Origin of the sequence: Paenibacillus sp. SYP-B3998 (genome assembly GCF_010820665.1) — a bacterium.
Classification (GTDB): Bacteria; Bacillota; Bacilli; order Paenibacillales; family NBRC-103111; genus Paenibacillus_E.
In genome coordinates this window covers 1-57,671 of the sequence record NZ_JAAIKC010000018.1, presented here as the reverse complement: position 1 = coordinate 57,671, position 57,671 = coordinate 1, and the positions used below count along the sequence as shown (strand labels likewise).

Below are 57,671 nucleotides of genomic sequence, written 5' to 3'. Positions count from 1 at the left end.
GCACAGGCCTTCAGCGCCTTCCCGGCGAAGGGGATTTTGCACCAAGCGCATACGATCACCAAGATCGAGACGAGAGAAGGCCATTTGCTCATTCAAGCAAGCACTAAGGGGACACAAGTGATGAGACCGGAGACAGCCTTCGCAATGACGTCCATGCTGCAGCAGGCAGTAATAAGCGGAACGGGCAAAAATGCGGCAATGAACCGGCCAGTAGCGGGGAAATCCGGTACGACGCAATTGCCTAGTACGGATGAGTTCAAAGGACTAGGCTCCAGCAGTGCGAAGGATGCTTGGTTCGTAGGATACACGCCTGAACTTACGGTAGCGGTGTGGGTAGGTTACGATCGTACGGATCGTAACCATTATTTAACGACATCCGGAGGGGCAGTGCCCGCGGTCCTTTTTCGAGAAATGATGACTCGTGCGCTAGCCAAGACGCCTATAGTTGCCTTTGACATGCCCAATCTTGAGGTAGCCTCAACAACAAATTCTGAGAATCCCTTGACTGTCTCAACAGACAGGGAGGATGAGAAAAAAAACTCAGAGCATGATCATGGTCATAGCAAAGGTAAGAAGAAGTAAAACAGATTAAATAGAACAAGCCGTCCGCATCCGGAAATGGATGTAGACGGCTTGTTTTAATCCTCGTGCTTGCTGCCATGTTGGTTGTCGTTCTTTTTATGATCTTCCTTTTTCTCTGCCTTTTCTACCTTTTTATCACGGTTTTTACGTTCTTCCCCTTGGTCGTCATCTTTATTTTGCTTCGAAATGTCCTTGTTTTTTTCCCAACTGGCTTTCATTTGGACATTCAGCTTACTTGCATCCAGTCCATAATGCTCGGCAAGTTCTGTTAACAGCTGTTGTTCGGCGTTCGAGGATGTAAGGTCAACGGTTGAAAGAAGTTCCTTTATCCAAGCTGCGGCAGCGTTCCCTTTTAAGTGTACGTTACCAGATCCTTCAGGCTTGATGTTAAGGTCATAATCCTGTCCGCTGCTGCTTTGGGTTTGCTGAATATGCAGTTTGAAATGCTTTCCATCTACCTTCAGATCAATGCCATCCAAACCGGGATACACCTGTTTCACTTGTGCAGACGGTGCTTGAGATGAAGGTAGTGGAGCTGAAGGTGATAGGGACGCGACGGGCATGTTGGTCGGATTTCCTGTAGATAATTCGCTTGCACCGGAAGCCGCTGGTGTGGGCGTAGGTATTGGTGATGCTGGGATAGGTTGCTTTGGCTCAGGGGCTGTTATGTCCTTTGTTGAGGCTTTAACATAAGCGGCCTGCTGCTTGCTGTTAAGAATCAATTCAAGGCTATCGCCAGACTTTAAGTCGGATAGCTGTGCCTTTTGCTCGTTACGATAAACCCATACTGACTTGGCTAGAGGGATGGTTTGATCACCGTCGTTTGTAGTTACAGTAACCTGTGTACCGTCTGAAGTGACCGATTGGAAGGTACCCTTAACTGACGCGGAGGTCGATGTAGGGGATGAGGTTGCGGCGAAGGCGGTCCAACCGCAAAATAACAGAACGACCATAGCGATGGAAAGGATCGTGAATAGTAATTTTCTTTTGTGCATGAAGATACACCTCCATCAACAGTTTTCGGTAGAATAGGTAGTTTTAAGACGGTATTAGGGGGAATTGAAAGTAGGTGCGACTCGTTTTTCTGGCGGTTTTTTATTGAGGGATGCTAGGACGGAGGTGCAGATCCTTGTCGGATGCCCATCTTGATGATGTTCTTGCTTGTTGAGGATTTTTTCTTAAGCATGTTAATGTTCAACGGCATGAATAGTAGCGTGCAAACAGCCCATGGAGTTCTTGAACTCCATGGGCTGTTACTTGTTATCGGTTAAACCGCTAACTGTACCTTGTTAACGAAGCTTGCATTTTCAAGTTAAGGTTTCTTTAAGGTCGCTACCTGTCACTCATTCCGTCCCACTTTGTAAACGCTGCATGAATTCTTCAACAGCGCTATAGCCCTGCTGGCGCAAATACCAGTTGTTGGCCGCAGCTTCGACCAGTCCGGCCACATCTCTGCCAGGTTGGAGCTGAATTTCAATATGTGGAATCTGAATATCCATGTATTCTGTGAATTTGGGCTCCAGCTCCAAGTCGTTGTTTAGGTCATCTTCTCGCCATTTGGTCAGTTCGATATCCAGAACGATTCGCGTCTCATCTTGAAAGGCCTTCCGTCCATATAAGCGCGATACATTAACAAGTCCGATGCTGCGCAGGGCAAGGAATTCCTTCGTTTTGCCATTATGGGTCCCAAGAAGGGTCTCGGGACTAATTTTCTTAAGCACAACAATGTCGTCTGCTACTAGTCGATGTCCTCGATGGATTAAGGTGTGGGCCGTCTCACTTTTGCCTACGCCTGATTTTCCTCGTAAGAGGATGCCGATGCCTGAAACATTAACGCACACGCCATGGACGGCTATTTCCTGAGCAAGCGATTTACTTAAATACATATCAACAAGTTCTTGGAATTTAGTGGTTGAGGCTGGTGTGCGCAAGAGCGGAATTTTCTCTTCTTCGCAGTACTTGGTTAAATATTTCAAGCCCTCTTGATTTCTCGTTACGACGAAGCAAGGTGGGTGGTATTTGACAATATTACCGATATGGAGATTTCTTTCATGCTCGCTTAACTTATGCAGGTAGGTGATTTCTTTCCTGCCTAAAAGCTGAACATGTTCTTGCGGGAAATACTCGAAATAGCCGACAAATTCCAAGCCGGGGCGATGGGCCCTTGTTTTAGAAATGGTACGATGCATTTCTGAATGTCCGGTAAGCACTTCCAGCGAGAAGCGTTCAACTAAATCCTTGACTGTGATAGGCTTCACCAATCGTTCCTCCTAGTTCTAAATCGTATTCATAGTTTCGCTACAAGAGGGCTTGACTCCTGCGTTGGAAACGTTTTTATTAAAACTAAGATATAATATCTCGTGAATAAGAAATTACTTCGCACAAGAACAGTAGCCTCTCTGCTGTGGAAGAAAGGTTTAGTTGTATGAGCAAAAGACAATCATAGGATAAAGACAAGTGACTACACTACATAATAGACAAGGGGATTAAGAATGGAAGCTTCTTATAAAAATTGCCAAAGCTGCGGCATGCCGCTCACTCGTGACGAACAAGGGGGCGGTACGGAGAAGAATGGCGCAAAGAGTAAAGTCTACTGCAGCCATTGTTATGAGAAAGGTGAGTTTATCTTACCGGAACTAACCGTCGATCAAATGAAAGATAGAGTCAAGCAGAAGCTTGTAGCGTTTGGTTTTCCGAGGTTCCTGACAGGCTTTTTTACGAGGAATATACCTAAGTTAAGAAGATGGCGTAAGGATAATTAAGAGTTTAAAGTGAAGGTGGTAGGAAAAAGAGAAGTGGAAGGCAGCACAAAGTAGAATAGAAGAGGGAATGGGTATGGAGTGGAAAAGCGATTCAATAAAAGACGATTTCAAGAAACGGTGGGAACTCCATTCCCAATTACCCCCAAATTTCAAATCTATATCTCACTAGGACTTGAAATGTCCCACCTGAAACACCTGATACGGTTTATCAATCGGTTATGTTTCTCATATAATATTCAATAATGTCTTTTCGGCGAATAATTCCTATGAATAGATTTTCGTCATCTACAACCGGGACAAAATTCTGATCTGCTGCCAGCGCGAGCATATCTTCCATGTGTGCGTTGATGGAAACGGACTCATTATGAATATGCTTCTCGATTTCGCTTACCGGTACCTGCTGCATGTTATCAAAATCAATCCCTGGTGTATTTTTTAACTTCCATAACAGGTCACCTTCCGACAATGTACCTGCATATTTTCCTGCACTATCTACAATGGGAAGTGCTGTGTAATAGTGATGTTCCAAATGTTCTAAAGCTTCTCGCATGGAAGCTGATGATGTGATAAAGGTAACCTCGTCTTTAGGTAGTAGAAAAGAGGCTATTCTCATAGTTGTAATCTCCTTTTCTCAGAAATTTCAATTAGCGCTAAGTTTATTAAAACATAAATTGCGTATAAAGGCATTGAATGTTGCAAGAAATAGCGTGTCGTGAAGAAGTTTGAAATATGATATTCAGGTTCTATTACAGTATAGCGGTTTTCGGGCATTCTTGCGTGAGGATATAATTGGAATGACAAATAACGCCCTGCGCCAGTTCCGCGCAGAGCGTTTTGAAGGGGTCTTGCTTGGTTTGTTTATGTAGATGCAGCTATCTGGAGACGCCGCATTTCTTAGCAAGCGTGGGCCATGAAGTGACAAACATGTTTTCCCACCGGTGTTCAGGTAACACTTTAATCCATCTCGCGATTTGATCTAAACCCATTTCGCACAATATGTTGATAACTTCTTCTTTTTCACAACCTGTTTTTGTTGCTAACATCGTAAACCACCTCAGTCGAATGTATTCAAACAATTATGTATATGCAGTTATTTGAGAAAAGGTGACACTTTTCATTTAATCTTGATTTTCATCATATTGATTTCCAGTAAATTGATCTGGAACCAATCAAGAAGGAATGCTATTTAGGTATAGAGAACTGTTTGGAGGATATGCTTGGATGGACTAAAGTAATGGGTTGCCGTGTGCAGATGCAGGGGGTCAACATGAAAAAACGGAATCTACATGCTTTTCGAATCGTACATATGAGTTTGTTTTATGTAGTATGCGTAGGTCTGGCATTGCTAAGTGAGTATTACGATTTGCAGTTGATATATGGACTTACCTTTTCGTTCACCAGTATATTTTTGTTCCTTCTTTTACTTACATATGGATTATGGCCAGGCATTATAGGAGCTTTAGTTGTTTATACAGTGAGTGTATTTCAATTCCATGAACCAATGATCGACTTAATCAATGTGCTGGAGATTGCATTCTTGGGCGTTATTTTGAATGCTCGACGGAATATGCTCCTCCTGTGGGACGGGGTCTACTGGATTGTGCTAGGGATTCCGCTCATGGTGATCACGTACTATTTTTACTACCAAAGTCTTTCTATGGAATCGACGTTAATTATTACTACGGTGGCTACGAACGGATTATTTAATGCGCTTATAGCTGAAATGGTAGATAGATATGTACCTCAGGGTTTTAGAGGCATAGTCGGCAAGTCTGATGATCAGGGCATTCCATTTGGTCAAGTGCTCTTTCACTTCTCCATAACGGCTGTGGCTATGCCTTATTTAATTTTTGTTCTCATGAATAGTTGGAATCTGGACAAAGCTATAACGAACAGTACGCATCAGCAAGCGATGAACACGATGAATAGTATGAAGGAAGAGTTAAATAAATGGGGAAACCGAGACATCCGAGGCATTCGGCTCGTCAGTAAACTTCAAATCGGGTATTTAAATGAATTAGTGAGCAAGCATACAACGGGAAATTTGTTTCAAATTGTCATTACAGACAGCCAAAATCGTATTCTTGCTGGAAACGATCCACATTCTTTAGAGAAGACTCACTATGATTGGCGAGCGGATAGTATCACAATCAAGCTTGGAGAAACCTTCTATGAGAAGATCCCGCAAAAGCACTCCATTATTATGCCAACTGAAGAATGGAGAGAGGCGCAATATATTTATAACGACATGCTTACTCGTATCCCCTTACAAATTTATATCATTATGCCTATCCAGAACTATCGTATACAGATCTATGAACAGTTCTTAGCGCAGCTTAGCTATCTGCTTTTATTTATCATAGGCTCTAGCTTAACCTCAGTATTTATCAATCGGGCGATTGCTCGTAATTTATCGCAGCTGGCCTTAACGACAACAGGACTGGTCGATAAGATTTACTATCGCAAAGAGATGGAATGGCCAAATAGTCGGATCGTGGAAATCAAATCACTTGTCGATAATTTTCGTCATACTTCGCATAAATTGCTATTGATGTATCATGATTCCTTGGAGATGAACAAGAAGTTGCAAGAACAAACCAGCATGCTGCTAAGCTCAGAGGAAAAGCTCCAGCATCTCGCTTATTATGATGTGTTAACGGGCTTACCGAATCGACTACTTTTATCGAAGCATCTTGAGGAACTGCTCATCATGGAGAATCAAATGAGGCTGCCGATCGCTGTTATTTTCGCTGATTTGAATCAATTTAAGCAAATTAACGATACTCTGGGTCATGCCATTGGCGATAATTTGTTGCAGACAATTGCTAACAAGTACAGCAAGCTGACATCAAACGACTGTCAAGTATTCCGTTTTGGTGGCGATGAGTTCGTGTTCGTACTAGAGGGTGCGGAGGAATCGGAGCTTTTAGAGGTTACGAACGGGATATTTAGCTCTTTCGCCGAGCCGATCGAACTGCAAGAGATGAAAATGTATGTCTCTGTGAGCCTGGGGGTTAGCTTATATCCACGAGATGGTCAAGACCTCAATACGATTTTCAAAAATGCAGACATGGCCATGTACGTCGCGAAGGAACAGGGAGGGAATGCGGTTTATTTCTTCAATCCTGAATTAAATAAGTTAGTTACGGAGAAAATGCTGCTGGATAACGGGATTAGGGAAGCGCTGAAGCACGAACAATTCCAACTGCATTACCAACCCAAAATAGACACCGCTCAGCAGACGATTTGTGGTTTAGAAGCGCTTATCCGTTGGCAGCATCCAGAGTTAGGATTCATACCTCCAACGAAATTTATCCCGCTCGCAGAAGATTCAGGCATGATTCTAGAAATTGATAAATGGGTGCTGCAAGAGGCATGTAAACATAATAAATTATGGCAGGATCGAGGGCTCCCAAAGGTACCAGTCGCTGTCAATATTTCAGGGAAGCATTTCTATCAAGGCAATCTGTTTGAGGTAATCCGCCGTGTCCTTACTGAAACTGGCTTACAGGCACAATACTTAATCGTTGAAATTACGGAAGGTGTTCTAATTAAGAATGTCGACCAAGTATTGGAAACGATTATGAAAATTAAAGATATTGGCGTGCAAATTTCCATTGATGATTTTGGTACGGGGTATTCGTCTCTCAATCAATTACAGCGTATGCCGATTTACCAAGTAAAATTGGATCGTTCGTTTATTAGCAATGTAGCCACGGATACCAAGAAATCGGCGATTGTAAAGGCGGTTATTGAGCTTGCACACAGCATGAATCTGAAGGTAGTTGCAGAGGGAATCGAGACAAGCGAGGAAATGAATTATTTCGTACAGCTGGGCTGCGATGAACTTCAGGGCTATTACTATAGTAAGCCAGTTCCTTTCGAAACGTTTGCGAAGCTTTTGGAGAAACGTGACCGTTTTGTTTTAGAGAAAGGGGAGATCTGATTGAAAAGAGTGATTACCTTCACATTCATATTGGTAATGACGGTTGTCGTAGGGCTATCCGGATGCTCTTCTCCTTTTTCTCAACGCTCGGTCGTCGATAACCAGACTGCAACAGAACCACAAGGAGATGCTCAAAACGATAGTGATCAAGTTGAACTGACGATGTGGTCCTACTACGACGGCTGGGAGCCGCTCATTCGTAAATTTACGAACAAGTATCATGGTGTCAAGGTCAAAGTTGAGACGTTTACGTACTCAACCTACAAAGACAAGTATCTTCAATCGTTGATTGATGGACATCCACCTGATATTTTCGTCATTGACAGTAATCAATTCGGTGAGTTTAACGCGATAGAGGGACTTGAAAATTTACTGGCGAAGCCTTATGAGGCGGGGGGATATCAAGATGATTTCAGCCCTTATCTGTGGGAAAGTAACAAGTCATTCGACCAAAAGCAATTGATCGGTTTCCCTTATGCGTCATCGCCATCAGTGACTTACTATCGGGCAGATCTCTTACAACAATACGGGTTTCCAAGCGATCCTGAAGAGCTGGGACACTTTATGGAAAAGCCTGAAAATTGGATCGAGATGGCGAAGGTGTTGAAGGAACATGATATATGGATCAGTCTATGGCCTACGGATGTTTTGGAACTGTATGAGCATTCGAAAGGACTCTACGATTCGGATTTTAATTATCAACGAAACGATTATCGTTTCGGGGAATTATTTAATACCAGTAAGAAGATTAGTGAGCTAGGACTGGATGCGAACGTAGATATATGGCAAGAGGGAGGCAAAAAGCTTGTCCGTGACAATAAGCTTGCTATGTTGTACATGGGGACGTGGGGCCTTCAAAAATTGCAAACATGGTTTCCCGAGCAGGCGGGCAAATGGAGAGAGACGAAGCTGCCGTTCCAATTATATGGTTGGCAAAATAGCTCTAATTTTTCACTTTCATCCTTGAGTAAGCATAAAAATCTAGCTTGGAAGTTCATCGAATTTGCTGTGACGCAAAGCAGCATGGATGGTATCGATGCGACACTGCCAGCGTATTTGCCGGCAAGAAACAAGGTGAAACAGATTCCAATTCCTAATGAGTTTCTTGGCGGTCAAACCACCAACGCTCTTCATGTTGAGCTTGCTAGTAAAATGATCGAGCACGTTGTTACTCCGATCGATCAAGAAGCCAACGCGATGTGGGAAGGTATTATGAATAAAGGGATTGAGAACGATGATTCGATTTCCCAAGTGCAAGAGGCTGCAATGAAAGAATTAAACGGACGCTTCGGCAGAGATATAGAAATTTTGCTGAAGGGTAGATGATGAAGAGGGGACTCCTGCTGTTGCGAATAAATATGCGACAGTAGGGGTCTTTTGTCATTTTATTTGGGAGTGTTTCATGTCTTTGGTTGTGTATTCGATAGGCAGTTAGTACAATGGTGGTGAAAAAGCCTATGTTTATGAGAATGTTTTATCGGATGGAAAAAACGCTTATACTTACGGATTACGCTTTTCTAACGAGGAGCTTTAAGGAGGAAGTTTATGTACAAGCTGATACTAGTGGATGACGAAGAAGATGTACGGGAAGGCGTCGTCCGCGAAGTGGATTGGGATGCGATTGACTTCGAGGTGATAGAGAAAGCGGAGAACGGCAGAGAAGCGCTGGAAATGGTTGAGCGGCTGCAGCCTGACGTGGTCGTGACGGACATTCAGATGCCCTTCATGAATGGTTTGCAATTCGCTGAGTTAGTTCGTGAACGCTTTCCAACAATCAAGATTATTATCCTCACCGGACACGATGAGTTCGAATATGCGCAGAAGGCGGTCAAGCTGCATATCGATGAATATGTGCTGAAACCTTTTTCTGCTCAGGAGTTAATCAATGCTTTATTGAAGGTGAAGGAGCAAATTCAGGAGGAAGTGGCGCACCGGGATAACGTGCAACTGCTGAAGGAGCATTACCGTAAAAGTATGCCTGTACTGAAGGAGAACTTCTTGGCAGCCCTAATGAATCGGAAGCTCCCGCGGGAAGAGGTGATTGAGAAAGCGGCGAATTATGGTATTCAATTGGAGGGCAGCAGCTTCGTGGTAGCGGTTATAAGTATTGACGGAGTGCTGCTTCATGAAGATAATCTGGATAATAGAACCGAGCTAGCCCAATCGGTTTCCTTGAAGTATTCGGAGGACCAGGCGCTAAAGTACTTTGCTTTGCTCAATATAACCGAAGAGATAGCGGATAAACGTGGCCTTGGACTTGTGTTTATGCATAACGATCAAGTTGTCGTCTTAGCTGCTCGTGAAAGCAGTGATCGGGAAGCAGCGCTTCAAGAAACGATGAAGGTGCTGGAAGAAGTGCGCCAGAACGTAGAGAAATACTTGAAGCTTTCCGTTACGGTAGGCATTGGAACGGCCATGAAGGACGTGACCAAAGTAAGCTATTCCTATGAAGATGCCGTGCTAGCGCTCGACTATAGGCTTATTCTCGGCAATAATCGTATGATTTGCATCGATGATGTGGAGAAACGGAATGTCGAAAAGATTCGTTTTGACGATGTCAAAGAGCATGAACTGACACGTTGTATTAAGGTCGGAACGAATCAAGAAATTAAGGAAACGATTGATGAGCTTTTTCAAGGGGTAGAAGGCGGTGTCTCCGTTAAGGATTACCAGATCTATTTATTGGAGATTCTAACCTGTATTCTGAAAGCAGCGAAGGATTCAAACCTTAATATTGACGAGGTCTTCGGGGAAAACTTCATTCCTTTTACAGAAATTAATAAATTCACCTCATTGGAAGAAGCCAAGCATTGGCTGGTAGAACTGTGTGCCAGTATGATGCATCATATCGCCACGGATCGTCAGTATGCGTATAAGAACTTAGTGGACATGGCTAAGGAATATACGAAAAGTCACTTTCACGAAGGCGATATATCGATTAATAAAGTGTGCGGCCATCTTCACATTAGCGCTGGTTATTTCAGCAGTATTTTCAAAAAAGAGGCGAAGATAACCTTCGTTAATTATTTAAACCACATTCGCATGGAAGCGGCCAAAGAGATGCTGCGGACAACGGATATGAAGGCTTTGGAGATCGCCGAGAAGGTTGGTTATTCCGATGCGAATTATTTCAGCTTCAGCTTCCGCAAAAACGTAGGCGTTTCCCCTAAAGAGTACAGAAATAGTTCCAAAGGGGTGTGAAATTTGATTGGTAAAATGAAAGCCATACTGAAGGCACTGTATACCGTACTGCTTGACACGATGAGGGTCAAGAGCATCCAGTTTACGATTACAATGTCTTTTATTTTTATTACGGTGACCGTCATGTTGGTCGTCTCGCTGGTGCTCTACAATAAATTTTCAAGAACAGCGGAAGAGAATGCATTTTTGAATACGCAACAGATTATCGAACAAGTGCAATTTAACTTGGAAAATTATATTAAGGGCATGTCCGACACTTTCGAGGTGGCGGATGCCAAAATCGCCAAGAGCCGAGGGATTCCTTCGGATAAGCTGCTGGAACAGCTCGATACGATTGCAAGCACGCGAGAGGACATTGTCTCGATAGACCTATTCACAGCAGAGGGGGAACTCGTCACTGGCATTCATACGACTGAGATGCGTAAAAACACGCGGTTGACTGAACAATCGTGGTTCAAATCTGCATTGGATAACCCGAATCACCTCACCTTTTCGCTGCCCCATATTCAGAATTTGTTTAGAGATCCCTATAAATGGGTTGTTTCTATGAGCAAGGGGGTTACGATTGAGCGAAATGGCAAATGGGTGGATGCGGTGCTGCTTGTGGATGTGAACTTCAAGGCGCTAGACGATGTGTTTCGAACGGTTTCGCTCGGTAAAAAAGGTTACGTTTACATTATCGACGATTCTGCCGGGAATATCGTTTATCATCCGCAGCAGCAGCTTATTTATATTGGTTTGAAATATGAAAATGTGGAGCAGGCATTGAAATTTTCATACGGGAAGTACATGGATGTGAGTGATGGAGAGTCGCGGCTGAACGTCGTTCGAACGGTCAACAATATTGGTTGGAAAATTGTCGGCGTTTCGTATCTCGATGAAATGATCACGACCCGCAAGGAAATAAGCGCCTTTATGATTTGGCTTCTTGTCATTGTTCTCGTGTTCATTTTGTTGATTTCTGCCTTTATGTCAGCGCGTATTTCACAGCCAATCAAACGGCTCAAAAAGTCGATGGAAATGGTGGAAAAGGGCGATTTTGATACGTATATTCATGTTCGTGGGGCGGATGAAGTTGAGCAGCTATCGCGTAGATTTAATCTCATGGTGTCCCGTGTTCGCGAACTGATGGATCAAAGCATTCACGAGCAAGAAGTGCAGCGCAAGAATGAGCTTGAAGTGTTGCAATCCCAAATTAATCCTCATTTCTTGTACAATACGCTCAATTCGGTCGTTCGCATGGTGGGCAGCGGCAAAAATGAAGAGGTCATTACGACGATCACTTCATTGTCCAAATTTTTTCGAATCTCTCTGAGCCGAGGGAAAAATATTATCACCGTCCAAGAAGAGATTGAGCATATTCGCAACTATTTGATCATTCAGAAAATGCGCTATAAAGACAAGTTTGATTATGAAATTAGCGTTGAAGAAGAAGCTCTTCCATATAAGACGTTGAAGCTCATCCTGCAGCCAATTGTTGAAAATGCGCTCTACCATGGTATTGAATATTTGGCAGATACGGGTTCTATTCACATCTCGGTTCGTATTGTCGGCGAGAAAATTTTGTTTGAGATCCGCGATAATGGCGTCGGAATCCCAGAAGATAAGCTCAAGAGCATTTTGTCTGGACAAGTGAAGAGCGAAAAAGGCTCTGGGGTCGGGCTGCGCAACGTGCATGAACGAATTAAGTTATATTTCGGCTCCAGCTATGGGGTGACGGTTGAAAGTGAGCTTGAAGAAGGAACAACCGTGAACCTATGGATTCCGTTAGTACTCGAAGATGAATAAAGAGGAGAAACCATGGAAAAAACATTCAAAATTTGGCCTCTACTTGTTGCTATTACGGTCGGTGTCACCTCCATGTCCTCTTGCACGAGACAAGTCGAGGTGACACCGAATGTGCAAAAGAAGCACTTGGAAGTCGTCTTGAGAAGCCAATACGGGGACTACTGGAAAACGGTGAAAATGGGAGCGGAAGTCGCAGCCAAAGAGTTCGATGTTACTTTGGATTTCCGCGCGCCGGGGGATGAAGCTGATGTCAAAGGGCAGATCGCGCTTATGGAGCAATCCATCCATATTAAACCGGATGCCATTGTACTTGCGGCTAACGATTACAAGGATTTATCAGAGGTCGTGGATGAAGCGGCGATGCTTAATATTCCTGTCATTACGATTGATTCCGAAGTGGAAACACGTAAGGCCAAAAGCTTCATTGGCGCCAATAGCTATGAAGCGGGGACAATTGCAGGGCAGCAATTGATCAAGTTGGCAGGAACAAGCGGGAGCATTGCAATCGTGAGCTTTAAGCAGGGAGAAAGAAACACGGAGCAGAGAGAGCAGGGATTACTTGATGAGATTTCTAAGTATCCAGAGGTTAAGGTGCTTGATAAAGTGTATAGCCTAACGGATCGCAATCTTGCAGGTAAACTGACACGGAGCATCTTAGAGAGGTATCCGCTGCTGGATGGGATCGTAGCGCTGAATGAAATTACATCGATTGGTGTAGCTAGTGCTATCCAGGAAATGGGCCTCCAGGGTCAGGTGAAAATTATAACATTCGATAGCACCTCGGAGGAACTTGAATTGCTGCAAGAAGGTGTTATTCAAGCGACGATTATTCAAAATCCTTTTAGCATCGGCTATTTGGGTGTTAAGAATGCTGTTGCTGCCATCAGAGGAGACGAGGTGCCAACCCGTGTGGATACGGGGATTAAAGCTATTGATCTTAATAATATGTTCTGGTCGGACAATCAGAAGCTATTGTTCCCTTTTATAAAGTGATGAGAATATCGATATAACATGTGAGGATTTTGCATTTGTTTTGGTGTTTTGATCGATTATAGTAGGGGAAGTAAATACAAACATAACCTTTTAGGGAGGGTCTTACATTGAAAAAACTTCTTACCATTGCCGTAGCAGGTGCACTCGTTGCATCCATCGTAGGCTGTTCTAGCGCGAAAACAACTCCAGCTCCTGCAGCAAGCAGCGGAGCAACAACGACAACAACTCCAAAAGCAGACACAAGCAAGAAGCCAACCATCGGTGTTGCCATCTACAAATTCGATGACACATTCATGTCTGGTGTTCGTGCCGCGATTACGGACGCTGCTAAAGATAAAGCAATTGTAGATATCGTAGATAGCCAAAACTCCCAACCAACACAAAATGATAAAGTCGATCTTTTCATCACGAAAAAAGTAAACGCTCTTGCGATCAACGCGGTTGACCGTACAGCGGCAGGTATTATCATCGATAAAGCAAAAACAGCAAACATTCCAGTTGTTTTCTTGAACCGTGAGCCGTTGGCTGACGACATGAAAAAATGGGATAAAGTATATTACGTAGGCGCGAAAGCGGAGCAATCTGGTACGATGGAAGGCCAATTGCTGGTTGACTATTTCAAAGCTCATCCAGAAGCGGATAAAAACAAAGACGGTAAAATCCAATACGTCATGCTCAAAGGCGAGCCAGGACACCAAGATGCTGAGCTTCGCACGAAGTTCTCGATCCAAGCGATTACAGACGCAGGTCTGGGTGTAGAAAAAGTAGCAGAAGATACTGCGATGTGGGACCGTGTTAAAGGTCAAGAAAAAATGGCTGCATTCCTCGCATCCAACGAAAGCAAAATCGAAGCTGTTCTTGCGAACAACGACGATATGGCACTCGGCGCCATCGAAGCTTTGAAAGCTAAAGGCTACTTCAAGGACAACAAATTCTTACCGGTTGTAGGCGTAGATGCAACAGCGCCAGCTCTGCAAGCGCTTAGCGATGGCACATTGCTCGGAACCGTACTGAACGATGCGAAAAATCAAGGTGCGGCAACTACGAAGGTAGCAGCGGCATTGGCAAATGGTCAAACACCTAGCAAAGAAACTACAGGTTATGATGTAACTGACGGTAAATATGTGTGGATTTCCTACAAAAAGATTACAAAAGAAAACATGAACGAAGCGAAGTAATCTGAATAAAAGCAGGCAAGGGAAAGCAATGTATGCTTACGTTGCCCCCTTGCCTTCCTTATTTAGAAACCCTAGCAAAGTAATAGAGACATAAGCTTCGAAGAATGGCTTCACATTGTGTGGATTATTGTGAGCTGGTAGGGGGAGTTACCATGACTGTACATGATTATTTACTGGAAATGAATCAAATATCCAAAGAGTTCCCAGGCGTGAAAGCGCTGGATAACGTTACCCTCAAGGTTCGACCAGGAAGCGTTCATGCGCTTATGGGAGAGAATGGTGCAGGTAAATCAACCTTGATGAAATGCTTGTTCGGCATTTATAAGCCAGATGGCGGAGAGATTAAGCTGAATGGCGTAACGGCTTCCATTCAAAGCTCCAAGGATGCCTTAGCGAGTGGGATATCGATGATCCATCAAGAGCTTCATCCAGTTCCATATCGTAATGTAATGGAGAACATTTGGCTCGGCAGATTTCCGTTAAAAGGGATCGGACCTTTGAAATTAGTAGATCACAAAAAGATGCGTAGAGATACAGAGAGCTTGTTTAAACAGCTCCAGATGGACATCAAACCAGATACACTCGTAGGAACGCTATCCGTTTCGAAAGTGCAATCCATTGAAATAGCGAAGGCTGTTTCATTCAATTCGAAAGTCATTGTTATGGATGAGCCGACATCGTCGCTAACGGGCAACGAAGTCGAGCAGCTCTTTCGAATCATTCGCGAATTGAAAAGTCGCGGTGTTTCGATCATCTATATTTCACATAAAATGGAAGAAATATTGGAGATTTCGGATGAAGTAACAATCATGCGGGACGGTACCAAAATCGGCACGTGGGCATCATCAGAGCTGACAACCGACATGATCATCTCGAAGATGGTTGGACGTGATCTCAAAGAACGGTTTCCAGAGCGCAGCAATGTTCCGAGCGGCGTGCTTATGAAAGTAGACGGATTGACTTCCGTCATTCCCAAATCGTTCAAAAATGTTTCCTTCGAGCTGCGCAAAGGTGAAATTTTAGGCGTCGGCGGTTTAGTTGGCGCTCAGCGTACAGAGCTTGTTGAAGCTTTGTTCGGGATGAGGGGAATCGCCGCCGGTCAGATTTCGATACATGGTAAGCCTGTGAAATTAAAGTCGCCGATCGATGCGATTAAGCAGAAAATCGCCTTACTAACGGAGGAGCGTCGCGTCACTGGGATCTTCCCGGTGTTGTCTGTGCTTGAGAATACCGTCATCGCGAATCTGGGGCGCTATATGAATCCGTTTGGCTTGATTAATGAAGCCAAGCGTCGAGAAGAAGTGAAACGAAGCATCGAGATGCTTCGGGTGAAAACGCCGAACATGTACGCGTTGATTAAAAATCTGTCAGGCGGTAACCAGCAAAAGGTGCTTTTGGCCAGATGGCTGCTGACGGAACCCGATGTGCTGCTGCTTGATGAGCCGACGCGGGGAATCGATGTAGGAGCGAAATTTGAGATTTATTCCATCATCGCGGATCTGGCGAAGCAAGGTAAAAGTATTATCATGATCTCATCTGAAATGCCCGAGTTGCTTGGGATGTCAGACCGAATCATGGTCATGTGCGAAGGACGCCTTACAGGGATCGTAGACGGGAATAGAGCAACAGAAGAAGAGATCATGCGCCTTGCTGCACAGCATATGGCATAATGGAGGGGGCCGATTAACCATGAGTACGAAGGCAGAAACTTTAAAAACAAGAAATTTGAGCAGCTTTATAACCAAATATGCAATTTACATTGTCCTCGTCGTGCTGGTCATTGGCATCGCGATTTACGATCCGCGATTTTTATCAATTAATATTTTGCGTGATATTTTACTACAATCCTCTACACGCGTTATCATTGCGCTAGGTGCTGCGTTCATCCTAATCACGGGAGGAACGGATCTTTCCACCGGACGTATTGTCGGTCTGACGGCGGTTGTTTCAGCTTCCATGCTGCAGACGCAGGAATATGGAAGAAGATTTTTTCCAGGTTTGCCTGATTTGCCTTTGATTGTTCCGATTTTAATCGCCATTGCAGCAGGTCTCCTGATTGGTTTAATTAACGGAATTATCGTAGCCAAATTGCGTGTTCCGCCGTTCATTGCCACGTTGGGAACGATGGTAGCCGTTTACGGCGCTAACTCTCTTTATTTCGATATGAAGCCGAATCAGTCCCAGCCTATCGGTGGTCTTAGACCGGATTTCAGTAAGCTAGGTACAGGATTTATTGGTAAAGACGCAACGTACTCCATTCCATATATTGTTATTATAGCGATTGTAGTAGCTCTTATCGTCTGGGTAGTATTTAACAAAACGAAGCTCGGGAAGTATATGTATGCCATCGGTGGCAACATTCATGCGGCAACGGTTTCGGGGATTAACGTTAACCGTTACCTGATCTACATTTATGCGATTGCAGGTGCTTTATACGGTTTGGCGGGGGTATTGGAAGCAGCAAGAACAGGTGGCGCAACGAACAACTACGGTAACATGTACGAACTTGATGCGATTGCAGCTTGCGTAGTAGGCGGCGTGTCTACTTCCGGCGGTATCGGTACAGTACCAGGCGTGCTTGCAGGGGTATTGATTTTCAGTGTTATCAACTATGGTTTGACGTTCATCGGAATCAGTCCATATTGGCAGTTAATTATCAAAGGAATCATTATCGTGGCGGCCGTAGCATTTGATATGCGCAAATATATGAATGCCAAATAAAAAACTTGCATACAAACACCAAGATCATTTATACAAATTGGTCATATCAAAAGAGATAGTAGGCTGTCGAACCTAACGACAGCCTATTATCGTGCGCATAGATAAAAGCGATTACTAGAAAGAGTAAGGGGGTCGCATGAATTGACAATCAGCAAAACGAATAGATGGAAAGATCGACTATTTTCAGTTTCGTTAAGGGGCAAAATTGTCGGTACCTTTGTGATTGTATCACTACTCGTTGGTGTGACCAGCGGTATGTCCTGCATCTACTTAAATAAAGTGGACGGTTCTTATTCCGAGCTGCTTAACGATAATGTGTCTACGCTTAAACAGGTTTCAGAAATTAAAGAGAAAACACAAATGCAAAATAGCTTGTTGTTTGGCTACGTCATGGAGCCTTCGAAAGAAAAGGAAAAGCGTCTAACAGATATGAATATGAGCTTATCTGCGACTATTAAACAAATGAGCGAACACCCGGAAAATGAAAGTGAACAGAATGCTATTCAAGCGATGATGGATGCTAACCAGACGTTCGCGCGTTTAGTCAAAAAGGTGACTGACTACGGCGACAAAGGTGACGTATCCCTGGCGAAAGCGGAAGCCTCACAGTGGGCGATTCCGACCACGGAGACATTAACGCAGGCTGCGGGAAAGATCGAAGAGCTGGAAAAGATTGTGCAGGAGGAGGCATTAGCGCGTAATCATGATGCGGTCGCTTCGACGATACGTACATTAATTGGGGTGAGCGTCACTGCATTTGTCTTCGCACTGGCTATTGGTCTCATGCTATCGCGCCTGGTTGTAGCTCCCATGCGTTCTATGGTAAAAGCAGCTGAGCGAATCGCCGCATGTGATTTGACCGTTAGCGACATTCATGTGCCAAATAGAGACGAATTAAGGGATTTGGCAATAGCATTCAACCAGATGAAAGCAAACCTCCACCGTCTAATTAGTCAGGTAGGAGGCAGTGCGAAGCAAGTGGCTGCCGCCTCGGAAGCGCTCAGCAGTCATTCCGGGCAAGTAAGTGTATCCTCGGAACGAATTACGAATATCGTACAGGAAATCTCTGACGGTACCGATGTGCAGGTACGCAGCGTACATAAGGGTGTAGACATTATGGAAGAGATGTCCGCAGCCGTTGATCAAATTGCTAATGTGACGCAGCTTGCTAACTTCCAGTCATCCCAAGCACAGAAGGAAGCCGAGGCAGGGAATGAAGCGGTTGATTCCGCAATCGCTCAGATGAACGCCATTCATCATAAAATGATGGAGCTTGTAGTCTCTGTACAAAGATTAGGGCAGCGTTCCGAGCAAATTGTCAACGCCAACGGGATGATCGCGAATATCGCAAGACAGACGAACATGCTTGCACTTAACGCTTCGATTGAAGCAGCTCGTGCAGGATCGTCAGGCAGAGGATTTGCAGTCGTTGCCGATGAAATTCGCAAGCTGTCGATGCAAACTTCTGTGGCTGCTGGAGAAGTTGCAGGGCTGGTTGATGGCATTCAGATGGAAACGCAGGATGTCATTAGCTCTACAGAGTCGGGGAGCAAAGAGGTGATAACTGGGCTGCAGGTTGTCAGCGAAGCAAAGAATACTTTCAAGCGTATCCAGAACGCAATGGACGAGGTAGCAGGTCAGATCGTGGAAGTAACCGAACGTTCTGCGGCTATCGCCGAGAAAACGCGCTCAGCTGTCGAGGTCATACGCGCCATTGACGAAGTGGCTGGACAAACGGCTTCAGGGGCAAAAGTGGTATCGTCTAACGTTGAAAATCAGTACGCAAGCATAGATGAAATTGTTTCTTCTGCGACCGTGCTAAACCGTATGGCTGCAGACTTACAAGGGTTAATTGGCAGGTTCCGAGTGTAAACAACGTTCGTATGTACAGTGTAGTAAAAGCAGTGGGAGGAGCCTTCATGCTATCATGGCTTTAATCTCCTATTAACGAACGATGAGATCATGATTATAAGCAGAAGGACTCCCAAAGAATAGGCAGCTACATCCTGCCAATTCAATGTACTTCCGGCATACTCTCCATGATAAGTCGCCTTTACAAACATCCCATTACTTTCTTTTATTGCAATGGCATCATGTATATCTACATCAATAATTTTATAAAATGCAGTGCCTCGCGGATAACTGTTCGAAAAATTCCCTGAGTAAGTACCTTCCTTATCGGAATAAAGCGTCACTTTCCCTATCCTTGAACCAATTTGTTTTTTATCAACTTGGCTATTCGAGATGATATATGCTTTCCCATCATTGACGACAAAATTGTGTGCCCAATCGGCATAAGCGGTTCTCGCACATAAGGAGCCTACTAGCCAAATAGCTAGAAAAATATGTATGAAGCTTTTCAAAGGTATCCCTCCTTTCCTTATCATTTAGACTTGTCATGTGTAATTTTGTTGTGATTTACTTGAAATCAATATGAAAAGCCGACGCTAAGCTGCTTTTGGGCAGCGTAGCGTCGGCTTTTTTGGTCTTTCTGAAATTAGTCGCGGATTTCCACAATCAATTCAATTTCCACAGGTGTGTGGAAAGGAAGATCGCTAGTACCGATAGCGGAACGAGCATGTTTGCCGTTTTCGCCGAAAACATCTACCAACAAGTTGGATGCGCCATTGATGACGTAAGGTTGATCTCCGAAACCTGGTGCGCTGTTAACGAAGCCAAGCATCTTAACGATTTTCACAACGCGATCCAAATCTCCAAGGTAGCCTTTCATCACGGCTAGGCAGTTGATGATGGTTTGGCGAGCTGCAGCTTGAGCTTGTTCGATAGTAACGTCGCTTCCTACTTTACCTTCGTACATGAGATCGCCGTTAATGCGGCAATCTTGGCCGGATAGATAAATAAGATTGCCTGTTTGATTGCAAGGAATATAAGTGAAGCGCGGTTCTGGTGAAGGTGGAAGCGTGATACCGAGTTCTTGTAGACGTTTTTCGATTTGAGACATAAATGATGACCTCCAAGTCAAATTATAAATTTAGCTAGATTAGTGATTGTGATGGCAGCAGTGTTGGGCGCGGATGAAGCTTCCTTCGCGCGCTTGTGTATGCTGGCCACCCGATAAAGATAACTTACCGTTCACAACGACATGAGAAATGCCGTCAGGATACTGCCTTGGATCTTCGAAAGTCGCATGATCCTGGATAGTATCCGGGTTGAATACAGCCACATCGGCGATGTAACCAGGAACAATGAGACCGCGCATGCCTAATTTGAAACGTTGGACGGGGAAAGAGGTTACTTTTCGCACCGCTTGCTCCAAAGTTAGAATCTTCTGATCACGCACATATTTGGCAAATACCCGGGGGAATGTCCCGTATAAGCGCGGATGCGGCTTCCCTGTATCGCAAGTAAGACTATCTGAAGCGATGAGGGATTTATCGTAACCGACAACTTGGTTGACATCTTCGTCAGACATATGGAAATAGACAATCGAGATACGGCCGTCCTCTTCCAAAAGCAAATCCATCATGCACTCAGCAGGATGCTGCCCGCGCTGCTCGCTAATTTCCGCAAGGTGCTTGCCTTCGAGATGACGGTTTTTGGCTGTATGCATCGCAGAAAGGAACACACTTTGCCAGCCCGTGGAACAAATTAAATTGTCCCAATTTTTTTGTTCATGGCTCAACTCTTCCCGAATTTGAGCGCGTAATTTAGGGATTCGCAGCACTTCGAGCGCTTTTTCAATCCCGCCTTCAAGCACCCAAGGAGGAAGGATTGTCGTGAGGCTCGTTGAACCCGCATTGTACGGGTACACATCGCAAGTAACATCCATGCCGCGTGCTCTTGCATCTTCAATCAGATCCAAGGCATCGACAATTTGTCCCCAATTTCGCTTGCCTGCCGCTTTAAGATGGCTGATGTGTAGCGATACGCCAGCCTTCTCCGCTATCCAAATAACTTCTTGAACCGAAGGCAGCAAGTTATTGCCTTCCCCGCGAATATGCGTGGAGAAGAGACCGTTGTACTTCGGAAGCACAGAGCAAAGCTCAGCAATTTCTTCTTTGCTTGTGTAGCTTCCCGGTGCATAAAGCAAGCCGATGGAGAGACCGATGGCTCCAGCTTTCAGGCCTTCCTCAAGCATTTGCTTCATCAGCGTAACTTCTTGGGGAGTAGCAGGGCGATTGGCAAAGCCCATAACGGCAATCCGAAGGGCGCCATGCGCTACATAGGTAGCCAAATGCTCAGAAGGGCGTGAGCTTGCAACGGCATCCATATATTGCGCAACTGTTTCCCACGGCCATGCCCATTTGGTTTGACCGAGCACGGGTTGGACATAGCTTTGAAGCAGCTCCGCTTGCGCAGGGACGAAAGGAGCAGGCGCCAACCCACAGTTCCCGACTACTTCAGCGGTAACCCCTTGACGCATTTTGATTTCGCTATGCGGGTAATCGAAAATCATCAGATCCGAATGACAGTGACCATCAATAAATCCGGGAGAAATAACCTGTCGCTGTACATCCACAACCTGCCGCGCGTCGTCATGAATCTGACCTACAGCGACAATTTTGTTACCCTGAATCCCGACATCCCCGGCAAACCAAGGATTGCCTGTTCCATCGACAATACGTCCATTTTTGAGAATAAGATCTAACATAATCGCGATTCCTCCCTTTCCTTACTCCAACATTCCACGTGCAAGTACGGGCAAGCGTTCTAGCGCGTTGCCGCGATATAAGACAACGGAATTATGGAGGTTGACAGTACTGCAAATATGATTGGGGATAATGCGCAGCTGATCACCGACTTGCAAGCCAGCGGCTTGCGCGATCGGTCCAAGCTCGACCATACCGTGCTCTTCCGTAAGACGGACGAGCAGTGCGTCCGCGTGGCCGATGACGTGCCCGAAGCCGCGAAGCTGCAGCGGATCAGTGCCTGGCTGCACGTCGGTCGCGAACGTTTTGCTGCCGCCGTCGACGATGGCCAGGTCGGCCGAAGGTCGGCTGACGATGGTAACGAGTACGCTGCCAGCACAGTCTTCGATGCCGCAGACGCCGAAGCGCGCTTGCATCCGGTCGTGGAACACGTAGGTGCCTGGCCGTACCTCCGTTATGCCAGCTACCTCAGCTGCGTAAGCGGCCGTTGGCGTAGAGCCAACGCTGACATCCGCGATGGCAATGTCTTGCGCTCTTAAGCGCTCGGCAAGCTGCACCATCAATGTGCCTTCTTCATGGCCGGCTGCAGCCAAGTCCAGAGTGGGCTTGCCTGCAAGCAGCGAGCCGCGGAACGTGTAGATGCCAGTCAGCCGCAGGTGCGGCATCTGAGCAATTTCGGCTGCGAGTACAGCTGCCTGCTCGTAGAGCACGCCCGTTCTGCGCAAGCCGGTGTCGATCTCCAACCGAACTTGCAGCGAATGGCCGAGGCGGCTAGCCGTTTGTTCCATGCGCTGCGCGCCAGCTAAGCTATCGACGCCGACGATTAGCTCAATGCGCTCGCTCAAGCGTATGGCTCTTTCGATCTTACGCTCCGTCACGAGCGGGTAAGCGATGAAGATATTGTTCACGCCGCCCGCGGCCATAACTTCCGCCTCGGCTACTTTGGCAACCGTGATTCCGACGGCGCCAGCCGCCATTTGCTGCAGCGCAATGCGCGGGAGCTTGTGGGTTTTGGCATGGGGCCGAAGCTGCACATGATTCTTTTTAGCGATGTTAGCCATGATCTGGATGTTCTGATCCACCAGCTCTCCGTTAATAAGGAGACAAGGTGTTTCTAAGGTTTCCAACGATGTTTCAACTTGCAAGTCCATCATTCTTCACTCTCCTTTGCAGCACTTTTACCTTCTTCTAAGTGACTATAGAGGGTATACTTGGAAATATTTAGATAGGCGCATATTTTCTCGCCGCCTTTTTTGATAAGGAAGGCGCCTTTGCTGTCTAGCAGTTGAATCATTTTCATCTTGTCTTCCTTTGTCATAACAGCGACAGGCTTACCGACCTGCTCTTGCGCCTCTTGAATAAGAGCGTCTAGCAAATCGCTTACACTGGTGACGAACGATTCTTTGATTTCGGTTTGTTCCCCTGGATTGATGAGCGTTTGCAGCGTTTTGCCTGCTACCATCAGCTCCGTGATATCAAAGTTGATACAAAGCGAGCCAATGATATTGCCTTCTTTATTTTTCATATACATGGAACTGGATCGCAGAATGCGTCCGTCCTTCGTTTGCGTCATATAGTTCGATTTGTTGCCGTTCACTTGGCTGCCTCGCAGCAGTTCAAGTCCTAGATTCGTACCTGGATCTCCCACATTACGGCCAGTGATATGCCCATTCGCAATGGCGACAATGGAACTATCGTAGGAGCCGGTTAAATCATGCAGAACAACCTCGCAGCTATCTCCGAATTGGGCAGCAAGCCCAGTAACGAGATCTGTCAAAAAATCAAATTCATCATGAATCGATTCCATGAATCCCTTCTCCCCTTGCATGGTTATTCTGAGCAAAATGGTACCACAAACAATTTGTTTGTCAAACAAAAAGTTTGTTAAGCTAAAAAAAAGTATGATATTTACACAGGGCTCATGGTAATATGTAAAAAAGCTAATTGTAAGAATAAAGGGGGAATCACCCATGAAGCGCTGGATTGCCAAATCCCTGAAACGCAAGCTGTCATTGTTGATCCTTTTTGCCGTTATACTGCCGCTACTCTCAACAGGTGTTGTTTCTTATCGCATCGCAACGTCGGTAACGGAAGATAAAGCGAAGCAGTCGGGGATGAACACGTTGAGGCAGATTATGGACAAGCTCGATTTTGTCACGCAGGACGTGGAGAACATGTCTATTTTCATAATTGGGCAAAAGGATATTCAAACCTATCTGACCAACTCAGAAGGGGATGTCAACAGTTACTCGCAGATCGTCGGTACGCTATGGAATCTCTCCTATTCCAAAAAATACATCTCCAACATTACGATTACACCCAAAAATAGCAGCCCTGTCTTATCTACAACAACGATAACGAACTCAGGGTTATATCCGCTTTTGCAGCAAAATGAATCCGTTTACAAATCTGCCGCGAAATGGTGGTCGCCGCTTTATGCAAACCAGACCTCGGATGGTCCTAAACGCATCATTTCTTTAGTGAGGCCCATACGCGATACGAATACCTTCAAGACAATAGGCACGTTGGCAATTAGTCTAGACCAAGCGGAGATTGAGCGATACGTAGTGGAAGCCGGCTGGGAACATAGCGGGTTCGTTCTACTGCTGGATCAGTATAACAATATTATCGCTGGAGGCGATCCTGTATGGTTAGGACGTTCTGCAGCGGAGATGTTTCCAAGCTTGGGAAATCTCCAGAACCCCAGCGGCATTCTTAGCTTAGCTTTCGATAATCAGCGTCATACCCTTTTATATAATGCGATTCCTAAACTTGACTGGAAGTTGGTCGGTTTCATTCCTACCCACATTTATCAGGCGCAAAATGGTTACGTGCTTACAGTCACAGCCGTTGCCATAGGGATTGCCCTGCTAATTACGATTGTGATGGTGCTTTATTTCTTTCAGTGGGTAACGAAACCTTTGATCAAATTGACGAAATATCTGAAAGATTTGAATCCTGACGATACGATTCCGACCTACGAGGTAAAGAGTACCGACGAGGTCGGGCTGCTTGTTCACAGCTATAACAAGCTAAGTGAGCGCATCGGCAGACTCAAAGATCAGGTACAGCTGAATGAAGCGATGAAAAAAGAGGCGGATATATTAGCGCTGCAGGCACAGATTAATCCGCACTTCCTCTACAATACCCTTTCCTCTATCCACTGGATTGCGCTGATGAACAAGGATCGCCAGATTGCCGAAATGGTAGGAGCGCTCAGCGATTTCTTACGCTTTAGCTTAAACAAAGGCGAGGAATTCTGTGTTGTGCAGCAGGAGGTGTCGCATGCACAGAACTATGCTTATATCCAAGCGATTCGGTTTCCGGAGCAATTCGAGATTGAGTTCTTTATGGATCCAGGGATGCTTCAAATCCCGATGCTGAAGCTGCTGCTGCAACCCCTCATAGAAAATAGCTTGATCCATGGCATTCAGAAGAAGAAATCAAAGGGGAACATCTATGTGCATGGCGAACTGCAGGAAGATAGGATGAAATTCGTTGTTGAAGATACCGGAATCGGGATGGAAGAGAGCAAGCTTTACGATATCCAGCAGCAGCTTGCTTTAGCTAATCGCCAGATGGGCTTACTGGACGAAGCAGCCAAGGAACGTAAGAAAACGATAACCAGCTATGGTCTCATCAATGTGCACCGAAGATTGCTGCTGCATTACGGCATCCATGCGGGGCTTGAAGTTGATAGTACCAGTGGTGCCGGCACGCGAATCACATTTTCAATACCTCTGTCGAAGGGAGAGACGTCATTATGAAAATCTTAATTGTGGATGATGAAGTCATCATACGTACAGGCTTATGTACGGTGATCAATTGGAAGGAGCTAGGGCTTGAGCTGCTCCCACCCGCCTCTTCGGCTGAAGAGGCTTTGGAGCGTATCCCTGTGGAGAAGCCGCACATTGTGCTTACGGATATTCGAATGTCCGGTATGGACGGTATTGAGCTTGCCCGTGTGGTCAAGGGAATGCTGCCGGATACGGAAATCGTCATCCTTACCGGATATGATGACTTTGGTTATGCGCAGCAGGCCCTTCGCGAAGGTGTAACCGACTATTTGCTCAAGACAAGTCGTCCCGAAGAGATTATTAAAGCTGCTTTGAAAGCCAAGCAAAATATCATGGATAAATGGGAATCGATGAAGCAAGATAATCTTCAACAAGCTGCCCTGCGCAATCAATTGTTGGATCGTGCGTTACAAAGGGGCGTGCAGGATGATCCAGAAGGACGGGCACAGCTGTGCTACTGGTTTCATAAACGAAGGGTTAATGTGCAGGAGCAGTCGGAATCGCCTGCTCCCATGCAAGTGCTGCTCGTCTCGGTATCAGGTTGGGGACAGGCGCCGTTCACGGGGCTTTTACAGGGAGCGGCGGAGAATATTCTCTTTGAACTGCTCCCCTGCGTAACCCTTATGAATAAAGATCATTTATTGCTCGTCGTCCGCGTGGAAGCAGGCGAGGCCGAACATAGTGGCTTGAAGCGGGCGATCAAGCGTGTTACGGATACGCTCAAATGCGTTGCTTTTACGGCGGTGGGCAGCGTAGCCCTCGATTACGAGAGCTTGCGGGAGTCTTACCGCACAGCCAAGGAGATTTTTGCTTATCGGGGATTGCTAGGTACTCAGGGTTTATATACAGAAGAGGATATACGTGAGCGCAGCGGGGGGCGCACGGTTTGTACGGAGAAGGAAGAGGCTGAGCTTACAGCCATTCTGATGAGCGACAACGCGACTGAGCTGCGTCATTGGGTCAATCAGAAGGTGCGCGCGTTGCTGGAGGATACCACGGCTACGCCCGTTTCCGTCCAAGGCTACTTACATTCGATGATCATTACGGGGCGCCGCTGGTTAGAACGTGCCCGCGCCTCTCAAGCGAAAACGATTCCGGTCGAAGCGCTGCCTTCGTTTGAAGGCGACAGTCGTCCCGAAGAAGAAGTATTTAAGTCCTTATCCGCGGTCATGACCAGCTTTCATCAAGGTTTGGGACAAAATCGGTACGCTTATATTCATAAGTCAATCGCTTACATTCGGGACAACTTGGATCAAGCGATATCGCTCCAACAGGTTGCGAGGTTCGTGCACGTGAATCCCAATCATTTCAGTGAAGTATTCAAACGCGAAACAGGCTGCACGTATATAGAATTTGTTACGCAAGAGCGAATAAAACGCGCAATTGATATCCTTCAAAGCTCGCAGACCAAGGTCAGCGACGTAGCCAGAAGAGTAGGGTATGAAGATATTAAATACTTTACGCAGCAGTTCAAAAAGTACACTGGAAGAACACCATCTGAATTTCGGCAGGGGAGCAAAGACTGATAAATGTCCCCCTCTCCGCCGAAGTCTCTCCCGTACCGCCTCCTAATAATGTCCCCTATACTAAAGTTGTAACTAGAGATGAGGAGGGTTCGATCACATGAAAAAATCATTTATTGTAACGCTGGCTGCAGCGTTGTCATTATCCTTGCTAGCTGGCTGTGGTACGAGCGGAACAACAGACGGTGCTACAGGCAGCGCAGCGCCTAAAGCAGCAGACGCAGGTAAATCAGGCGAAAAAGTGAAACTTTCTATCTGGCATAACTACACAGGTGAGGATCTTCGTGCGAAAACTATGCGTGCTTACATGGAGCAATTCAAAAAAGATCACCCGAACGTAGAGTTAGATGTTCAAGGGATTCCACCCGATGGTTACCGTCCTCGTTTGAAAACGGTTGCTGCAGCAAATGAAATGCCAGATCTGTTCGTTATGTGGCCAGGCGTTATGACCAAAGAGTTCGTTGGCGGCGACTTGCTTCAACCAATTAATGAACTTCTTGACAGCAAAGCAGAGTGGAAAAACGGCTTCTTGCCAGGCTCTTTCGATGATTTCACAGTTAACGGTAAAACATACAGCGCGCCTATGGCCCTTTCACCTACATCGATTCTTTATTACAATAAAGAAATTTTCAATAAATACAACGTACAGCCGCCTAAAACTTGGGATGACCTTATGAGTTTAGTGGGTACGTTCAAAAAGAATAACGTCACGCCAATCGCACTTGGTAACAAAGCGGCTTGGGTTGCGCAATCAAGCATTCTCAGCTCCCTTGCTGATCGTGTGACAGGTACAGAGTGGTTCTTGAAAGCCGCTGATCAAAACGGCGCAAAATTCACGGATCCGGAATTCGTTCAAGCGCTGACGTACTTGCAGCAGCTTGGCAAAGCGGGCGCTTTCCAAGAGGGCTTCAACAGCATTGATAATACACAAATGGAACAAATGTTTGCGCAAGGTAAATCCGCTATGATGATCGATGGTGGCTGGGCGTTAACAAACTTGGCATCCAACGCTTCCAAAGAAGCATTGGCGAACATGGCTGTAACGGTTCTGCCTACCGTGCCTAACGGTAAAGGCGACCCGAATTCCCTCTCAGGCGTAGTAGGAACGGGTCTTGGTATGAGCAAAAAGGTTACTGGCGCTCAAAAAGAAGCAGCTTATGAACTGATCTATGCATTGTCTGGTCCACAAGCACAGAAAGCAATCTTGGATAGCAACAACTTGGTCAGCTACAAAGCAGATCTAGATACAACCAAAGTATCCTCCATCTTCGCCGAGGTATACAAAATGATGGCCAACGTTAAGAGAACACCGGTATACGATGGCAAGCTTAGTTCCGCTACTGCCGATGTAGTCAACAACGGCTTGCAAGAGCTCCTAATGGGCGGTAAGCCAGAAGATATTGCCAAGAAAATTCAAGATTCGCAAGCCAAATCTTTAGGGAAATAATACATGAACCAGGACTCCAGCCTTATCCCGGCTGGAGCCCTTTTTTAAAAGAGAGATAGATGTCTAAACGTTTAATTAGGGGTTGCCCAATAGAATCTACTTTTGGTCAATTTCTAATTAATTGATAAGACTTGATAGGAGGGAAGTTATGTCAGCAGCTGCACGTATCAGAGGATTTATCACGATAGGGCTCATACCGGCACTTGTGATTTATCTGGTTTTCGTTATTGTACCTATCTTTTGGTCGGCTTATTACGGTTTCTTCGATTGGAAAGGGATAGGAGCGGCCAAATTTATTGGATTTGACAACTATGTAGAAGTATTCAAAGATCCGATCTTCTGGAAAGCTTTCAAAAATAACATGCTCGTTGTTGTAGCTTCTGTCTTCGGCCAAGTGCCGATGGCATTGATTTTAGCGCTTTTACTTATGAAAAGCACCTTGTTTCAACGGGTAATTAGAGCTTCTGTATTTATGCCAATGGTATTGTCTTCCGTTGTTGTCGGGATTATTTGGGGTTACATTTATCACCCGCAGATTGGTATCTTAAACTTTTTGTTAGATGGAATGGGACTTGAAAGTTGGAAAAAAGCTTGGCTCTCCGATCCGAAATTTTCGATGTTCGCCCTGATGGTGCCGATCATCTGGAATTATATTGGTCCTTACATGATTATGTTTATTGCCGCTTTACAAAATATTTCACCTGAAATTGAGGATGCTGCGCAGCTTGATGGCGTCGGCCCCGTGCGTAAGCTTTTCAAAATTACACTGCCGATGATTTGGGATACCGTGAAGGTCGCAATCGTGCTTTGTATTTCGGGCAGCTTGAAAGCCTTCGATTTAATCTATGTCATGACAGGTGGCGGTCCGGCGCATTCCACGGAGCTGCTCGCTTCTTACATGTATAACAGCACATTCAACGTATACCGCTTTGGATTCGGCAGCGCCATTTCCACAGCCATTATTATCTTAAGTCTCATCTTGATTGTCGGCAGCCAATATTTGATGAAGCGAGACTATCGTTAGGAGAGAGGGGACATCTATGCAGCAGACTGTATTGAGGCAGACGGAATTACCCGTTGGAACCAAGAGAGCAAAAGGATGGAAGCAAGGGATAACGAATTCCCTGTTGACCCTCTATGCGTTGGTCACGTTATATCCGTTGATTTGGTTGTTTATTAGTGCTTTTAAGTCAAATGAAGAATTTTATTCCCGTCCATTTTTACTCCCAACCATCTGGAAATGGGATAACTTAGTTAGGGCGTGGAAGGTATCCGGAATGGGGCTTTCCCTCTGGAACTCAACAGTTGTAACCGTAGCGGCCTTAGTGTTGACATTGGTTATCGGTGCGCTTGCGGCGTTTGTTTTATCTCGTTTTGAGTTTCGTTTGAAATCGTTTTTTATGGGATTATTTTTGCTCGGGATGCTTATCCCTGTTCATAGTACCCTAGTGCCGCTCTTTATTTTAATGAAAAAAATCGGCATTTTGAATACGTACGGCGCACTTATTTTTCCTTACACAGCCTTCGAATTGCCACTAGCCATTTTCGTTATAGCTGCTTACCTGGTTACGATTCCCAAAGAGATTGAGGAAGCCGCGTTGATTGATGGAACTGGATACTGGGGCATTTTCTTCAAAATGATGCTTCCGCTTAGTATGCCTGCGCTTTCGACGGTTGCTATATTAGGATTTTTGCGGTTTTGGAATGATTTCGCTTTTGCTCTTGTCTTTATTAGTAAGCCTGCACTTAAGACGGTTCCGCTTAGTTTATCCGCATTTGCAACGGGATATATGACGGATTATGAACTTACGATGGCTGCGCTTGCGATTGCAGTGCTGCCAACAATTGTTGTCTTCTTATTGTTCCAAGAACAAATTATGAAGGGCATGACGGCTGGCGCTGTAAAAGGATAGGGAGGATTACTCAGATGACGAAATTGAAGGTAGCTGTTATTGGCGCTGGTTCCATCTCCGATGCACATTTAACTTCTTATGCGGAGCACCCTGAAGTCGAGCTTTATGCGGTCGTGGATATGAACGCTGAGCGTGCAAGTGCTGCGGCGGCGAAGCATGGCGCGAAGACCTTTTTTACGGATTATCGCGATATGTTGGCCGATCCGGAAGTTGATGCTGTGAGTATTTGTACGTGGAACAACACGCACGGAGCGCTCAGCATTGCCGCATTGGAAGCGGGCAAGCATGTGCTGTGCGAGAAGCCGCTCTGCACGAGCGTTGAAGAAGCGCTGCGCGTTGAAGAAGCCGTTCGCCGCAGCGGAAAGCTGCTGCAGGTTGGCTTCGTTCGCCGCTACGGCACGAACGCACAGGTGCTGCGACGCTTCATTGATGCAGGCGAGCTTGGCGAGATTTATTACGCCAAGGCTTCGTACTTGCGCCGACTTGGTAATCCTGGCGGCTGGTTCGCCGACAAGGAACGCGCCGGCGGAGGCCCGCTTTTCGACATCGGCATCCACGTCATTGATCTATGCTGGTACTTGATGGGACGGCCGAAAGTGAAGTCCGTCAGCGGGAACACCTATACGAAGCTGGGCAATCGCTCGCATATCCAGAACTTGTCCTTTTACAAAGCTGCTGATTATGATGCTTCTAAGAACACGGTGGAGGATATGGCCAATGCGCTCATCCGCTTCGAGAATGGCGCTTCGCTGATGGTGGATGTCAGCTTCACCCTGCATGCCAAGAAGAATGAATTCGCCTTGAAAATATTCGGTGATCAAGGCGGGGCCGAGATTGAGCCTGAGTTCTGCATCGTGAGTGAGAAGCATGACACCATCTTAAACATTACACCTCAAATCGATCATCCCTCTTTTGAATTTATGGACGGCTTTCGTAATGAAATCGACTACTTTGTCAATGTATGCTTAGGCCGCAAAGAACTCATTTCTCCTGTCGAGGACGGTGTGGAGCTGACGAAAATCTTGTGCGCCATTTATGAATCCAGCGAAAAAGGTATCGAAATTCACTTCAATTAATTCCGATACAGATGGGGGGAAGAGCAGATGGCTTTAACGAATCCAATCGGTATTATCGTCGATAGCTTCGGTGTAGGCGTGAGAGAAGGTTTGAAGAAAGCAAAGGAAGCGGGAGCCGACGGCGTGCAGATTTATGCCGTCAGCGGGGAAATGGACCCCGATCATTTGACCAGTGCGGATCGACTGGAACTTAAAGCCTATATCGCTTCGCTTGGTCTTGAAATCTCTGCGCTGTGCGGCGATTTAGGGGGCCATGGCTTTCAGGATAGGGCGGCGAACCCTGCTAAAATCGAGAAATCCAAACGCATTCTTGACCTCGCTCTTGATCTCGGTACGAACATTGTAACGACGCATATTGGCATCGTGCCGGAGGACACGCAGAGCGAGGTTTACTTAAGCATGCAGCAGGCTTGCGAGGAGCTCGGGCAATATGCGCATAGCAAAGGCGCATTTTTTGCCATCGAGACAGGCCCGGAAACGGCTGAACACTTGCGGAATTTTCTGGACACGCTAAGCACGAAGGGCGTTTCTGTTAATTTCGATCCAGCGAACATGATTATGGTAACCGGTGACGATCCAGTGCAAGGAGTGCATATATTGAAGGAATACATCGTGCATACCCATGTCAAAGACGGGATTCGGTATCGTGAGATCGATCCGCGTCTCGTTTACGGAGCCCTTGGCTTTGAGGGGATGGACCATGATAAGATTGCTGAAATGGCCTCAGGCTCCGAAGGTAATGCTTTCGCCGAATTGCCGCTTGGAGAGGGCAATGTACCGTTCGGCGCTTATTTCCGTGCACTTAGAGATATCGGATATACGGGTTATTTGACCATCGAAAGAGAGGTCGGCAACAATCCAGAGGCCGATATTCGCCAAGCTGTGAAATTTATTCGTCAGTTTCAAAATAAAACGGATTGAGTTTGATCTTGTTTTGTTGTACATATGGAAGAAAAGTCAGATAGCTGTGAAGCTGTCTGACTTTGTTTGTATTTATTGAAACTTATCGATTCGTGACTTCGTATATATACATATACGACAAACAGACAAGGTGGAAACCAAAATGAAAACCAAAGTAATTGCAATTATGACGGCCGTTTTATTGCTGGCCAACACAGCCAATATCTCCATCGCTGACGCGAAGGGTAGCTCGCCTAGCACTTCGTCCAGATCCGGTTCCTTCTCTACGGGATCCAAATCCAATTCTAATTTCAGTGGAGGCTCGAGCAGCAAAACAGCGCCAAGCACTTCGGATAGCGGAAGCTCATCAGGCTTCAGCGGAGGCTCATCCAGTAAGTCGACAGTGCCGAACATGTCTAACAATGGCGGCAGCACAAGCGGCGGAGCGACAAACAGCACAGGATTTCAACGTCCTTCCTCCAATGTAACGAACGGAAGTACAGTGAATCCGAATACAGGAAAAAGCTATTATAACAAAAGCACGTATTCAAACACGGTTCCGACTGGATCTCGTATGGGCAGCAGCATGTGGCCGATGGTTGGAGCATTCGCTGCGGGTACGTTCCTAGGCTCGATGCTTCACCCTTGGGGAGGCTCTTACCCTGCTGCTGGTGGCGGTTATGTGAACCAATCGTTCTCGTTTCTCTCGATGTTGATTGACATCATTCTGATCATTGCAGTCATTGCTATCGTGATGAAGGTCGTTCAATCAATCAGAAGAAGAAGGAGCTACTAAACGATGAATCTATTTCTCGATGAACAAGATGTTCTTGATTCCGTTCACGTCTTTATTGCCTCGCAGGACAATCACGGTCGCGTAGAGGGAAGTGCTCCTCACAACGTTCATGATGTTCAAGTGTCCTATGAGGAGCGTCATGGCTTTTCGGCCAAAGGCTCAATCTATGGCAAACAGCACTATTTGAATCAACAACAAGTTATTGATGCTGTTTCGGTTTACTTGTCTTCTTATTATTCGTTCCGCGCAGATCGGCTGCTGGTTAAGATGAACTGGGATGATTCTTCCCGCAGCTTCAGCGCCGATGTTATCGTAGAGCGTTAGAAGACGATCTATAATAAACAAAAAATCGCCATCCACCGGACTCTATTTAGAGCCGAAAGGACTGGCGATTTTTTGCTTATACTTAAGATTTACCTTTGCGTGTCATTTCGGCGAGGTCAATCCACTGCTCATCGGTTACTTCGAGCAGATCGTTGAATTGCCCGGCGCCTTGAAGCCATTCGCCGCCGTCAATGGTGACAACTTCGCCGTTGATGTAAGCGGCATAGTCTGAAATGAGATAAGCGGCCAAGTTGGCTAGCTCTTCCTTCTCTCCAACCCGTCGCAGCGGAACGCGATTCAGCAGCTTCTCCGACAGCTCAGGTGTAGGGGCCAATCGGCTCCAAGCACCGTCGGTCGGGAATAGCCCTGGGGCGATGGCGACTTGCCGTATGCCGTGTCGCGCCCACTCGACGGCAAGCGAGCGCGTTAGGGCGAGCACGCCGGCCTTGGCCGCAGCCGAGGGTACTACAAATGCGGAGCCCGTCGAAGCATAGGAGGTTACGATATTGAGCATCGTGCCCCCAACACCTTGCTCGATCCATCTTTTACCAACTTCCAGCGTTGTGTAAAACGTGCCGTGTAGGACTATGTTTAGAACGGCATCCACGGCGCGCGGGGAGAGGTTCTCTGTTGGGCTGGCGAAGTTGCCAGCCGCGTTATTGATCAGTACGTCAATACGGCCATAGTGCTGTTCAACGGCATTCACCATCTCTTGAATTTGGAGAGGGTCTCGAACGTCGCAGCTTTTGTAGAAAACTTCTTTGCCATCGCCGCTCATTTCGGCAGCAGCTTGGGCCAATACTTCATCGCGGCGGCTTGTGATCGCAAGTTTGGCGCCTAGAGATAGAAATTTCTCCCCCATCGCACGACCAAGCCCCGTGCCGCCCCCCGTAATGAGAATGACTTTATCTTTCAAAAGCGTCTGCTCAAACATAGGCCAACACCCTTCATGAGAATTCCATTATTAATTATTTGTTTGGGGAGTTTTGATTTTGGGCAAACGTTGTCTCGAATTGTTGAATACGTTCAGCTAAATCGACGAGGTACCGAGTCGGCTCACTTTTATGTAAATTACGAGTGTATCGTTGAAATGCTCATATTGTCACAGCCAACTTGTTCCATTTAAATGACAGATGAGACGTGGCTCAGATATCCGTTGGCATCCGTTTCGCAGAAACGCACTTTTGTTGGGGAATAAAAGCGAAAGCCTTCTAATTCTGGATTGTTCATGGCGGGTCTAGTCTGCTGTAAAATAAGTGTGGTATTGCTCACGAAGCTCGCGTTTCAAAAATTTGCCCACGGACGACCTCGGAATTTCATGAAGAAAAATAACATCATCAGGAATCCACCACTTCGTAAATTTGTCCGTAAGAAAGCTCAGTAGATCATCTTTGTCGCCTGCTTGCAGAGCGGCGTCTTTGAGGACAACAAAAGCGAGAGGACGTTCATCCCACTTCGGATGAGGAACACCGATGACGCAAGCCTCGAATACGTTAGAGTGGGCCATTAAAGCGTTCTCCAAATCGAGCGAGGAAATCCATTCGCCGCCGCTTTTGACCAAATCTTTCACTCTGTCGACCAGCTTCACGAACCCTTCCTGGTCAATTACAGCGATATCTCCCGAATGAAACCATCCATCTTGGAACGATTCTTGTGTTCGCTCATCTTTGTAATATTGCGTCGCCACCCAAGGTCCGCGAAGCAAAATCTCGCCCATCTCTTGACCGTTCCACTGAACGTCCCCTCGTGGGCCAACGATTCTCATATCAAGCCCTGGTACCAGCAAACCTTGTGTGGCTCGTGTGGTGAGCTGCTCATCCATAAGCGCCTCTTCTTGATAGCTCTTGAGGCGAGATACGGTGACGAGCGGGCTCGTTTCCGTCAAACCGTATGCATGATAGAAGGGCACTTTCAGCCGCTGCTCGTAGCTTTCAATCAGACTGCGTGGTGCAGCTGAACCGCCGCAAACCACGGCGCGCAGACTCGTTAAATCCACTTGCAGCGCTTCTTGGACTTTGAGTGACGCAGTCCAAACGGTGGGAACGCCTGCTGCAATCGTTACCTTTTCGTCAGCGATCAAACGCAGCAATATATCGGGCGTAGGCGCTGGCCCGGGAAGTACTTGTTTGCTACCGAACCAAACCGAGGCAAAGGGAAGACCCCATGCATTGACGTGAAACATCGGGACGATGGGCATAACGATATCCCGTTCGGATAGACCGAGCGTATCGGCAAGTCCAATGGCAAGCGAATGCAAATAAATGCCACGGTGCGAGTAAACGACACCCTTGGGATTACCGGTAGTAGCGGACGTGTAGCACATCCCCGCGGGAGCGCTTTCATCTATATTTGATGCATACTCAAAGGAAGGATCGCCGCTTTCTATCATGTTCTCATATAAGTAGATTGGATGTAAAGAAGTAGGCGGAAGTTCCTTTTTATCCGTTATCAGAATGTAGCCTTCGATCGTGGTTAATTGATCTTGAATTTTTTCGATGAGGGGCAATAGGCATTCATCAAGGAGTAGGAAGCGATCTTCCGCATGATTGAGAATGTAGGCAATATGCTCAGTTGGGAGCCGTATGTTAACCGTATGCAGGACAGCTTCCATACAGGGGATGGCGAAATAAGCCTCAAGATGCCAATGGTGATTCCACGCGAAAGTAGCGATGCGATCCCCAGCTTTAACGCCTAGAGTCTGTAAGGAGCTGGACAGCTGCTTCGCTCTCCGCCCAAAATCCGCATACGTGTAGCGGTGGATGCCGGAGCTAGTACGCGAAACAACTTCCTTTTTTGGGAATAAGGATTGCGAACGTTCAAAAAGAGAGCGTAGTGTTAATGGGAAATTTTCCATGTGGAAACACCTCCAAAGTGTAGCTGTAGAGTGGTTGCTATGTCCCTATGTTATGACGGACATTCTACGGCTAACACTATAAATGGAAAAACGATCCGATGGCAAGGTTAACTTGCGAATCGAGATCGTTTTATGCTAGTTCTTTTCTAGAATGAATTTCTCTATCACGTGGCGTACGCCATCCTCGTTGTTACTCGTTGTTACATAGTTCGCCAACGCTTTCAGCTCGGGCAAAGCATTATCCATGGCAACGCCAAGTCCTGCAACTTCGAGCATTTCACGGTCATTCCAAGCATCGCCAAGCGCGATAACTTCGTCGAGACTGCAGCCGATGTGCTGTGCGAGGAACTCAATCGCATGTCCTTTGGTGCCTTCTTTGTGCATGAATTCCAGATAGTGCGGTTTGGACTTGGTGATGTGCATGTTGTCACCGAGCAGAGGCAGGAGCTCTTCCCGCAGTTGGTCGCAAACCTCAGGTTGATCGACGATAAGCAGCTTCGGTTGCGGGATGTCGATCCATTGTCGCAGATCTCCTATGATATAAGGCGTCTTGGAAAGACGCACGTAATTTTTGATCTTGTCGTTATCCTCAGCGGCGTACAGTTCATCACCATGGTATAGCTGAAGATGAAGATTTCTTTTCTCGCAGAAATCGAGTAGAAAGCGGGCACTCTCCAGAGGGACAGTTCGCTCATAGAGTACTTCCTCGTCCAATAAATTTTTGATTAAGGCGCCTTGATACGTAATAATTGGCACGTTGAGCCCGATTTGCTTCGCAATTTTCGCAGCCGAGGGAAAGCTTCTTCCCGTAGCGATCGTTACAGTGACACCTTGGGCGACAGCTTGATGCATCGCATCGATCGTTTCTTGTGAAATCGTTAGGTCGTCGCGCAACAGCGTATCGTCTAAATCAGCAGCTACCAGTTTGTAAGTCATGTAGTCCTCTCCGATCCGAAAAGTAGTCGATCTATGAAAATTCTGCTATAAGCATACCCGAATTGGGGTAGAATTGCTACAATAAAGGCCTAGCGTATTCGGCGAAAAGGAGGCTTGCTATCATGTCATTACCTTACACGGACAAGTTTGAAATGTGGCTGCGCGAACATCATAACGCATCTTATGCGCCTTCCATGGAAGCGTATATGCGCAATCAGTTCCCATTCCTAGGGATTAAAAATCCAGAACGTGTGGCCCTTACGAAGCAGTTTTGGAAAGAACATGGATTCCCAAAGGCAGACGAAGGCGTTCAGATCGCTCAGGAATTATGGCAATTGCCGGAGCGAGAGTTCGCTTATACCGCCATGATGATCTTAGTCAAGCTGCGCAAGGAACTTGAGAAGTCTCATCTTGAAGTACTTGAAGGCTTCGTGGTGACGAAGTCATGGTGGGATACTGTGGATATTATCGCCGATCATTTGATTGGCTACTATTTGCAGCAGTTTCCAGAGTTAATCCCAGCTTCTGTGGAGAAGTGGCTAGTTTCTGATAATATGTGGCTGCAGCGCACAGCCATCCTATTTCAGCTCAAGTACAAGCAAAAGACAGATGTGCCGCTGCTCTTCGACTGTATTCGGCGCATGGCGGATTCCAAAGAGTTTTTCATCCGCAAAGCGATTGGCTGGGCGCTTCGCGAGTACTCGAAGACGGATGCCGAGGCGGTTCGCGCTTTCGTCGCGACTACGGAACTTTCGCCGCTAAGTGTGCGAGAAGCTCTGAAGGCGATTCATCGAAGTGAATTGAAATAAGGATTGTCTAAGAATTCCGCGCGGAGGAGTAATCGCTGTGCGGAATTTTTAATGTTCAATTACGTCATATTAACGTAATGTAATATTACACATATAATAAAATGAAGAAATTGTGTTATATATATTGACATAATAATAACATTGTTTTAAAGTAATTAAAATTGTTTATGGCTGCTTATCCGATTTGGAAGAGGGGAGCTGGAGGATGGAAACCATTTGGACGGAAGATGTATTGTCACGATTACCTAAAGTTGATCTTCATTTGCACTTGGATGGCAGCATGAAGCCTGAGACGATTCTGGAGCTGGCTGTTCGTCAAGGCATTGAACTTCCGGTGTATGACAAGGTCGGATTGATTCCGCATATGCGCGTTGGCGAAGAGTGCGGCAGTCTTACCGAATATTTAAGCAAATTCGACTTTGCGATACGGTTCCTCCAATCTGCGGAAGCGTTAGAACGAGTAGCTTACGAAGTTATTGAACAAGCTGCCGAACATAACTGTAAGTATGTAGAGGTTCGTTTCGCGCCCCAGCTTCATCGGAACAACGGGCTCAGCGTTGAAGAGACGATTCATCACGTAATTGAAGGACTAAAGCGCGCGTATCAGGATTTTGGCGTAAGGGCGGGTGTGATTGCTATCTGTATGAGAAATCACGCCTGCGCGATGAATAAGGAAGTAGTTGAGGCTGCTGGGAAATTCGTAGGTAAAGGCGTCGTTGCCGTCGATTTAGCAGGCGATGAAGCTTCGTATCCACCAGAAATTTTCCGTGAGGTATTTGCTGAATCCCAACGACTAGGAATTCCTATCACGATTCACGCGGGAGAAGCGGCAGGGGCTAGCAATGTTTACGAGGCTGTTATGAATCTGGGTGCCGTTCGAATCGGGCATGGTGTGCGTTTGAAGGAGAATAGCTCTATTATGGAAATGATCAAAGATCGCCGGATTCCTTTGGAAATGTGCCCCATTAGCAATATTCAAACGAAGGCAGTGGCGGGTTGGGATGATTATCCGATAAGAGAGTATTTGGATCAAGGGTTAATTATAACGATCAATACGGATAATCCCAGCGTTTCGAATACGAATATTACGAAGGAATATCGCGTACTCACGGAACGATTCGGTTTCACGAAGTCTGAGTTGGTGAAGCTCATTATGAATGGTGTGGAAGCCGCGTTCATGGATGAGAGCGACAGGCTTTTGCTAAGACGTGAGATGGAAGACGAGTTGAATGCTTTAGGACTGCTTAGTTAATGGCTTTATGGTATCAGTAACGACTAAATATGTGTATTGGCTGGATGAATAAGGAGGTTAATGATGATTAGTATAAAAAGAACTTCTTCAGAAAACCCTGATTTTTGTAGTCTAATCGAACTACTGGATAAAGACTTGTGGAATAGATATCCTGAAACACAACAAAATTTTATTGCTTTCAACGTAGTCAAACTAGATGCATATGTAATTGTTGCTTACGAGGATGACGGTGCTGTTGGTTGTGGTTGTTTTAGAGTTACGGAAAATGAAAGGATAGTCGAAATTAAAAGAATGTATGTAAAAGAAGAAAAAAGGGGAAAGGGTATTGCCAAATCAATACTAATGGAGCTTGAAGCATGGGCATTAGAAGCAGGGAAAATAGGTGCAGTATTGGAAACCGGGATTAATAACCCAGAGGCAATATCACTATATAATAAATTAGGATTTGAACAAATTGAAAATTATGAACCCTACGTAAATAATAAAGAAAGTATTTGTATGGGGAAAGATTTATCAAAGAAATCTTAATGAAATTGACCGCCTATAGAGGGGAGGGGTTGATCGATAATCAACAATAAAACGAAAACAGAGCTTAATTCAAAACGCCAGAGAACATGTCGTTACTCGCATTGCGCTTCAAAGCGCTGTGAGTGAGGAGATGTTTTTTTGTTTAGGTTACCTCCATGAAAGGTCTATAAATGATAAAACAAAAGGGAAAATGGCAAAGTGAGAAGAAATGGGAAATAGTGAGTAGACCTCTCTTGACAATATAGGGTAGGGGGGTATACTATATAGATATCGAAAGTAAATGAAGTTTTTAGGTGAGGTGAATGGTTAAATGGATGCTCAATCAGATACAAAGCATACTTCTTTTCAACTAACGGGTATGACTTGCGCAGCATGTGCTGCTCGGATTGAAAAGGGTCTTCGCAAGCTTGAAGGCGTGACTGAGGCGAATGTGAATTTCGCGATGGAAAAGGCGGCTGTTACTTTTGATCCGACCCAGGTAAACCGTGACCGTATGGAACAGACGATCATCAAGCTTGGTTATGGTACGGTAAGAGAGTCCATTGATTTTGATATAATTGGAATGACATGCGCGGCATGTGCAACCAGAATCGAAAAAGGGTTGAGTAAAATGCCGGGCGTTACAGAAGCGTCCGTTAATTTGGCGATGGAAACAGCACGTGTCGTTTATAATCCCGCAGAGGTATCACCGACTGACATGCAGATGAGGGTAGCGAAGTTAGGTTACGAGGCTGTTCGTAAGACTGAGCAAACCAAATCTGCGGAGCATCGAGCGACGGAGATTAAGAAGCAGAAGCGGAAGCTCTGGATATCGATCGTGCTCTCCTTTCCCTTGCTATGGGCGATGGTCAGCCATTTTTCTTTTACCTCTTGGGTATGGCTCCCTGAGCTGTTAATGAATCCTTGGGTGCAGCTAGCATTAGCGACGCCGGTGCAATTCTATATAGGCGGACAGTTTTATACAGCCGCGTATAAAGCGCTTCGTAACAAAAGTGCGAATATGGATGTCTTAGTTTCAATGGGTACTTCATCTGTGTACTTTTACAGCTTGTATCTAACCATTGTTTGGGCTGCACAAGCGGGGCATCAACACACGCCTGAGATGTATTTTGAAACGAGCGCGGTGTTAATTACTTTGGTTTTACTAGGCAAACTGTTTGAATCTTTGGCTAAGGGAAGGACTTCCGAGGCAATTAAAACATTAATGGGTTTGCAAGCCAAAACAGCGATCGTCATCCGAGACGACCAAGAGCTGAGCATCCCTTTGGAGAATGTTGTAGTCAGCGATGTAGTCCTTGTAAAGCCTGGAGAGAAAGTACCTGTGGATGGGAATGTAATAGATGGTCTCTCCTCGGTAGATGAGTCCATGCTGACAGGTGAAAGCCTTCCTGTGGAAAAACGCGCAGGCGATGCCGTTATTGGCGCTACAGTGAACAAGAATGGCGTGCTTAAAGTGCAGGCGACTAAAGTGGGCAGAGATACCGCATTGGCGCAAATTATTAAGGTTGTCGAGGAAGCGCAAGGATCGAAAGCGCCCATTCAGCGGATTGCGGACATCATTTCTGGCGTGTTCGTGCCAATTGTAGTCGGTATAGCTCTTATTGCCTTTGTAGTGTGGTACTTCTGGGTCACTCCCGGAGATTTCGCGAACGCTTTGGAAAAGGCGATTGCCATCCTTGTTATTGCTTGTCCATGCGCGCTCGGTTTAGCGACACCGACTTCGATTATGGCTGGTTCTGGCCGCGCTGCTGAGCTAGGCATTTTATTCAAAGGCGGGGAGCACTTAGAGTCTACTCATCGGGTTGATATTGTCTTACTTGATAAAACGGGTACTGTGACCAAAGGCAAACCAGAGTTGACGGACGTTCAAACAGTGCTAGATGAAACCTTGTTTCTGAAATATGTGGGCTCAGCTGAACGAAATTCAGAGCATCCGTTAGCGGATGCTATCGTTGAAGGCATTCGTAACAGAGGTATTTCTTTGCCGGAATCCAAGCAATTTGAAGCCATACCTGGCTTTGGTATACGTGCAGTCGTAGAAGGAAGGGAGGTGATCGTAGGTACACGGAAATTGATGGCGATGTCTGATATCCATGTCAAAGCTGCTTTAGCGCATATGACTCAGCTAGAGCTTGAAGGCAAAACCGTGATGCTTGTTGCCATCGAAGGAAGCTATGCTGGAATGGTGGCAGTAGCAGATACGATTAAAGAAACCTCTAAAGCAGCAATCACTCGCCTACACGAAATGGGCATTCAAGTCATGATGATGACGGGGGATAATCAGCGCACAGCAGAGGCGATTGCCAGCCAAGTCGGCATTGATCGCGTACTGGCAGAGGTTCTCCCTGAAGGGAAAGCGGAGGAAGTAAAGAAGCTGCAGGCGCAAGGCTTGCGAGTTGCCATGGTGGGTGATGGAATCAACGATGCGCCTGCACTGGCGATGGCAGATATCGGGATGGCCATAGGTACAGGAACGGATGTGGCGATGGAAGCTGCGGATGTTACACTCATGCGTGGCGATTTGAACAGCATTCCAGATGCCATCCTAATGAGCAGAAGGACGATGCGGAACATTAAGCAGAATTTGTTCTGGGCATTAGGTTATAACACGTTAGGCATTCCTATCGCTGCCTTGGGCTTGCTTGCTCCTTGGGTAGCAGGCGCTGCTATGGCTTTAAGTTCCGTTTCGGTTGTGCTCAACGCGCTTAGACTGCAAAGAATGAAACCGTGAGTGACACGTTTTCCCACCTTGACAATATACGGTGTGGGGGTATGATGAAAGTAAAAAGCTTCGTAGAAGGAGTTCTCCTATGGAAATGGAAACCCAAGAAAACCGCTGTCATTCTGATGATCAAGAGCGAAAGAGTCACCACTCGGATAAGTTGAAGTCTGATTTAGTTAAACGCCTCAATCGTATTGAAGGTCAAGTAAGAGGTGTGAAGGGACTTATTGAGAAGGATACGTATTGTGACGACGTCCTTCATCAAATCGCAGCGATACAATCCGCGCTGAATGGCGTAGGCAAATTACTGCTTGCCGGCCATTTGAAGAGCTGCGTGGTCGAACGCATACAAGAAGGCGATATGGACGTCGTGGATGAGCTTCTCAAAACGATGAATACGTTAATGAAATAACTTTAATTAGGAAAAGGAGCGATATAGAATGTCCAATATTATTTTGAAAGTTGAAGGCATGACTTGTAATCACTGTGTAAACTCCGTTGAGAAAGCGGTGAAAGAGTTAGGTGCAACTGGGAAAGTGAACTTAGCCAGCAAAGAGGTTGAAGTGCAGTTCGACGAAACCAAGTTGAGTGTCGGTGCGATTAAAGAGGCAATCGAAGAGCAGGGTTATGACGTGATTCAATAATGAAAAAAAGGAGCCTCCTGCTGATAACAGTGGTATTCCTACTTAGTGCTTGCGGAAAATCGGCTGCGCTTGTTCCTGCGGTTACCCCTACTGCGATGGGGCAAGAGCATGCTGGTCATAGCGGGCACGGTGATGCTGCTGCGGGCGACGGCGTACAGGCTGTTTTCAAATTGGCGTCTTCGGAACAGGCGAAAGCGAACCAAGACACGCCTGTGACGATACAAATTCTTGATAAAGACGGGAAGTCGATTGAAAACTTCGATCTTAATCATGAGAAGAAGATGCATTTGATCGTCGTGAACAAGGATCTCTCCTTCTTCAAGCATATTCATCCTGAGTACAAAGGAAGCGGGCTCTTCACGATTACAACCCTGTTTCCTGCCGGTGGCAATTATCGTTTGTTCGCCGATATTATACCAAGCGGGAAAGGGAATGTGGTCAAAAGCAATTCCCTTACGGTGCAAGGCGATACGCCAGCCACTATAGAATTACAGCCAGATGGCAAGCTTACAAAAACAGTGGATGGCACAGAGGTGACGCTTGCTATGGATCATCTGATGGCGGGAATGGATATAAACCTCGCCTATACATTCAAGGATGCGGTTACACAAGCTCCGGTTAAGAATCTTCAGCCGTATTTAGGTGCGGTTGGACACGTTGTTATTCTAGATGCGAATACGGTGCAGTATTTACATGTGCATCCGACTGACGAGAAGACAACGGGGCCGGAGGCTAAGTTCATGACGAAGTTCCCTAAGAGTGGCATTTATAAAATTTGGGGTGAATTTCAACGGGACGGTAAAGTGCTGATTGTACCTTTTGTAGTGAAGGTTCCGTAGTTGGGATTGAAAGGTGAAATAGAAATGAAGCAGGGCAGGCTGTCGGACTTATCCGGTGGCCTTTTTCTTTTGTTTAAAGTAAGAAATGGATATGCATGTTCTTGTCTCACAGCCCATATAGTTGCAAGTAAGCGAGCATAATGGGTTGGAGGTGGGACTAGATGAATGACGAAGCGGAACTTAAACAAATGAGGCTGGAGATCGGAGGGATGACCTGCGCAGCCTGCTCGGCAAAAATCGAGAAAGTCGTCAGTAGAATGGATGGTGTACGCGAAATTGTCGTCAACTTGACAATGGGGCGTGCTGCGCTTGTAATCGAACCTGAATGTGTTGGGGATAATCAGATCATCGAACGGATCGAAAAGCTCGGTTACAAAGCGAAAAAGCTCGAAGAAGGAAATAAGCGAGGGCAGGAGCAATCGAGTCTTGGTATCAAACTGACCATGGCTGTAGTGCTGACCTTGCCTTTATTGTGGGCAATGGTTAGGCACTACACATTTACTTCGAGCATATGGATTCCTGAGCTTTTTTTGCAGCCATGGTTTCAGTGGGCACTGGCAACCCCTGTGCAGTTTATCATTGGCGCACCCTTTTACTTCAACGCTTATAAAGCGCTGCGAAACAAAAGCGCCAATATGGATGTGCTTGTTGCTTTAAGTACAACCTGCGCTTACTTGTACAGTCATTATATGACGATACATATGCTGCGAGAGGGTCACTCTAATCCGCATAGCGTTTATTTTGAGACAAGCGCGATGATAATTACCGTTGTTCTGTTAGGAAAATGGCTGGAAGCCTCAGCGAAGAAAAGGACGCTCCGATCTATTCAAGGGCTTCAACAATTGAAGCCAGATCATGTAACGCTCCTTCGTGGCGGAGAAAGGATTAAGGCTGCCATCGAAGAGATCCGGGTTGGGGACTGTTTGTTAATCCTTCCTTCGGAGACGGTTCCACTTGATGGACAAGTGCTTGAAGGTCGTTCTGCTGTCGATGAGGCGTTCGTGACCGGTGAAGCGGCTCCGGTAGAGAAACGCCAACTGGAGCGTTTGATCGGCGGGTCTAGAAATATCGATGGCACGTTGATCATGCGGGTAACCGCTATAGGTCCCGATACAGCACTTGCTAAGATGATCCGCCTGATGGAAGAGGCGCAAGGATCCAAAGCTGAGATTGCTCGCGCGGTGGATCGTATCGCCTCTGTTTTCGTGCCGAGTGTGCTGGCGCTTGCTCTATTGACGCTAGGCATGTGGTCCCTGTGGCTTAGTCCAGGTGATTTCAGCGGAGCTCTGTTCAAGGCGATAGCTGTGCTGGTCATTGCTTGTCCGTGCGCGCTTGGTCTTGCCACGCCAACCTCGATTCTGGTCGGTACAAGTCGTGCTGCGGAAGGGGGCATCTTATTCAAGGAAGGCAAGGATGTGGAGCAGCTCCAGAGGGTGGATGTAGTTCTGCTTGATAAAACGGGAACGCTCACCCATGGCGCGCCACGTGTTACGGATATCATTACCGAAGATGGGCAGGAGCATCGTCTCCTGCGTATGGCGGCTGCCGCAGAGCTGCAGGCGGAGCATCCCTATGCAAAGGCGATTGTCAGAGAAGCACTGCGGAGGAATTTGAACGTCAAGGAACCGGAGCAGTTTGAATTCATGGCTGGATTCGGTGTGAAGGCTCGCGTAGAGCAGATAGATGTCGCGATCGGATCCAAGCTTTTTATGAAGCAGCAGGGGATAGATATGGAGCAACACTTTGAAGTAAGTGAGCGTTTGGCATCGGAAGGGAAGACCGTTCTATATGCCGCCTCTCAAGGTTCGGTAGTCGGTCTGCTAGCCATCGCGGATGTCATGAAAGCATCAAGTCCCCAAGCGATTAGGCGTTTGAAAAGGCTGCGAACCGACGTCATCATGGTTACGGGCGATCAGGAACGGACTGCGCGTGCGATTGCTGCAAAAGCAGGTATCGCAGCAGTTTATTCAGAAATGCTGCCGCAGGACAAGGTGGACTTAGTGAGAGCCTTGCAGCGCAAGGGGAAACGGGTAGCCATGGTGGGGGACGGAATAAATGATGCACCTGCACTGGCTGCAGCGGATATCGGGATTGCTGTTGGTACCGGGGCGGATGTAGCTAAAGAGGCGGCGGATGTGAATTTGCTGCACAGTGATTTAGGCGGTGTGGCTGACGCTATTGTAATTAGCCGGGCAACGATGCGTAACATTAGGCAAAATCTAGCATTCGCTTTGCTCTACAATGCATTGGCGATCCCTTTAGCCTTCATGGGGTGGATGGCACCTTGGATCGCGGGGACCGCGATGGCGCTCAGCTCCGTATCCGTCGTTGCGAACGCTTTGCGCTTGCAGCGAATACCGTGGCGAAGTTAGCTAAAGGAAGCACGCTTTCAAACCGCATTGTATGCACAGAAGCCGCTAGCAGAAGGGGGAGTGGGTTTTGTGAGTAACCAACAAGCTTCGCTCAGTAAGAAGAAATTTGCTCTCCTGTGCTGTGCGAGTTCTTTCATTAAAAGCAAGCGCAGTTTTGTGATTTTGTCAGGCTCCCATGGTAAAATACACAAAGAATACGCTTAGTCATAACTAAATTTAGATTATTCTTCTATGAAAAGAGGACGCGCTATGGATGTTTATCTCATAACCGGAGGTTCCAAAGGCCTCGGTGCTGCGATGATCTCGCAGCTTTTGCAGCAAGGCGCTGCGATCTACTACATCGCTCGCAACGAGAACGAGACCTTGCGCCAGGAGTCGCTGCGCACGGAAGGATCGCTAACCTTCTATGCCTACGACTTGGCGCATATGGACGGTCTGGATTCGCTGCTTGAGCGAATCCTAAGCGCGGCAAATCTGGATGAAGCGAGCTCGATTACGCTCATCAATAACGCAGGCACGCTCGAGCCGATGACTGCGATTGGGCGAGCAACTAACGAAGACCTGCAGCGGAGCATGCAGGTCAATCTCATCGCGCCGATGCTGCTGACGAACAGCTTCATTCGGCAAACACAGGCGTTCCCGCTCAAGAAGCGGGTCGTTGGCATCTCTTCCGGTGCAGGGAAGAAGCCTTATCCGGGGTGGGGAGCTTACTGCACCGCCAAGGCAGGCCTCGACATGCTAACACGCTGTGTAGGCGTTGAACAGGAAGGGCAAGCGAATCCGGTGGAGGTGTACTCCGTTGCACCGGGTGTTGTAGACACCGAGATGCAGCAGGAAATCCGCGCTGCCTCAGAGGAAGACTTCCCGCAGGTGAGCCGGTTCGTCCAATTGAAAGAGCAAGGAGATTTGCAGACGCCCGAGGCGACGGCGAAGCAGCTGCTTCGGCTGCTTCGCGAAAATGCCTTCGTGCAGGGCGAAATCGCCGATCTAAGAACGAAAAAGCCCGAATCGTAGGCAACCGATTCGGGTTTTTTTCTATTGAATGCTGCCTGACACGGCAGAGCCGGATGCGAGTTCCGACGTACAGAACTTGCAGCGCGTGGCCTGCGCGGGAATGTCGGACAAGCAGTGCGGACATGATTTGGTCGCTGGCGCTTTTTCTTTGGGCGCTTCTTTTTTACGGAACTTGGTAATTTGTCTAACAACCATGAAAATAACGAATGCGACAATTAGGAAGTCCAGAAAAGTAGATAGGAACTGGCCGTAGTTAAACGTAGGAGCGCTGACTTTTGCAGCATCAGCTAGGGTATCATAATGAGTCCCATTCAGTGAAATAAACAAATCATTAAACTTCACTTTGCCAAGCAGCAACCCAATCGGCGGCATAATCAAATCATTCACAATCGAAGTAATCACTTTACCGAAGGCTCCACCGATAATAACCCCGACCGCTAAATCGACCATATTTCCTTTGAATGCGAAATCTTTAAATTCCTTTAGCATGCTAAACCTCCATAAGACATGAATTGATAGCATTGTAGCATATCTTGCGTGTGTCTACCAAATTATTGAGGAGGGGCTGCTGCTAGCCCACGACTAAATCTTCGAAACTTCCTTTTCGAGCTCGACCTTCTCGAGAATGGATGTCAAGGCTTCTATAAATGCGAGGTGATCGTCGGAAGTCCCTACTGAGATTCTAATATGTTCGGGAAGGTTCCATCCTTGGCCGTGACGAACGATGATTCCTTTGCTCATCAGCTGGTCATAGATGCTCTTGGCTTCTGGGCCGAGTTTGATCAAAATGAAATTACTCATGCTTTTCGTGAAAGATATGCCTAGCTGCTCAAGTAAAGCGTATACCTGTTCTCGGCCTTTGGTATTGGAAGCTCGCGTAGCTTCAAGGTGAGCGTCATCTTTTAGTGCAGCAATGGCGCCAATTTGCGCGAGGGCATTCACATTAAAGGGTTCCTTGACCTGGCGAATGCTGTTAATTAGGCTAGGGGCGGCAACACCATAACCGACGCGGATGCCAGCTAACCCGTATATTTTGGAAAAAGTTTGCGTCACCATGAGCGGATATCCCATACGGACGAATTCAAGGCCGTCGGAGTAGTCGTCAGCTGTAACGAAGTGACTGTATGCCCCATCGAATATAACTAGAATCCGCGAAGGAAGTGCTTCCAGAAGTTCATATAAATCTGTTCGAGGCAGATAGGTTCCAGTAGGATTATTGGGTGAGCAGAGATAGAGTAGTTTGGTTTTCTCGGTTACAGCATTAAGGATATCCGTAATGTTGTATTGGTAACCTTCGCTCAATGGCACGGAGATGACCTTAGTTCCCATGAGCGTTGCGCCGAATTCATATTCGCTAAAGGTAGGCGATGGGACAATAATCTCATCCTCTGGCTCCAAAAATGTTTCCGAGAGCAGGGTAATCAGCTCATCAGCACCATTGGTGACAATGACGTGCTCCGCGGTAACCTGTAGTTTCTCTGCAAGGGCAAACCTGAGATCTACGGTATCTGCATCCGGATAGCGATGGATGTCTCCGAGGTAGCTTTGAATTGCCGCTACTGCTTTTGGGGAAGGACCTAACGGATTCTCGTTGGAGGCCAATTTGATTACCTTCTCGATCCCCGTTTCTCGCTGTACTTCCCAGATTGGCTTTCCGGGTGAATAGGGCTTCATTTGCTTTAGGACTAGGCGGGGGTGAATGTTCTCGAATCTAAGATTGTTCATTAGAAACACTCCTCTTTAAATATTCTTTATTACGATAACTAAATAATACATTAACGCGTTAATTAAGTAAAGGTTGATGTGGGATAATTTTCTATTATTTCCTTCTCTATCAATAGTATAATAGAAAAGTAAGATGAATTCGAATAAGGAAGGAATCGTAGCATGCTGGGGAAAAAAAGATTTGGTATTCGTTCTAAAATTATGCTCGGTTATCTGTTCATTATTGCGTGCGTATCTTTTTCATTTATGCTTGTTAACAATCAGGGTTCGTCCATGCAGGAAGATAGAAATTTCATCATAGATCATGACTTCGCTGTACATGAAGAAACTAATCGCATCGAGAAATTCGTTATGGATATGGAAAGTGCGCAGCGAGGTTTTTTGCTTACGGGGGACCCCACATATTTGGAACCTTACAATAATAGCGAGCTTAAGTGGAGAGAAGCTTATTCCCGGCTAAATATGCTTATCGCTGACAGCCCGAATCAATCGCAGAAGCTTCTGTCCATTAAGTCATCTATTGAGCATTGGATGATAGATGTTGGAGATCCCTCCATTTCAATGCGAAAGAAAAATATGACGAGAGAAATTTTAGATTTGTTCCAATTAAACTCGGGGAAAGAGGATATGGAGGGCATTCGTTCGCAATTCGAAACCTTTCGCACAATCGAAAAGGGTCTTACGAAACAACGGGCTGAGCATTTAGATCGTCAGAATCAGATACTAAGCTCATCCTTATTTGTCATGTTATCGATCGTGTCGGTCTTATCTGTAGCTATTGCTTTATTTATTTCACAATCGATTGTCGGGACGATGAAGCAGGTAACTCGAGCCATTCTCAAATTGGCTTCTTCCAAAGGAGAGATGTCTCAGCGAGTCCGCGTAAGTATTAATGATGAAGTTAAGGACCTTGCAGACGCAACGAATATTTTGCTTGAGAGCCATGAAGAGATTCAATGGCAGCAGAAGAAATTAACAGAAGTAGTAAGCATGCTGCAGGGGATTTCTGATTTAGAAACTTTAGGAAGCGCTTTTATTAGTAAAGCCGCGGAATTATTTAACGCCTCGTACGGTGTGTTTTATCTCCGCTCGATGAAAGATCGCAGCATTTTTATGGAGAAGCTGGCTTCATATGCAGCTATGGGAGACTGCAAAGAGCTAGGTGTGCATCGGTTTCGATTAGGAGAAGGATTGGTTGGTCAGTGCGCAGCTGCGAAACGGATGTATCATATGACGAAAGTGCCGGACAATTACATTTCGATAGCATCAGGTTTAGGCACTGCGAAGCCGCAAAGCATTTTGATTATTCCTATTACCTACAACAATGAGGCTGTGGCTGTGATGGAATTAGCTAGTTTAGAAGTGTTCACGCCGCTTCATCTGAATGTACTCGATGAGATTCTCGAAGTGCTTGGTACTATCATTCATAGTGTACAAACTCGGGTTGAAATGGAAAGGCTTCTCAGAGAATCGCAAATGATGACGGAAGAGCTGCAGACCCAGGCAGAGGAGTTGCAGACGCAGCAAGAGGAACTGCGCATTACGAATGAGCAGTTGGAAGAGCAGAATCGTTACGCAGATGAGAAATCGAAAGAATTGGAGCATACGAGAGTATCTTTGGAAGAACATGCGAAGCAGTTGGAGCAAAGCTCTCAATACAAGTCGGAGTTTCTGGCGAATATGTCCCATGAACTAAGAACTCCGCTTAACAGCGTTTTAGTCTTGTCGCAAATGTTAACGGAGAACGGACGCGGTACGCTTACGAATGAAGAGCGGGAGTACGCGCAAGTCATTCATTCTGCTGGAAACGATCTCTTACTGCTAATTAATGATATTCTTGATTTATCTAAAGTTGAAGCTGGTAAGTTGGAGGTTCATATTAGCGGAATGAATTTAGTGGATCTTCCAGATGTTCTGAAAAGTCAGTTTGCCAAAATAGCCGAGCAAAGAAAGATTACCTTTATCATAGAACGCGACTCCCTTGTTCCCGATATTTTTTATACGGATGAGCAGCGTGTCTATCAAATTATTAAAAATTTGCTCTCGAATGCTTTCAAATTTACACATGAAGGCTCTGTTCACCTTCGGGTGAAGAAGTGTGACCCAGAGCAAGTTGCGGCTCTATTGCCTAATGCAAACAATGAGCGTGTGCTTGCGATCTCTGTGAGTGACACAGGTATTGGGATTCCCAAAGAGAAACGTGAGTTTATCTTTGAACCGTTCCGGCAAGCGGATGGTACGACGAATCGCAAATACGGTGGAACTGGCTTAGGTCTGTCCATTTGTAGAGAGCTCGCGGCACTGCTTGGCGGCTGTATGGATATGCGAAGTGAAGAAGGCAAAGGAAGCACCTTCACGCTGTATATTCCTTCGCTCGACAAAGAAATAAGCGAGTTTGCTTCTGCAAGGAAGGAAGCGGCAGCCTCCTATACGGCATCTCTCATAAGCAAAGATTCCCATGCCATGCAAAGTCATGGCGACACTCAAGGGGAAACAAACGCTTTTAAAGGTAAAAAGGTACTTGTCGTCGATGACGACGTACGCAATGTATTTGCGCTAAGCAACGCGCTTGAGAACGAAGGGATCCTCGTAATTGTCGCGCATGATGGTCAAGAATGTCTAGACATTTTACAACAACATGAAGTGATGGATTTGGTGCTTATGGACATTATGATGCCTGTCATGGATGGTTATGAAGCGATGCGGTCTATCCGCAAAGACCAGCGTTACGAGCAATTGCCCATTATTGCACTCACGGCGAAAGCTATGAAGCAGGATCGTGAGATCTGTTTGGAGGCAGGAGCCTCTGATTATATTAGCAAGCCGCTGAATTTGAACCAGTTGTTTTCACTGATGAGAGTATGGCTAACCAAATAGGGGCAGAGGAGAGGCACTTGAATTCAAGCATAGTAGATACTTCTGAAGACTTCGAAGAAATGGTTGAGGCAGAGAGGGAAGCATTAGAAATTGATTTATTACTTGAGGGGATACATCGACTTTATGGTTATGACTTCCGTAACTATGTCAGAACATCCATACGTCGGCGTATTCAAAGTCGAATGCGGTTAGAGAAATTACCTACCATAACAGCACTATTAGAAAGGACGCTTCACGATAAGCTGGTAGCCGAACAATTAATCAAAGACTTTTCGATTAATGTCACCGAGATGTTTCGTGATCCTAGCTTTTTTAGGGCATTCCGCGCCAAAGTAGTGCCCTATCTTAGGGAGCTTCCTAATATTCGGATCTGGCATGCGGGTTGTTCGACAGGCGAGGAAGTGTTGTCGATCGCTATTTTACTAGAAGAAGAGGGGCTGCTAAACAAAACGCACATCTTCGCAACAGATATGAACGCAGCAGTTATTGACAAAGCTAGAACGAGAACTTACCCATTGTCACGAATGCAGTGTTACACGAAAAATTATTTGCAAGCTGGAGGGAGTCGCGAATTTTCAACCTACTATACAACAGATGATGAACATGCTTATTTTGCTGCTTCCTTAATGCGGCATGTTACCTTTTTTCAGCATAATCTCGTCACAGATCGCTCGTTTAACGAGTTTCACGTTATTTTTTGCCGGAACGTGCTTATTTATTTCAACCTTTCCTTGCAGAATCGAGCCCATGAGCTGTTCCGGGAGAGTCTTAGTCCTGCTGGTTTTCTGGGGTTAGGTAGCAAAGAATCGTTAAGCTATGTGGATTCATTTCAGCATTTTGACGTAGTAGATTCGGTTGAAAAGTTGTACCAGAAGTCATAAATAAACAACCAGCCCGCCTTTAGCATGAAGGCGGGCTGTTTGCTTATTTTCTTACTTTTTCAGATCCAAACGCACATCGCGACCATCATCCTGCAAGGACATTGTTTTGCCGGCTGCTTTCAATGCTTTTGCATAATCTACCCATGCATCCAACATAACTGCTCCGTCTTTCCAGTCTTTCACTTCGCCGAATACGGTGAAACCATCTCCGCTACCGGTAGCCATGAAATCGTTTGTCGTAACTTTGAACGTGCGGCTTGTATTTAACTTGCCATCTACATAAACGGGAGTACCGTCTACAAGTGTGATTTTGGAATACTTTTGACCGTCAGGCTTTGTAGCATCCCACTCTACTTTCAAACCAGAGAATTGAATGGCTGGGAGCTTGGAGTATTTGTCAGTCACTTCAAGGGCCTTCTTGAGCTGCTCAGCAGTCATTGTACCTGTTACGTTATAATTGCCGAATGGGAAAACCTCAAACATTTTGCCATAAGTCAGATCGCCTTTATCCAGGTCAGCGCGAACGCCGCCGATGTTCGTGAAGGCAACGTCTGATTTTTCTGAAGCGCGCATAGCATCAGTAATGCTGTTACCAAGTTGGGAAGCGCCATCACGCTCAATTTGACCATTCGCTGCGAAGCGGAACGACTTACGGGTAAGCGGTTCTGCGACTACAACTTCAACCTCATTGGATTTGGTAGCGATTTTTGCTTTGTAATCCTCAACCGTTTGATGAACTTTCGCATCAGCTGTAGTTAAGTTTGTGTATGTTTCCAATAAGCTTGCATTCGAGGAAACGACTTTCTTCGTGTTTTTGTCTACGAATAACTGGATATGCCCAACTGCGTATAACCAGCTTTGAGCTTCAACTACAGGAATACCGTTCACAATGCCTGAAACACGCAGATGCGAGTGACCGCCAACAATGGCATCGAGTGTACCATTTCCTGTACCGTTTGCAAGATCAGCCAATTCACTAATGATTTCTTGTGATTTTTGGTTTTGTTCACCTGGTAGGTGGGAGGTAACCATAATGATGTCTACGCCCTTTGCGCGCAGTTCTTCGGACAGTTCTTTCGCCAAAGGAGCTGGGTTCACAAAGGATAGGCCTTTAATGTTAGTCGATTTCGTAGTAGATGTGGTTTGCGGAGTAGCAAATCCAACGATACCAATTTTCAAGCCATCTTTTTCAACGATAACGTATGGTTGAGTCCAATCAACGCGCTTACCTGTCTTGTCATCGATAATGTTTGCGCCCAAAATAGGGAATTTAGCTTTTTTGATATTTTCGATCAGAACATCCCGACCGAAATCAAACTCATGATTGCCGATAGCAGCAGCATCATATTGAACTTGAGCCATCGTATCCATAACCGATTGACCGTTCGTTGTATTGGAAATTAGTGTGCCTTGCCAAGCATCGCCACCGTCAACGACGACAGTGCCTTTAGGATTAATCGCGCGGAAATCATTTACAATCCCACCCAACGTTTCAATCCCACCTTGATTTTGATTACGTTTTTTGTCAAAGCCAACTTCAATTTTTCCATGAATATCGTTAGTGCTCAAAATATCTACAACTTTAAACAAAATTGGTTTAAGCGCTTTCGCGACTTCTTCACGAGTGACTTCAGCCGTAGGATTAAAGTTTCCATCCAAGGTTGGAGCGAAAATACCGCTAATTACTGCATAAGCAACATAAGGGCGGGAATCTTTGGCAATGGCGCTGCTATCTTTAAAATAGTTAAGCACATTTTCGTTAACCTTTGGCAGCTGCCCGCCTGTAACTGTTTTTACAATCAATTCTGCTAGCTCTTGGCGAGTTACTGAGGCATTCGGATGGAAGGTGCCATCTGCGAAGCCACTGATAAGCTTAGCTGCAACGGCATTAGCCACAGCTTGTTTTTGCCAATTAGCAAGGTCAGTGAACGTAACCGATCCGAGCTCTGCATTTTTTAATTTGGCCGCGCGGTTAATCATTGTTACGACTTCTGCGCGAGTAGCGGCATTCACGCCACGATAATCTGAATCGCCATAACCTTCAATAGCGCCGTTATCAATCGCAAGCTGCAGATCGGATTTTGCTTTAACGGCAGATGTGGCCGTTGGTGTTTCGGCAAATGCAATGCTACCAGCGAAAGAGCTAGTAAGAACGGTTACAAGCGCTAAAGCGGTAAGACGAGTAGTAAGTGTTTTTTTCATACGTTTCAAATTCCTCCCTTATAATAGAACGACGGTAAATTAAGTCCAAGATTTAGTATAAGGGAGATTGGTAGATTTTGAGAAGTGAAGAATTTGTATAAGTTGGATAATTAGTTAGATGAACGAAAAAAGCCGCTTACCTTCCAAAGGTTAAGTGGCTTTTCGATCTGTATGGACTTCAAAATGATAGATGGTATTACGTGTCAATACCCGGAAATCGGGGCCATCTCGATCTATTGCTTGTACTCTTGTCGTTTTGAACGGTACATATTTCTCTATGCCAGATAAAACCATCGGACAACCAACTTCAGTTGGATTCATCTCGCGAAAAGTGTGCCCTTGAATCTCATCGAAATCGAAGCGTTCTGTACGATGCTTGGGTGTTATTCCATCTACTTCGTAGATTTGAAGAAGCTTTAATAATCTCATCATGAAACCTCCTAAGGAGTTTTCCAACAGGAAAACCTGCAACATGCGTATAGATTACGTTTTCTGAGAGGGTTTTTCTCAATACCTGTAGGCTTGCAGTTGTCATCCTATCTTATTTTAGTATACACCGTCTTTGTGCTAATGGCGAAATCTTTCGGGTAACCTAACAAACACTTAAATAGATACTTAATAGTGAGGAAAATATTTAATGATCTTGGCCTAGTTAACATGACGGAAACAGAAGTAACGCTCTACTCACATAATGGAGAAATGGAGACGAACTATATTCCTACTTCATAAATATGGCATGGTTTATAATCGTCTCGCGCTTCCTTTCATTATTCGTTACAATGGAAAGTAATGATTAATTCTAGGAGGTAAGGTACCTATGGCCGTTTTGAAAATGGAGCACGTCGGCGTTATGGTTGCACAGTTGGAAGCTTCGATTCATTTTTATGAAGAGGTAATCAGTTTGAAGCACAAAGAAACTCTGCTGCATGCTAATGGTGTAATTCGACTAGCTTTTCTAGGCTTCGAAGAGCTCAATGAAACAGAAGTTGAATTAATAGAAGGTTACAATGCTGGATTACCTCAAGAAGGCAAGGTTCATCATTTAGCCTTCACCGTTGATGACATAGAAACAGAATTCGCAAGAATTCAGGGATTAAATGTTGATCAACTTGATACAGAGATTACAACACTTCCGAATGGTTCAAGATATTTCTTCTTCAATGGATTAGACGGGGAACGAATCGAATTCTTTCAATCTACTCGTTAAATAGTTTAAAAGTTGCTAGATTTGGGCATCCTTTTACTAGAATTGAAGATTCTAGTGAAGAGGTGTCTTTTTATATGCAAAAATTTTGGTTTCTCTCAATGTTATGGATTGCTATAACGGGAATTATTTTTGGATGGGTCAGGCATGCTGGCGCTCAGGGAGAGCAGGACGCACTGCGTCTTTTAAATACCGTAACCCCTTATATGAATGGTGATGATCAGATCACCTTCAAATATACAGGTTATTTTGGAACATGTGGAGAATCTGAGGAGCACTTACTACAAGCTGGGAAGCAACTGTCACAAGCAATTGGACTTCCACAAACTGAAGGTTTGATCGAATCAAATTCATCTTTTATATATAAGGCCGAATTAGAGGTAGGAATAGATGAAGCTGTTACAGTAACGGTTGCTCGTCCTCAAGGACAATCTTCTTGTTACATGGTATTGCGAATAGATGCTTCCGAGGGTGCGGATTCGACCCATTTGATCAAAAAGCAAGATGAATTGAGTGAGCGACTTCGCAAACTACAGATCAATGGTCAATGGAATGTCATGGTGCATGGATATGTATCTCCCTCAGTACAATTGGAGGCGCAGCAAAGCTCATCTGAGCTGGTGAAAAAAATAGTAAAAGACTTTAGAGGAAGCATCGTAGAAAGTTACTCGGATATTAACACAATCAGTGCTTCACTAGCGTCGGATGGTTTTCATTCTTCTATTAGAAGCGGTAACAACATAGTTAATGTACAAATTGCTTTGCATCAAGAATCTACTACGGGAATGTGGAGATTGACAGTAGGTACCCCAATAATAACAATGGAATACTGAAGATAGTGTCTAAGGATGTAGTTCATTACATCCTTTTTGTTTACTTAGAGATCGATGTAGGAACAATCAAAACAATTGCAATTTTGGAACATTTTCAAAAGGGTTGTAATTGTTTTCGTATCGTGGTACATTAGTCCTCGTTGTTCTGAAAGAGCAAACGACCATGAACGAACAAATGGGACTTGCGTTCGATCAACAACCAACAGATATCGACGACAAATGACAAGAAAAATTAGTGCTTGCAATTGATGTCGAAGCTGTGGTACATTGTAAATCCGGCCGCGAGAGCGGGACGGAAAACGAAAGAAATTGATCTTTGAAAACTGAACAACGAGTGAAAGAAGCACGGTCGAGCAATCGACCAAAAAAGAGATGCAAATCTCGCTAGCAACGCAAATGAGCAATTAAGCTTTCAAATAGGT

General features: G+C 45.8%; 49 protein-coding genes (1 of these 49 running past the window's edge). 33 read left to right on the top strand and 16 right to left on the bottom strand.

The genetic code is table 11. The features are described 5' to 3' along the window. Positions 1-582 carry the 3' end of a transglycosylase domain-containing protein gene (locus GK047_RS26415; RefSeq protein WP_163953367.1) on the top strand. 1,413 nt of this gene lie to the left of the window's left edge, so 582 of the gene's 1,995 nt are visible here — the last part of the coding sequence; the start codon falls outside the window, past its left edge; it ends in the stop codon at positions 580-582. Between the two features lie 56 nt (positions 583-638). On the opposite strand, the gene GK047_RS26410 is transcribed toward GK047_RS26415, so the two are convergent. Beyond that, complete coding sequence (locus tag GK047_RS26410; RefSeq protein ID WP_163953365.1) at positions 639-1,577, bottom strand: hypothetical protein; 939 nt, start codon at positions 1,575-1,577, stop codon at positions 639-641. Positions 1,578-1,925: 348 nt separating this feature from the next. Then, the gene (gene hprK / locus GK047_RS26405) at positions 1,926-2,840 is read right to left on the bottom strand and encodes an HPr(Ser) kinase/phosphatase (RefSeq protein WP_163953363.1); all 915 of its coding nucleotides are present in this window, start codon (positions 2,838-2,840) and stop codon (positions 1,926-1,928) included. Between the two features lie 234 nt (positions 2,841-3,074). Between hprK and GK047_RS26400 the strand changes: the two genes are divergently transcribed. Continuing rightward, positions 3,075-3,344, top strand: a complete 270-nt coding sequence (locus tag GK047_RS26400) for a zinc ribbon domain-containing protein (RefSeq protein WP_163953361.1) — start codon at positions 3,075-3,077, stop codon at positions 3,342-3,344. Between the two features lie 208 nt (positions 3,345-3,552). Here the strand turns inward: GK047_RS26400 and GK047_RS26395 are convergent, their stop codons facing one another. Together GK047_RS26395 and GK047_RS26390 are read right to left on the bottom strand one after the other, a co-directional pair. Further along, positions 3,553-3,957: a CBS domain-containing protein gene (locus GK047_RS26395; RefSeq protein WP_163953359.1), complete on the bottom strand. Its 405-nt coding sequence runs from the start codon at positions 3,955-3,957 to the stop codon at positions 3,553-3,555. 259 nt (positions 3,958-4,216) lie between these two features. After that, entirely contained in the window at positions 4,217-4,387 is a 171-nt protein-coding gene (locus GK047_RS26390) for a hypothetical protein (RefSeq protein WP_163953358.1), read from the bottom strand. 224 nt (positions 4,388-4,611) lie between these two features. On the opposite strand from GK047_RS26390, the gene GK047_RS26385 reads away from it, so the two are divergent. From GK047_RS26385 to GK047_RS26345, 9 genes are all read left to right on the top strand, one after another. Beyond that, the gene (locus GK047_RS26385; RefSeq protein ID WP_163953356.1) at positions 4,612-7,290 is read left to right on the top strand and encodes a putative bifunctional diguanylate cyclase/phosphodiesterase; all 2,679 of its coding nucleotides are present in this window, start codon (positions 4,612-4,614) and stop codon (positions 7,288-7,290) included. Between the two features lie 9 nt (positions 7,291-7,299). Beyond that, positions 7,300-8,616 carry an ABC transporter substrate-binding protein gene (locus GK047_RS26380; RefSeq protein ID WP_346010395.1) on the top strand — a complete coding sequence of 439 codons (1,317 nt, stop codon included), beginning with the start codon at positions 7,300-7,302 and terminating at the stop codon, positions 8,614-8,616. A gap of 219 nt (positions 8,617-8,835) precedes the next feature. After that, the gene (locus GK047_RS26375) at positions 8,836-10,491 is read left to right on the top strand and encodes a response regulator (RefSeq protein ID WP_163953352.1); all 1,656 of its coding nucleotides are present in this window, start codon (positions 8,836-8,838) and stop codon (positions 10,489-10,491) included. Positions 10,492-10,506: 15 nt separating this feature from the next. Then, positions 10,507-12,279, top strand: a complete 1,773-nt coding sequence (locus GK047_RS26370) for a cache domain-containing sensor histidine kinase (RefSeq protein WP_163953401.1) — start codon at positions 10,507-10,509, stop codon at positions 12,277-12,279. A 12-nt stretch (positions 12,280-12,291) separates the two neighbouring features. Then, positions 12,292-13,272 (top strand): substrate-binding domain-containing protein, encoded by a 981-nt coding sequence (locus GK047_RS26365; RefSeq protein WP_163953350.1) that lies wholly within the window; start codon positions 12,292-12,294, stop codon positions 13,270-13,272. 107 nt (positions 13,273-13,379) lie between these two features. Beyond that, positions 13,380-14,450, top strand: a complete 1,071-nt coding sequence (locus GK047_RS26360; RefSeq protein WP_163953348.1) for a galactose ABC transporter substrate-binding protein — start codon at positions 13,380-13,382, stop codon at positions 14,448-14,450. Between the two features lie 152 nt (positions 14,451-14,602). Further along, positions 14,603-16,120, top strand: a complete 1,518-nt coding sequence (locus GK047_RS26355) for a sugar ABC transporter ATP-binding protein (protein WP_163953346.1) — start codon at positions 14,603-14,605, stop codon at positions 16,118-16,120. A 19-nt stretch (positions 16,121-16,139) separates the two neighbouring features. After that, positions 16,140-17,171 carry a galactose/methyl galactoside ABC transporter permease MglC gene (gene mglC / locus GK047_RS26350; RefSeq protein ID WP_163953345.1) on the top strand — a complete coding sequence of 344 codons (1,032 nt, stop codon included), beginning with the start codon at positions 16,140-16,142 and terminating at the stop codon, positions 17,169-17,171. Between the two features lie 141 nt (positions 17,172-17,312). Next, positions 17,313-19,043, top strand: coding sequence for a methyl-accepting chemotaxis protein (locus tag GK047_RS26345; RefSeq protein ID WP_240344280.1), 1,731 nt, complete (start codon positions 17,313-17,315; stop codon positions 19,041-19,043). 53 nt (positions 19,044-19,096) lie between these two features. On the opposite strand, the gene GK047_RS26340 is transcribed toward GK047_RS26345, so the two are convergent. From GK047_RS26340 to GK047_RS26320, 5 genes are all read right to left on the bottom strand, one after another. Continuing rightward, entirely contained in the window at positions 19,097-19,534 is a 438-nt protein-coding gene (locus tag GK047_RS26340; RefSeq protein WP_205516998.1) for a hypothetical protein, read from the bottom strand. Positions 19,535-19,668: 134 nt separating this feature from the next. Beyond that, entirely contained in the window at positions 19,669-20,133 is a 465-nt protein-coding gene (locus tag GK047_RS26335; RefSeq protein ID WP_163953344.1) for a RidA family protein, read from the bottom strand. Between the two features lie 39 nt (positions 20,134-20,172). Continuing rightward, the gene (locus GK047_RS26330; RefSeq protein ID WP_163953342.1) at positions 20,173-21,783 is read right to left on the bottom strand and encodes an N-acyl-D-amino-acid deacylase family protein; all 1,611 of its coding nucleotides are present in this window, start codon (positions 21,781-21,783) and stop codon (positions 20,173-20,175) included. A 21-nt stretch (positions 21,784-21,804) separates the two neighbouring features. Continuing rightward, a complete protein-coding gene (locus tag GK047_RS26325) occupies positions 21,805-22,935 on the bottom strand; it encodes an alanine racemase (protein ID WP_163953340.1) in 1,131 nt (376 codons plus the stop codon). After that, positions 22,932-23,588 (bottom strand): helix-turn-helix transcriptional regulator, encoded by a 657-nt coding sequence (locus GK047_RS26320; RefSeq protein WP_163953338.1) that lies wholly within the window; start codon positions 23,586-23,588, stop codon positions 22,932-22,934. The genes GK047_RS26325 and GK047_RS26320 overlap by 4 nt, the downstream gene beginning before the upstream one ends. A 163-nt stretch (positions 23,589-23,751) precedes the next feature. On the opposite strand from GK047_RS26320, the gene GK047_RS26315 reads away from it, so the two are divergent. The 9 genes from GK047_RS26315 (at position 23,752) to GK047_RS26275 (ending at position 33,557) form a co-directional block, all read left to right on the top strand. Further along, positions 23,752-25,548: a sensor histidine kinase gene (locus GK047_RS26315; protein ID WP_163953337.1), complete on the top strand. Its 1,797-nt coding sequence runs from the start codon at positions 23,752-23,754 to the stop codon at positions 25,546-25,548. After that, entirely contained in the window at positions 25,545-27,104 is a 1,560-nt protein-coding gene (locus GK047_RS26310; protein WP_163953335.1) for a response regulator transcription factor, read from the top strand. Before GK047_RS26315 ends, GK047_RS26310 begins: the two co-directional genes overlap by 4 nt. Positions 27,105-27,201: 97 nt before the next feature. Then, positions 27,202-28,548, top strand: coding sequence for an extracellular solute-binding protein (locus tag GK047_RS26305; RefSeq protein WP_163953333.1), 1,347 nt, complete (start codon positions 27,202-27,204; stop codon positions 28,546-28,548). Positions 28,549-28,696: 148 nt separating this feature from the next. Then, the gene (locus GK047_RS26300) at positions 28,697-29,572 is read left to right on the top strand and encodes a carbohydrate ABC transporter permease (RefSeq protein ID WP_163953331.1); all 876 of its coding nucleotides are present in this window, start codon (positions 28,697-28,699) and stop codon (positions 29,570-29,572) included. Positions 29,573-29,588: 16 nt separating this feature from the next. Continuing rightward, on the top strand, positions 29,589-30,461 hold the full coding sequence (locus GK047_RS26295; RefSeq protein ID WP_163953329.1) for a carbohydrate ABC transporter permease: 873 nt from the start codon (positions 29,589-29,591) through the stop codon (positions 30,459-30,461). A gap of 14 nt (positions 30,462-30,475) precedes the next feature. Continuing rightward, positions 30,476-31,537: a Gfo/Idh/MocA family protein gene (locus tag GK047_RS26290; protein WP_163953328.1), complete on the top strand. Its 1,062-nt coding sequence runs from the start codon at positions 30,476-30,478 to the stop codon at positions 31,535-31,537. A 27-nt stretch (positions 31,538-31,564) separates the two neighbouring features. After that, on the top strand, positions 31,565-32,458 hold the full coding sequence (locus GK047_RS26285; protein WP_163953326.1) for a sugar phosphate isomerase/epimerase family protein: 894 nt from the start codon (positions 31,565-31,567) through the stop codon (positions 32,456-32,458). Between the two features lie 142 nt (positions 32,459-32,600). Then, positions 32,601-33,233: a hypothetical protein gene (locus GK047_RS26280; protein WP_163953324.1), complete on the top strand. Its 633-nt coding sequence runs from the start codon at positions 32,601-32,603 to the stop codon at positions 33,231-33,233. 3 nt (positions 33,234-33,236) lie between these two features. Beyond that, positions 33,237-33,557: a DUF2653 family protein gene (locus tag GK047_RS26275; RefSeq protein WP_163953322.1), complete on the top strand. Its 321-nt coding sequence runs from the start codon at positions 33,237-33,239 to the stop codon at positions 33,555-33,557. Between the two features lie 82 nt (positions 33,558-33,639). On the opposite strand, the gene GK047_RS26270 is transcribed toward GK047_RS26275, so the two are convergent. The 3 genes from GK047_RS26270 to GK047_RS26260 form a co-directional block, all read right to left on the bottom strand. After that, positions 33,640-34,491 (bottom strand): SDR family oxidoreductase, encoded by an 852-nt coding sequence (locus GK047_RS26270; protein ID WP_163953320.1) that lies wholly within the window; start codon positions 34,489-34,491, stop codon positions 33,640-33,642. A 303-nt stretch (positions 34,492-34,794) separates the two neighbouring features. Then, positions 34,795-36,411, bottom strand: coding sequence for a long-chain fatty acid--CoA ligase (locus tag GK047_RS26265; RefSeq protein WP_163953318.1), 1,617 nt, complete (start codon positions 36,409-36,411; stop codon positions 34,795-34,797). Between the two features lie 135 nt (positions 36,412-36,546). After that, entirely contained in the window at positions 36,547-37,347 is an 801-nt protein-coding gene (locus tag GK047_RS26260; RefSeq protein ID WP_163953316.1) for a Cof-type HAD-IIB family hydrolase, read from the bottom strand. A 122-nt stretch (positions 37,348-37,469) separates the two neighbouring features. On the opposite strand from GK047_RS26260, the gene GK047_RS26255 reads away from it, so the two are divergent. The 9 genes from GK047_RS26255 to GK047_RS26215 all read left to right on the top strand — a co-directional run bounded on the left by GK047_RS26255 (position 37,470) and on the right by GK047_RS26215 (position 47,527). Continuing rightward, a complete protein-coding gene (locus GK047_RS26255; RefSeq protein ID WP_205516997.1) occupies positions 37,470-38,156 on the top strand; it encodes a DNA alkylation repair protein in 687 nt (228 codons plus the stop codon). Positions 38,157-38,361: 205 nt separating this feature from the next. Beyond that, positions 38,362-39,408, top strand: coding sequence for an adenosine deaminase (gene add / locus GK047_RS26250; RefSeq protein WP_163953314.1), 1,047 nt, complete (start codon positions 38,362-38,364; stop codon positions 39,406-39,408). Positions 39,409-39,468: 60 nt separating this feature from the next. Further along, a complete protein-coding gene (locus tag GK047_RS26245) occupies positions 39,469-39,936 on the top strand; it encodes a GNAT family N-acetyltransferase (RefSeq protein ID WP_205516996.1) in 468 nt (155 codons plus the stop codon). Between the two features lie 310 nt (positions 39,937-40,246). Further along, positions 40,247-42,667: a heavy metal translocating P-type ATPase gene (locus GK047_RS26240; RefSeq protein WP_163953312.1), complete on the top strand. Its 2,421-nt coding sequence runs from the start codon at positions 40,247-40,249 to the stop codon at positions 42,665-42,667. A 79-nt stretch (positions 42,668-42,746) separates the two neighbouring features. Beyond that, positions 42,747-43,070, top strand: coding sequence for a metal-sensitive transcriptional regulator (locus tag GK047_RS26235; RefSeq protein ID WP_163953310.1), 324 nt, complete (start codon positions 42,747-42,749; stop codon positions 43,068-43,070). A gap of 28 nt (positions 43,071-43,098) precedes the next feature. Then, positions 43,099-43,302 carry a copper ion binding protein gene (locus tag GK047_RS26230; protein ID WP_163953300.1) on the top strand — a complete coding sequence of 68 codons (204 nt, stop codon included), beginning with the start codon at positions 43,099-43,101 and terminating at the stop codon, positions 43,300-43,302. Continuing rightward, a complete protein-coding gene (locus GK047_RS26225; RefSeq protein ID WP_163953298.1) occupies positions 43,302-44,141 on the top strand; it encodes a hypothetical protein in 840 nt (279 codons plus the stop codon). Before GK047_RS26230 ends, GK047_RS26225 begins: the two co-directional genes overlap by 1 nt. A 161-nt stretch (positions 44,142-44,302) precedes the next feature. Further along, positions 44,303-46,513: a heavy metal translocating P-type ATPase gene (locus GK047_RS26220; protein WP_163953296.1), complete on the top strand. Its 2,211-nt coding sequence runs from the start codon at positions 44,303-44,305 to the stop codon at positions 46,511-46,513. A 249-nt stretch (positions 46,514-46,762) separates the two neighbouring features. Further along, positions 46,763-47,527 (top strand): (S)-benzoin forming benzil reductase, encoded by a 765-nt coding sequence (locus tag GK047_RS26215; RefSeq protein ID WP_163953294.1) that lies wholly within the window; start codon positions 46,763-46,765, stop codon positions 47,525-47,527. 21 nt (positions 47,528-47,548) lie between these two features. Here GK047_RS26215 and mscL read toward each other — a convergent pair whose 3' ends face one another. Together mscL and hisC are read right to left on the bottom strand one after the other, a co-directional pair. Beyond that, positions 47,549-48,016: a large-conductance mechanosensitive channel protein MscL gene (mscL, locus tag GK047_RS26210; protein WP_163953292.1), complete on the bottom strand. Its 468-nt coding sequence runs from the start codon at positions 48,014-48,016 to the stop codon at positions 47,549-47,551. Positions 48,017-48,109: 93 nt separating this feature from the next. After that, positions 48,110-49,252, bottom strand: coding sequence for a histidinol-phosphate transaminase (gene hisC / locus GK047_RS26205; protein WP_163953290.1), 1,143 nt, complete (start codon positions 49,250-49,252; stop codon positions 48,110-48,112). 162 nt (positions 49,253-49,414) lie between these two features. On the opposite strand from hisC, the gene GK047_RS26200 reads away from it, so the two are divergent. Both GK047_RS26200 and GK047_RS26195 read left to right on the top strand, forming a co-directional pair. Further along, positions 49,415-52,129, top strand: a complete 2,715-nt coding sequence (locus GK047_RS26200; protein WP_163953288.1) for a CHASE3 domain-containing protein — start codon at positions 49,415-49,417, stop codon at positions 52,127-52,129. Between the two features lie 59 nt (positions 52,130-52,188). Then, a complete protein-coding gene (locus tag GK047_RS26195; protein WP_240344286.1) occupies positions 52,189-53,010 on the top strand; it encodes a CheR family methyltransferase in 822 nt (273 codons plus the stop codon). 51 nt (positions 53,011-53,061) lie between these two features. Here GK047_RS26195 and GK047_RS26190 read toward each other — a convergent pair whose 3' ends face one another. Together GK047_RS26190 and GK047_RS26185 are read right to left on the bottom strand one after the other, a co-directional pair. Then, positions 53,062-55,212, bottom strand: coding sequence for a 5'-nucleotidase C-terminal domain-containing protein (locus GK047_RS26190; RefSeq protein ID WP_163953284.1), 2,151 nt, complete (start codon positions 55,210-55,212; stop codon positions 53,062-53,064). 150 nt (positions 55,213-55,362) lie between these two features. Then, positions 55,363-55,644, bottom strand: coding sequence for a hypothetical protein (locus tag GK047_RS26185; RefSeq protein WP_240344278.1), 282 nt, complete (start codon positions 55,642-55,644; stop codon positions 55,363-55,365). 385 nt (positions 55,645-56,029) lie between these two features. Between GK047_RS26185 and GK047_RS26180 the strand changes: the two genes are divergently transcribed. Beyond that, on the top strand, positions 56,030-56,419 hold the full coding sequence (locus tag GK047_RS26180; RefSeq protein ID WP_163953283.1) for a VOC family protein: 390 nt from the start codon (positions 56,030-56,032) through the stop codon (positions 56,417-56,419). A 74-nt stretch (positions 56,420-56,493) separates the two neighbouring features. Further along, entirely contained in the window at positions 56,494-57,249 is a 756-nt protein-coding gene (locus GK047_RS26175; RefSeq protein ID WP_163953281.1) for a YwmB family TATA-box binding protein, read from the top strand. The last annotated feature ends 422 nt before the right edge of the window (positions 57,250-57,671 follow it).

Bases quoted from the DNA above. Each gene is read 5' to 3' on its own strand.
- GK047_RS26315 (WP_163953337.1), top strand. From the start codon at position 23,752: ATGAAGCGCTGGATTGCCAAATCCCTGAAACGCAAGCTGTCATTGTTG.
- mscL (WP_163953292.1), bottom strand. From the start codon at position 48,016: ATGCTAAAGGAATTTAAAGATTTCGCATTCAAAGGAAATATGGTCGAT.
- GK047_RS26230 (WP_163953300.1), top strand. From the start codon at position 43,099: ATGTCCAATATTATTTTGAAAGTTGAAGGCATGACTTGTAATCACTGT.
- GK047_RS26300 (WP_163953331.1), top strand. From the start codon at position 28,697: ATGTCAGCAGCTGCACGTATCAGAGGATTTATCACGATAGGGCTCATA.
- GK047_RS26400 (WP_163953361.1), top strand. From the start codon at position 3,075: ATGGAAGCTTCTTATAAAAATTGCCAAAGCTGCGGCATGCCGCTCACT.
- GK047_RS26390 (WP_163953358.1), bottom strand. From the start codon at position 4,387: ATGTTAGCAACAAAAACAGGTTGTGAAAAAGAAGAAGTTATCAACATA.
- GK047_RS26185 (WP_240344278.1), bottom strand. From the start codon at position 55,644: ATGATGAGATTATTAAAGCTTCTTCAAATCTACGAAGTAGATGGAATA.
- GK047_RS26325 (WP_163953340.1), bottom strand. From the start codon at position 22,935: ATGATGGACTTGCAAGTTGAAACATCGTTGGAAACCTTAGAAACACCT.
- GK047_RS26195 (WP_240344286.1), top strand. From the start codon at position 52,189: ATGGTTGAGGCAGAGAGGGAAGCATTAGAAATTGATTTATTACTTGAG.
- GK047_RS26370 (WP_163953401.1), top strand. From the start codon at position 10,507: ATGAAAGCCATACTGAAGGCACTGTATACCGTACTGCTTGACACGATG.
- GK047_RS26280 (WP_163953324.1), top strand. From the start codon at position 32,601: ATGAAAACCAAAGTAATTGCAATTATGACGGCCGTTTTATTGCTGGCC.
- GK047_RS26255 (WP_205516997.1), top strand. From the start codon at position 37,470: ATGTCATTACCTTACACGGACAAGTTTGAAATGTGGCTGCGCGAACAT.
- GK047_RS26365 (WP_163953350.1), top strand. From the start codon at position 12,292: ATGGAAAAAACATTCAAAATTTGGCCTCTACTTGTTGCTATTACGGTC.
- GK047_RS26175 (WP_163953281.1), top strand. From the start codon at position 56,494: ATGCAAAAATTTTGGTTTCTCTCAATGTTATGGATTGCTATAACGGGA.
- GK047_RS26265 (WP_163953318.1), bottom strand. From the start codon at position 36,411: ATGGAAAATTTCCCATTAACACTACGCTCTCTTTTTGAACGTTCGCAA.
- mglC (WP_163953345.1), top strand. From the start codon at position 16,140: ATGAGTACGAAGGCAGAAACTTTAAAAACAAGAAATTTGAGCAGCTTT.
- GK047_RS26245 (WP_205516996.1), top strand. From the start codon at position 39,469: ATGATGATTAGTATAAAAAGAACTTCTTCAGAAAACCCTGATTTTTGT.
- GK047_RS26235 (WP_163953310.1), top strand. From the start codon at position 42,747: ATGGAAATGGAAACCCAAGAAAACCGCTGTCATTCTGATGATCAAGAG.
- GK047_RS26225 (WP_163953298.1), top strand. From the start codon at position 43,302: ATGAAAAAAAGGAGCCTCCTGCTGATAACAGTGGTATTCCTACTTAGT.
- GK047_RS26395 (WP_163953359.1), bottom strand. From the start codon at position 3,957: ATGAGAATAGCCTCTTTTCTACTACCTAAAGACGAGGTTACCTTTATC.
- GK047_RS26410 (WP_163953365.1), bottom strand. From the start codon at position 1,577: ATGCACAAAAGAAAATTACTATTCACGATCCTTTCCATCGCTATGGTC.
- GK047_RS26200 (WP_163953288.1), top strand. From the start codon at position 49,415: ATGCTGGGGAAAAAAAGATTTGGTATTCGTTCTAAAATTATGCTCGGT.
- GK047_RS26335 (WP_163953344.1), bottom strand. From the start codon at position 20,133: ATGTCTCAAATCGAAAAACGTCTACAAGAACTCGGTATCACGCTTCCA.
- GK047_RS26275 (WP_163953322.1), top strand. From the start codon at position 33,237: ATGAATCTATTTCTCGATGAACAAGATGTTCTTGATTCCGTTCACGTC.
- GK047_RS26385 (WP_163953356.1), top strand. From the start codon at position 4,612: ATGAAAAAACGGAATCTACATGCTTTTCGAATCGTACATATGAGTTTG.
- GK047_RS26290 (WP_163953328.1), top strand. From the start codon at position 30,476: ATGACGAAATTGAAGGTAGCTGTTATTGGCGCTGGTTCCATCTCCGAT.
- GK047_RS26305 (WP_163953333.1), top strand. From the start codon at position 27,202: ATGAAAAAATCATTTATTGTAACGCTGGCTGCAGCGTTGTCATTATCC.
- GK047_RS26220 (WP_163953296.1), top strand. From the start codon at position 44,303: ATGAATGACGAAGCGGAACTTAAACAAATGAGGCTGGAGATCGGAGGG.
- GK047_RS26375 (WP_163953352.1), top strand. From the start codon at position 8,836: ATGTACAAGCTGATACTAGTGGATGACGAAGAAGATGTACGGGAAGGC.
- GK047_RS26330 (WP_163953342.1), bottom strand. From the start codon at position 21,783: ATGTTAGATCTTATTCTCAAAAATGGACGTATTGTCGATGGAACAGGC.
- GK047_RS26190 (WP_163953284.1), bottom strand. From the start codon at position 55,212: ATGAAAAAAACACTTACTACTCGTCTTACCGCTTTAGCGCTTGTAACC.
- GK047_RS26180 (WP_163953283.1), top strand. From the start codon at position 56,030: ATGGCCGTTTTGAAAATGGAGCACGTCGGCGTTATGGTTGCACAGTTG.
- GK047_RS26215 (WP_163953294.1), top strand. From the start codon at position 46,763: ATGGATGTTTATCTCATAACCGGAGGTTCCAAAGGCCTCGGTGCTGCG.
- GK047_RS26355 (WP_163953346.1), top strand. From the start codon at position 14,603: ATGACTGTACATGATTATTTACTGGAAATGAATCAAATATCCAAAGAG.
- GK047_RS26320 (WP_163953338.1), bottom strand. From the start codon at position 23,588: ATGGAATCGATTCATGATGAATTTGATTTTTTGACAGATCTCGTTACT.
- GK047_RS26260 (WP_163953316.1), bottom strand. From the start codon at position 37,347: ATGACTTACAAACTGGTAGCTGCTGATTTAGACGATACGCTGTTGCGC.
- add (WP_163953314.1), top strand. From the start codon at position 38,362: ATGGAAACCATTTGGACGGAAGATGTATTGTCACGATTACCTAAAGTT.
- GK047_RS26310 (WP_163953335.1), top strand. From the start codon at position 25,545: ATGAAAATCTTAATTGTGGATGATGAAGTCATCATACGTACAGGCTTA.
- GK047_RS26270 (WP_163953320.1), bottom strand. From the start codon at position 34,491: ATGTTTGAGCAGACGCTTTTGAAAGATAAAGTCATTCTCATTACGGGG.
- GK047_RS26240 (WP_163953312.1), top strand. From the start codon at position 40,247: ATGGATGCTCAATCAGATACAAAGCATACTTCTTTTCAACTAACGGGT.
- hisC (WP_163953290.1), bottom strand. From the start codon at position 49,252: ATGAACAATCTTAGATTCGAGAACATTCACCCCCGCCTAGTCCTAAAG.
- GK047_RS26295 (WP_163953329.1), top strand. From the start codon at position 29,589: ATGCAGCAGACTGTATTGAGGCAGACGGAATTACCCGTTGGAACCAAG.
- GK047_RS26285 (WP_163953326.1), top strand. From the start codon at position 31,565: ATGGCTTTAACGAATCCAATCGGTATTATCGTCGATAGCTTCGGTGTA.